General features: G+C 60.8%; 57 protein-coding genes (1 of these 57 running past the window's edge). 7 read left to right on the top strand and 50 right to left on the bottom strand.

Translation table 11 applies throughout. From position 1 onward, the window contains the following. The 3 genes from QLG10_RS23900 to QLG10_RS23890 all read right to left on the bottom strand — a co-directional run. Nucleotides 1–718, bottom strand: the 5' portion of a protein-coding gene (locus QLG10_RS23900; protein WP_282488157.1) for a transporter substrate-binding domain-containing protein. The gene continues 98 nt to the left of window position 1, outside the view; only the first 718 of its 816 coding nucleotides appear in the window; it begins with the start codon at nucleotides 716–718; the stop codon falls past the left edge of the window. 120 nt (nucleotides 719–838) lie between these two features. Continuing rightward, a complete protein-coding gene (locus tag QLG10_RS23895; RefSeq protein WP_020799967.1) occupies nucleotides 839–1,768 on the bottom strand; it encodes an FAD-binding protein in 930 nt (309 codons plus the stop codon). Then, the gene (locus QLG10_RS23890; RefSeq protein WP_110749773.1) at nucleotides 1,769–2,518 is read right to left on the bottom strand and encodes an electron transfer flavoprotein subunit beta/FixA family protein; all 750 of its coding nucleotides are present in this window, start codon (nucleotides 2,516–2,518) and stop codon (nucleotides 1,769–1,771) included. 547 nt (nucleotides 2,519–3,065) lie between these two features. On the opposite strand from QLG10_RS23890, the gene QLG10_RS23885 reads away from it, so the two are divergent. Beyond that, nucleotides 3,066–4,730 (top strand): electron transfer flavoprotein-ubiquinone oxidoreductase, encoded by a 1,665-nt coding sequence (locus QLG10_RS23885; protein WP_248678418.1) that lies wholly within the window; start codon nucleotides 3,066–3,068, stop codon nucleotides 4,728–4,730. Between the two features lie 184 nt (nucleotides 4,731–4,914). On the opposite strand, the gene QLG10_RS23880 is transcribed toward QLG10_RS23885, so the two are convergent. The 6 genes from QLG10_RS23880 to QLG10_RS23855 form a co-directional block, all read right to left on the bottom strand. Continuing rightward, nucleotides 4,915–5,718, bottom strand: coding sequence for an IclR family transcriptional regulator (locus tag QLG10_RS23880; protein ID WP_110749777.1), 804 nt, complete (start codon nucleotides 5,716–5,718; stop codon nucleotides 4,915–4,917). Between the two features lie 60 nt (nucleotides 5,719–5,778). Beyond that, the gene (locus tag QLG10_RS23875) at nucleotides 5,779–7,089 is read right to left on the bottom strand and encodes an MFS transporter (RefSeq protein WP_110749779.1); all 1,311 of its coding nucleotides are present in this window, start codon (nucleotides 7,087–7,089) and stop codon (nucleotides 5,779–5,781) included. 77 nt (nucleotides 7,090–7,166) lie between these two features. Next, complete coding sequence (gene dgoD, locus QLG10_RS23870; protein ID WP_282488156.1) at nucleotides 7,167–8,315, bottom strand: galactonate dehydratase; 1,149 nt, start codon at nucleotides 8,313–8,315, stop codon at nucleotides 7,167–7,169. Nucleotides 8,316–8,363: 48 nt separating this feature from the next. Then, a complete protein-coding gene (locus tag QLG10_RS23865) occupies nucleotides 8,364–8,984 on the bottom strand; it encodes a 2-dehydro-3-deoxy-6-phosphogalactonate aldolase (RefSeq protein WP_110749782.1) in 621 nt (206 codons plus the stop codon). A gap of 19 nt (nucleotides 8,985–9,003) precedes the next feature. Continuing rightward, nucleotides 9,004–9,996, bottom strand: a complete 993-nt coding sequence (locus QLG10_RS23860; RefSeq protein WP_188263760.1) for a 2-dehydro-3-deoxygalactonokinase — start codon at nucleotides 9,994–9,996, stop codon at nucleotides 9,004–9,006. 191 nt (nucleotides 9,997–10,187) lie between these two features. Continuing rightward, on the bottom strand, nucleotides 10,188–10,670 hold the full coding sequence (locus tag QLG10_RS23855; protein WP_008065853.1) for a GNAT family N-acetyltransferase: 483 nt from the start codon (nucleotides 10,668–10,670) through the stop codon (nucleotides 10,188–10,190). Between the two features lie 224 nt (nucleotides 10,671–10,894). On the opposite strand from QLG10_RS23855, the gene QLG10_RS23850 reads away from it, so the two are divergent. From QLG10_RS23850 to QLG10_RS23840, 3 genes are read left to right on the top strand one after another with little or no spacing between them, the layout of a single operon-like run. Then, nucleotides 10,895–11,230 (top strand): hypothetical protein, encoded by a 336-nt coding sequence (locus QLG10_RS23850; protein ID WP_248678416.1) that lies wholly within the window; start codon nucleotides 10,895–10,897, stop codon nucleotides 11,228–11,230. 39 nt (nucleotides 11,231–11,269) lie between these two features. Beyond that, nucleotides 11,270–11,524: a hypothetical protein gene (locus QLG10_RS23845; protein WP_020799956.1), complete on the top strand. Its 255-nt coding sequence runs from the start codon at nucleotides 11,270–11,272 to the stop codon at nucleotides 11,522–11,524. 27 nt (nucleotides 11,525–11,551) lie between these two features. Beyond that, complete coding sequence (locus tag QLG10_RS23840; protein ID WP_020799955.1) at nucleotides 11,552–11,932, top strand: Rho termination factor N-terminal domain-containing protein; 381 nt, start codon at nucleotides 11,552–11,554, stop codon at nucleotides 11,930–11,932. Nucleotides 11,933–12,037: 105 nt separating this feature from the next. Here QLG10_RS23840 and QLG10_RS23835 read toward each other — a convergent pair whose 3' ends face one another. The 26 genes from QLG10_RS23835 to QLG10_RS23710 all read right to left on the bottom strand — a co-directional run bounded on the left by QLG10_RS23835 (nucleotide 12,038) and on the right by QLG10_RS23710 (nucleotide 36,580). After that, nucleotides 12,038–12,967: a PfkB family carbohydrate kinase gene (locus tag QLG10_RS23835; RefSeq protein ID WP_282488155.1), complete on the bottom strand. Its 930-nt coding sequence runs from the start codon at nucleotides 12,965–12,967 to the stop codon at nucleotides 12,038–12,040. Beyond that, the gene (locus tag QLG10_RS23830; RefSeq protein ID WP_282488154.1) at nucleotides 12,960–14,414 is read right to left on the bottom strand and encodes a cytosine permease; all 1,455 of its coding nucleotides are present in this window, start codon (nucleotides 14,412–14,414) and stop codon (nucleotides 12,960–12,962) included. The genes QLG10_RS23835 and QLG10_RS23830 overlap by 8 nt, the downstream gene beginning before the upstream one ends. A gap of 175 nt (nucleotides 14,415–14,589) precedes the next feature. Next, nucleotides 14,590–15,588, bottom strand: a complete 999-nt coding sequence (locus QLG10_RS23825; protein ID WP_188263757.1) for an ADP-ribosylglycohydrolase family protein — start codon at nucleotides 15,586–15,588, stop codon at nucleotides 14,590–14,592. Next, complete coding sequence (locus QLG10_RS23820; RefSeq protein WP_020799951.1) at nucleotides 15,585–16,298, bottom strand: GntR family transcriptional regulator; 714 nt, start codon at nucleotides 16,296–16,298, stop codon at nucleotides 15,585–15,587. The genes QLG10_RS23825 and QLG10_RS23820 overlap by 4 nt, the downstream gene beginning before the upstream one ends. A 159-nt stretch (nucleotides 16,299–16,457) precedes the next feature. Further along, nucleotides 16,458–17,426: an L-arabinose ABC transporter permease AraH gene (gene araH / locus QLG10_RS23815; RefSeq protein ID WP_032832152.1), complete on the bottom strand. Its 969-nt coding sequence runs from the start codon at nucleotides 17,424–17,426 to the stop codon at nucleotides 16,458–16,460. A gap of 12 nt (nucleotides 17,427–17,438) precedes the next feature. Beyond that, nucleotides 17,439–18,995, bottom strand: a complete 1,557-nt coding sequence (gene araG, locus QLG10_RS23810) for an L-arabinose ABC transporter ATP-binding protein AraG (protein ID WP_110754103.1) — start codon at nucleotides 18,993–18,995, stop codon at nucleotides 17,439–17,441. Between the two features lie 64 nt (nucleotides 18,996–19,059). Beyond that, on the bottom strand, nucleotides 19,060–20,064 hold the full coding sequence (locus QLG10_RS23805; protein WP_110754105.1) for a substrate-binding domain-containing protein: 1,005 nt from the start codon (nucleotides 20,062–20,064) through the stop codon (nucleotides 19,060–19,062). Between the two features lie 99 nt (nucleotides 20,065–20,163). Beyond that, nucleotides 20,164–20,982: an SDR family oxidoreductase gene (locus tag QLG10_RS23800; protein ID WP_110754107.1), complete on the bottom strand. Its 819-nt coding sequence runs from the start codon at nucleotides 20,980–20,982 to the stop codon at nucleotides 20,164–20,166. A gap of 268 nt (nucleotides 20,983–21,250) precedes the next feature. Further along, nucleotides 21,251–22,126: an SMP-30/gluconolactonase/LRE family protein gene (locus tag QLG10_RS23795; RefSeq protein ID WP_282488153.1), complete on the bottom strand. Its 876-nt coding sequence runs from the start codon at nucleotides 22,124–22,126 to the stop codon at nucleotides 21,251–21,253. 99 nt (nucleotides 22,127–22,225) lie between these two features. Continuing rightward, complete coding sequence (locus QLG10_RS23790) at nucleotides 22,226–22,942, bottom strand: FadR/GntR family transcriptional regulator (RefSeq protein WP_110754111.1); 717 nt, start codon at nucleotides 22,940–22,942, stop codon at nucleotides 22,226–22,228. 193 nt (nucleotides 22,943–23,135) lie between these two features. Then, complete coding sequence (locus QLG10_RS23785; RefSeq protein ID WP_282488152.1) at nucleotides 23,136–23,696, bottom strand: DUF1285 domain-containing protein; 561 nt, start codon at nucleotides 23,694–23,696, stop codon at nucleotides 23,136–23,138. A 16-nt stretch (nucleotides 23,697–23,712) separates the two neighbouring features. Beyond that, on the bottom strand, nucleotides 23,713–24,321 hold the full coding sequence (locus QLG10_RS23780) for a DUF4823 domain-containing protein (RefSeq protein WP_110754116.1): 609 nt from the start codon (nucleotides 24,319–24,321) through the stop codon (nucleotides 23,713–23,715). A 169-nt stretch (nucleotides 24,322–24,490) separates the two neighbouring features. Next, a complete protein-coding gene (locus QLG10_RS23775) occupies nucleotides 24,491–25,459 on the bottom strand; it encodes a radical SAM protein (RefSeq protein WP_282488151.1) in 969 nt (322 codons plus the stop codon). A gap of 138 nt (nucleotides 25,460–25,597) precedes the next feature. Further along, nucleotides 25,598–26,236, bottom strand: coding sequence for a TetR/AcrR family transcriptional regulator (locus QLG10_RS23770; protein ID WP_007945721.1), 639 nt, complete (start codon nucleotides 26,234–26,236; stop codon nucleotides 25,598–25,600). Between the two features lie 342 nt (nucleotides 26,237–26,578). Next, nucleotides 26,579–27,364, bottom strand: a complete 786-nt coding sequence (locus QLG10_RS23765; RefSeq protein WP_110754120.1) for a TatD family hydrolase — start codon at nucleotides 27,362–27,364, stop codon at nucleotides 26,579–26,581. Nucleotides 27,365–27,495: 131 nt separating this feature from the next. Then, nucleotides 27,496–28,482 carry a DNA polymerase III subunit delta' gene (locus QLG10_RS23760; protein ID WP_282488150.1) on the bottom strand — a complete coding sequence of 329 codons (987 nt, stop codon included), beginning with the start codon at nucleotides 28,480–28,482 and terminating at the stop codon, nucleotides 27,496–27,498. Continuing rightward, the gene (gene tmk / locus QLG10_RS23755; protein WP_020799940.1) at nucleotides 28,475–29,107 is read right to left on the bottom strand and encodes a dTMP kinase; all 633 of its coding nucleotides are present in this window, start codon (nucleotides 29,105–29,107) and stop codon (nucleotides 28,475–28,477) included. Before tmk ends, QLG10_RS23760 begins: the two co-directional genes overlap by 8 nt. 19 nt (nucleotides 29,108–29,126) lie before the next feature. After that, the gene (gene mltG, locus QLG10_RS23750; protein ID WP_110754124.1) at nucleotides 29,127–30,416 is read right to left on the bottom strand and encodes an endolytic transglycosylase MltG; all 1,290 of its coding nucleotides are present in this window, start codon (nucleotides 30,414–30,416) and stop codon (nucleotides 29,127–29,129) included. Between the two features lie 3 nt (nucleotides 30,417–30,419). Continuing rightward, entirely contained in the window at nucleotides 30,420–31,235 is an 816-nt protein-coding gene (pabC, locus tag QLG10_RS23745) for an aminodeoxychorismate lyase (protein WP_282488149.1), read from the bottom strand. Further along, nucleotides 31,235–32,479: a beta-ketoacyl-ACP synthase II gene (fabF, locus tag QLG10_RS23740; protein WP_110754128.1), complete on the bottom strand. Its 1,245-nt coding sequence runs from the start codon at nucleotides 32,477–32,479 to the stop codon at nucleotides 31,235–31,237. Before fabF ends, pabC begins: the two co-directional genes overlap by 1 nt. 109 nt (nucleotides 32,480–32,588) lie before the next feature. Then, the gene (acpP, locus tag QLG10_RS23735) at nucleotides 32,589–32,825 is read right to left on the bottom strand and encodes an acyl carrier protein (RefSeq protein WP_003175607.1); all 237 of its coding nucleotides are present in this window, start codon (nucleotides 32,823–32,825) and stop codon (nucleotides 32,589–32,591) included. Between the two features lie 191 nt (nucleotides 32,826–33,016). Next, the gene (gene fabG / locus QLG10_RS23730) at nucleotides 33,017–33,760 is read right to left on the bottom strand and encodes a 3-oxoacyl-ACP reductase FabG (RefSeq protein ID WP_020799936.1); all 744 of its coding nucleotides are present in this window, start codon (nucleotides 33,758–33,760) and stop codon (nucleotides 33,017–33,019) included. A gap of 16 nt (nucleotides 33,761–33,776) precedes the next feature. After that, nucleotides 33,777–34,715 (bottom strand): ACP S-malonyltransferase, encoded by a 939-nt coding sequence (gene fabD, locus QLG10_RS23725; protein ID WP_033043587.1) that lies wholly within the window; start codon nucleotides 34,713–34,715, stop codon nucleotides 33,777–33,779. A 126-nt stretch (nucleotides 34,716–34,841) separates the two neighbouring features. Next, nucleotides 34,842–35,852 (bottom strand): phosphate acyltransferase PlsX, encoded by a 1,011-nt coding sequence (gene plsX, locus QLG10_RS23720; RefSeq protein ID WP_110754130.1) that lies wholly within the window; start codon nucleotides 35,850–35,852, stop codon nucleotides 34,842–34,844. Nucleotides 35,853–35,856: 4 nt separating this feature from the next. Then, nucleotides 35,857–36,039, bottom strand: a complete 183-nt coding sequence (gene rpmF / locus QLG10_RS23715; RefSeq protein ID WP_003179396.1) for a 50S ribosomal protein L32 — start codon at nucleotides 36,037–36,039, stop codon at nucleotides 35,857–35,859. Between the two features lie 13 nt (nucleotides 36,040–36,052). Then, nucleotides 36,053–36,580: a YceD family protein gene (locus QLG10_RS23710; RefSeq protein ID WP_007942001.1), complete on the bottom strand. Its 528-nt coding sequence runs from the start codon at nucleotides 36,578–36,580 to the stop codon at nucleotides 36,053–36,055. A 105-nt stretch (nucleotides 36,581–36,685) separates the two neighbouring features. On the opposite strand from QLG10_RS23710, the gene QLG10_RS23705 reads away from it, so the two are divergent. Further along, nucleotides 36,686–37,264: a nucleoside triphosphate pyrophosphatase gene (locus tag QLG10_RS23705; protein ID WP_020799933.1), complete on the top strand. Its 579-nt coding sequence runs from the start codon at nucleotides 36,686–36,688 to the stop codon at nucleotides 37,262–37,264. A gap of 86 nt (nucleotides 37,265–37,350) precedes the next feature. On the opposite strand, the gene QLG10_RS23700 is transcribed toward QLG10_RS23705, so the two are convergent. The 3 genes from QLG10_RS23700 to rluC are packed head-to-tail and all read right to left on the bottom strand — an operon-like array spanning nucleotide 37,351 to nucleotide 39,976. Next, nucleotides 37,351–38,340 carry a S49 family peptidase gene (locus tag QLG10_RS23700; RefSeq protein ID WP_188263749.1) on the bottom strand — a complete coding sequence of 330 codons (990 nt, stop codon included), beginning with the start codon at nucleotides 38,338–38,340 and terminating at the stop codon, nucleotides 37,351–37,353. A gap of 24 nt (nucleotides 38,341–38,364) precedes the next feature. Continuing rightward, complete coding sequence (locus tag QLG10_RS23695; RefSeq protein WP_110754134.1) at nucleotides 38,365–39,027, bottom strand: HAD-IA family hydrolase; 663 nt, start codon at nucleotides 39,025–39,027, stop codon at nucleotides 38,365–38,367. Beyond that, entirely contained in the window at nucleotides 39,014–39,976 is a 963-nt protein-coding gene (gene rluC, locus QLG10_RS23690) for a 23S rRNA pseudouridine(955/2504/2580) synthase RluC (RefSeq protein ID WP_248678407.1), read from the bottom strand. The genes QLG10_RS23695 and rluC overlap by 14 nt, the downstream gene beginning before the upstream one ends. 702 nt (nucleotides 39,977–40,678) lie before the next feature. Here rluC and rne point away from each other — a divergent pair. Further along, a complete protein-coding gene (rne, locus tag QLG10_RS23685) occupies nucleotides 40,679–43,921 on the top strand; it encodes a ribonuclease E (protein WP_282488148.1) in 3,243 nt (1,080 codons plus the stop codon). Nucleotides 43,922–44,144: 223 nt separating this feature from the next. On the opposite strand, the gene QLG10_RS23680 is transcribed toward rne, so the two are convergent. From QLG10_RS23680 to QLG10_RS23625, 12 genes are all read right to left on the bottom strand, one after another. Next, nucleotides 44,145–44,735, bottom strand: a complete 591-nt coding sequence (locus QLG10_RS23680) for a nucleotidyltransferase family protein (RefSeq protein WP_110754138.1) — start codon at nucleotides 44,733–44,735, stop codon at nucleotides 44,145–44,147. Continuing rightward, entirely contained in the window at nucleotides 44,732–45,715 is a 984-nt protein-coding gene (locus QLG10_RS23675; RefSeq protein ID WP_110754140.1) for an XdhC family protein, read from the bottom strand. Before QLG10_RS23675 ends, QLG10_RS23680 begins: the two co-directional genes overlap by 4 nt. Continuing rightward, a complete protein-coding gene (locus QLG10_RS23670) occupies nucleotides 45,715–48,036 on the bottom strand; it encodes a xanthine dehydrogenase family protein molybdopterin-binding subunit (RefSeq protein WP_188263746.1) in 2,322 nt (773 codons plus the stop codon). Before QLG10_RS23670 ends, QLG10_RS23675 begins: the two co-directional genes overlap by 1 nt. After that, nucleotides 48,033–48,503 carry a (2Fe-2S)-binding protein gene (locus QLG10_RS23665; protein WP_008066557.1) on the bottom strand — a complete coding sequence of 157 codons (471 nt, stop codon included), beginning with the start codon at nucleotides 48,501–48,503 and terminating at the stop codon, nucleotides 48,033–48,035. The genes QLG10_RS23670 and QLG10_RS23665 overlap by 4 nt, the downstream gene beginning before the upstream one ends. A gap of 248 nt (nucleotides 48,504–48,751) precedes the next feature. Next, a complete protein-coding gene (gene murB / locus QLG10_RS23660) occupies nucleotides 48,752–49,771 on the bottom strand; it encodes a UDP-N-acetylmuramate dehydrogenase (protein ID WP_033044088.1) in 1,020 nt (339 codons plus the stop codon). After that, nucleotides 49,768–50,232 (bottom strand): low molecular weight protein-tyrosine-phosphatase, encoded by a 465-nt coding sequence (locus QLG10_RS23655; RefSeq protein ID WP_179055884.1) that lies wholly within the window; start codon nucleotides 50,230–50,232, stop codon nucleotides 49,768–49,770. The genes murB and QLG10_RS23655 overlap by 4 nt, the downstream gene beginning before the upstream one ends. Next, nucleotides 50,232–50,996 carry a 3-deoxy-manno-octulosonate cytidylyltransferase gene (gene kdsB, locus QLG10_RS23650; RefSeq protein ID WP_110754148.1) on the bottom strand — a complete coding sequence of 255 codons (765 nt, stop codon included), beginning with the start codon at nucleotides 50,994–50,996 and terminating at the stop codon, nucleotides 50,232–50,234. The genes QLG10_RS23655 and kdsB overlap by 1 nt, the downstream gene beginning before the upstream one ends. Further along, on the bottom strand, nucleotides 50,993–51,178 hold the full coding sequence (locus QLG10_RS23645; protein WP_003179363.1) for a Trm112 family protein: 186 nt from the start codon (nucleotides 51,176–51,178) through the stop codon (nucleotides 50,993–50,995). Before QLG10_RS23645 ends, kdsB begins: the two co-directional genes overlap by 4 nt. A 25-nt stretch (nucleotides 51,179–51,203) precedes the next feature. After that, on the bottom strand, nucleotides 51,204–52,208 hold the full coding sequence (gene lpxK / locus QLG10_RS23640) for a tetraacyldisaccharide 4'-kinase (RefSeq protein WP_110754150.1): 1,005 nt from the start codon (nucleotides 52,206–52,208) through the stop codon (nucleotides 51,204–51,206). Nucleotides 52,209–52,213: 5 nt separating this feature from the next. Continuing rightward, entirely contained in the window at nucleotides 52,214–52,642 is a 429-nt protein-coding gene (locus tag QLG10_RS23635; protein ID WP_110754152.1) for a biopolymer transporter ExbD, read from the bottom strand. Continuing rightward, the gene (locus QLG10_RS23630) at nucleotides 52,639–53,274 is read right to left on the bottom strand and encodes a MotA/TolQ/ExbB proton channel family protein (protein WP_020799918.1); all 636 of its coding nucleotides are present in this window, start codon (nucleotides 53,272–53,274) and stop codon (nucleotides 52,639–52,641) included. Before QLG10_RS23630 ends, QLG10_RS23635 begins: the two co-directional genes overlap by 4 nt. Before the next feature lie 98 nt (nucleotides 53,275–53,372). Continuing rightward, the gene (locus QLG10_RS23625) at nucleotides 53,373–55,607 is read right to left on the bottom strand and encodes a DNA internalization-related competence protein ComEC/Rec2 (RefSeq protein WP_282488147.1); all 2,235 of its coding nucleotides are present in this window, start codon (nucleotides 55,605–55,607) and stop codon (nucleotides 53,373–53,375) included. A 136-nt stretch (nucleotides 55,608–55,743) separates the two neighbouring features. Here QLG10_RS23625 and QLG10_RS23620 point away from each other — a divergent pair, with 136 nt between their 5' ends. Next, nucleotides 55,744–56,259 carry a DUF2062 domain-containing protein gene (locus QLG10_RS23620; RefSeq protein WP_033044086.1) on the top strand — a complete coding sequence of 172 codons (516 nt, stop codon included), beginning with the start codon at nucleotides 55,744–55,746 and terminating at the stop codon, nucleotides 56,257–56,259. The last annotated feature ends 209 nt before the right edge of the window (nucleotides 56,260–56,468 follow it).

Genomic DNA, 56,468 nt, shown 5'->3' with positions numbered 1-56,468 from the left:
CTGTCATCTTTTTGGCCAACTGTCCGCGCAACCACGGATCGTTGCAGGCGGAGTTGTGGGAAAGCGCCAGAAACAGTCCGGGTTTGTCGACCGGTTGCGCGCGGGCGACCAGGTCATTGGCCATGCCCAGTGTCTGCGCCATGGCCATGCCGGAGTAGCGCCCTGCCAAGACATACTCCACCTCCCCCAGGAGCAGTTTCTGAAAGGCCTGGGTCAGGTTTGGCGTACGGGTGAGGGTCAATTGCTGCTCGGCGAAAGTGGCGAATTGCGAGGTCAATCGAGACTTTTCCGACAACGCCCCGGGGTGACCGTGCAAGTCCTGGACGTCGTTGTAGACCAGCGACGAGTCCTTGCGGGTCCACACCAGATAATCGTTTTCCAGCAACGGCGGATGGATGTAGTCCAGGGATTCCAGCTCGCCAACTGTCAACGGCGCGTCCGCCAGCATGTCCATGCGCCCGCTGCGCACTTCGTCCAGGGCCTGGGAGCGTTTGCCGGCGTAGAGCAACTGGACCTTGATGCCCAACTGCCCCGCTACCTGTTGCAACATATCGGCACTGGCGCCAATCAAGTGCTTTGGATCCTGCGGGTCTTGCCACAGGTACGGTGGCGCATCCGGGCTACCGGTGACCACCAGACGTTCGCATTTGCCGGCGGCAATGGACAGTGCTGGCAATAGCGCCAGACCCAGAAAACTCCACGCGAGACGCAGATCCATAGCAGCACACTCCCGTTGAGACCGTTTATATCCCTGTAGGAGCGAGCCTGCTCCTACAGGTACAGAGGCAAAAAAAAGCCCGACCAAAGGGTCGGGCTCTTTATAAGTGAAGCAGCCGGATTAGACCAGCTTCTCCAACTCGGGGATGGCTTCGAACAGGTCCGCCACCAGGCCGTAATCGGCCACCTGGAAGATCGGCGCTTCTTCGTCCTTGTTGATCGCAACGATCACCTTGGAGTCTTTCATGCCGGCCAGGTGCTGGATCGCGCCGGAAATACCGACGGCGATGTACAGCTGTGGCGCAACGATCTTGCCGGTCTGACCGACCTGCATGTCGTTGGGTACGAAACCTGCGTCGACCGCAGCACGCGAAGCACCCACGGCTGCGCCCAGCTTGTCGGCCAGGGCGTACAGGTGCTTGAAGTTGTCGCCGTTCTGCATGCCGCGACCGCCGGAAACGACGATCTTGGCAGCGGTCAGTTCCGGACGATCGGACTTGGCCAGCTCTTCGCCAACGAAGCTGGAGATGCCCGCGTCGTGGGCAGCGCCAACGGCCTCAACAGCTGCAGAACCGCCTTCAGCGGCAACCGGGTCGAAACCGGTGGCACGCACGGTGATCACTTTCACTGCAGCGTTCGATTGAACGGTAGCGATAGCGTTACCGGCGTAGATCGGACGCTTGAAGGTGTCAGCGCTTTCGACCGAGATGATCTCGGAGATCTGGTCAACGTCCAGGGCTGCGGCAACGCGCGGCAGGATGTTTTTGCCGTTGGAAGTAGCGGCAGCCAGGATGTGGCTGTAGCCCTTGCCCAACTCTGCAACCAGAGGCGCAACGTTTTCCGGCAGCTGATGCGCGTAAGCGGCGTTGTCGGCCAGCAGCACTTTAGCCACGCCAGCGATTTTCGCAGCGGCTTCAGCCACGGCGCCAGCGCCCTGGCCGGCAACCAGCACGTGGATGTCGCCGCCAATCTTGGCAGCGGCAGCAACGGTGTTCAGTGTGGCCGGGGCCACTACTTTGTTGTCGTGTTCAGCAATAACCAAGATAGTCATTTAGATTACCTTCGCTTCGTTTTTCAGTTTCTCGACCAGTTCAGCCACCGACTTGACCTTGATACCCGCGCTGCGTGCAGCAGGCGCTTCGACTTTCAAGGTTGTGTTGGTGGAGGCGGTGGAAACGCCCAAAGCGTCCGGAGTCAGCGTCTCGAGAGGCTTCTTCTTGGCTTTCATGATGTTTGGCAGGGACGCGTAGCGCGGCTCGTTCAAACGCAGGTCGGTGGTGACGATGGCCGGCAGCTTCAGGGAAACTGTCTGCGCGCCGCCGTCGATTTCACGGGTGACGGCTACGCTGTCGCCGCTGATTTCGACTTTGGAGGCGAAGGTGCCCTGACCGTAGCCGCTCAATGCAGCCAGCATCTGGCCAGTCTGGTTGTTGTCGCTGTCGATGGCTTGTTTGCCAAGGATCACCAGCTGAGGCTGTTCCTTGTCGACAACGGCTTTCAACAGTTTGGCAACCGCCAGGGAAGTCAGGTCTTCGGCGGACTCGACGAGGATGGCGCGGTCGGCACCCAGGGCCAGCGCGGTGCGCAGTTGCTCCTGAGCGGTGGACGGGCCGACGGAGACGACGACGATTTCAGTCGCAACACCTTTCTCTTTCAGGCGTACGGCTTCTTCCACGGCGATCTCGCAGAACGGGTTCATCGACATCTTGACGTTGGCAAGGTCGACGCCGGAATTGTCCGCCTTGACGCGAACTTTCACGTTGTAATCCACAACGCGTTTGACAGCTACAAGAACCTTCATGGATTCCTCGTTACTCTCCGGTGAAAAGAAAGTCGCCTAGGCGAACCTGGCGGATAATGCTCATCGGGCGCAAGGGCACCTCCAAAAACGCCGGCAAAAGTGTCAAGTGACCATCGTTCATGATGCTGATGACCGTTTGTCAGCAGTGACTGACGAGTCATTCAATATCGCGACGTGTAAACTGCGCGTCAAACCCGCGCGGCGCATCACCTTCTACTGCCATCGCCCTGTCTTTAGAGGTGCTCTTGAAACCAATAGTCAGCCTACGGCGAGCGCAAAACCGCCCGTATCTTGACCGGAACACCTATTCCGGTCAATACGCCAAAATGGCCGTTGGTAAGCCGCGTGACTTTGATTTCTCTGGCTTGGAGCCATTTCAAACAAACGTTTGTATTGGACGCTGAGAGTGGTGTAGATATAATGCGCCACCAAAGAGAAAGGTGGTTAATCGATTGTCCTCTCCCGGCGCTGCGCAGGGATTCATGGATGCGACACCCAACCTCCATATTAGAAAAAAAACTGTTGAGCCTTGAGTAGGAGATAACCTGTGGAACGCGAATACATGGAATTCGACGTGGTCATCGTCGGTGCCGGCCCCGCTGGTCTTTCCGCTGCCTGCCGATTGAAGCAGAAGGCCGCCGAAGCCGGTAAGGAAATCAGCGTCTGCGTGGTCGAAAAAGGCTCCGAAGTCGGTGCTCACATCTTGTCCGGTGCGGTATTCGAACCCCGCGCCCTGAACGAACTGTTCCCGAACTGGAAAGAACTTGGCGCGCCGCTGAACACGCCGGTAACGCGCGATGACATCTTCGTGCTGAAAAACGCCGAAAGCGCGCAAAAAATCCCAGACTTCTTTGTGCCCAAGACCATGCACAACGAAGGCAACTACATCATTTCCCTGGGCAACCTGTGCCGCTGGCTGGCCCAGCAGGCCGAGAACCTGGGCGTGGAGATCTACCCGGGCTTCGCCGCCCAGGAAGCACTGTTCGACGAGAATGGCGTGGTCCGCGGGATCATCACCGGCGATCTGGGCGTTGACCGCGAAGGCAACCCAAAAGAAGGCCTGTACACCCCGGGCATGGAACTGCGCGGCAAGTACACGCTGTTCGCCGAAGGTTGCCGCGGCCACATCGGCAAGCAACTGATCAAGCGCTTCAACCTCGCCAGCGATGCCGACGCCCAGCACTACGGCATCGGCCTGAAAGAGATCTGGGAAATCGATCCGGCCAAGCACCAACCAGGCCTGGTGGTGCACACCGCCGGTTGGCCGATGGACATCATGGGCACCGAGAATACCGGTGGCTCGTTCCTCTACCACCTGGAAAACAACCAGGTGGTCGTGGGCCTGATCGTCGACCTGTCCTACAGCAACACCTACCTGTCGCCGTTCGACGAGTTTCAGCGCCTCAAGCATCACCCGGTGCTCAAGCAGTACCTGGAAGGCGGCAAGCGCGTCAGCTACGGCGCCCGCGCCATCTGCAAGGGCGGCCTGAACTCGCTGCCGAAGATGGTCTTCAAGGGCGGCGCGCTGATCGGCTGCGACCTCGGCACCCTGAACTTCGCCAAGATCAAGGGCAGCCACACCGCGATGAAGTCCGGCATGCTGGCGGCTGACGCCGTGGCCGATCGCCTGTTCGCCGAGTCCGAAGGTGGCGATGAACTCACCCAATACGTCGAAAGCTTCAAGAAGAGCTGGCTGTACGAAGAACTGTTCGCGAGCCGCAACTTCGGCCCGGCGATCCACAAGTTCGGCGCCATCGTCGGCGGTGGTTTCAACTGGCTGGACCAGAACATCTTCGGCGGCAAACTGCCGTTCACCCTGCACGACACCAAGCCGGATTACGCGTGCCTGAAACTGGCAGCCGACTGCAAGAAGATCGACTACCCGAAACCGGACGGCAAGATCAGCTTCGACAAATTGAGCTCGGTGTTCATTTCCGGGACCAACCATGAAGAAGAGCAGCCGTGCCACCTGAAACTGGCCGACGCGAGCATCCCGATCAGCAAGAACCTGCCGCTGTACGACGAACCGGCCCAGCGCTACTGCCCGGCCGGCGTGTATGAAGTGGTGACCAGGGAAGACGGTGAGAAGCGCTTCCAGATCAACGCCCAGAACTGCGTTCACTGCAAGACCTGCGACATCAAGGACCCTGCACAGAACATCACCTGGGTGACACCGGAAGGTGCCGGCGGCCCGACTTACCCGAACATGTAAGCCGAACCACTGAACATCAAGGCTCCCGAATGGGGGCCTTTTTGTTGCCTGCAATTTAGGCAACACCATTAAACCAATGTGGGAGCGAGCCTGCTCGCGAAAGCAGTGTGTCAGTCGATACCCATATCGAATGATAAATCGCTTTCGCGAGCAGGCTCGCTCCCACAAGGATGACCGCATATCGTCAGATTTTGGCGCCCAGCTCCGCCGAGAGTCGGGCCGTAACCCCTTTGATCAAAGGAATCAGCTCGGCCATTTTTTCCAGCGGCATGTACGGCACGGTACTGGCGATGCTGATGCCGGCGACGATGCGTTTGCTGGCATCGCGGATCGGTGCCGCCACGCAGCGGATCGACGGTTCGTTGTCTTCCAGGTCGAAGGCATAACCGCCGGCCACGTACTCGATCATGCGCTGCTGGAACTGTTCCCACGACTGCTCGGGGTGCAGCGGCCAGAACTGGTTTTTCCCACCCACTGGCAGGCTGATTTCGTACAAGCGCTGCCACTCTTGCGGCGAGTCATCGAGCATCAACGCCTTGCCGATTCCAGTACGCGCCAAGGGCATGCGATGGCCGACCCGCGAGCGCATCTCCGGACCGTTGCGCCCCGGGTTCTTGTGCAGGTACAGCACCTCGTCGCCTTCGCGGATGGCCAGGTGAATGGTATCGCCGGTCAACGCTGACAGCTCATCCAGATATGGCCCGGCCAGGGTCACCAGCGGCAATTCCTCACGCGCCTGAAACCCCAGTTCGATCAACTTGGGCCCCAACAGGTAACCGACCTGCGGCACCACCCGCAGATATCGCTCGTCCACCAGGCAACTGGCCAGGCGATGGGTGGTGCTGCGCGTGGTGCCGATCAACCGGGCGATTTCCTTGAGATCGCGGGCGCCACTGGCCACGGCCTGAACCACACCCAGCCCGCGAAGCAGGGTCTGGGTGCCGGTCGGTGCGGCGTCCTTGGCGATTTTTGGGGCGTCTTCCTGCATATCCAGCCTTTACCGTTGAGCGAGTGAACGGGCGGCATTATGGTCGCCCGCGGGTCACGACTACAACTTGATACGCTCGACCTTGCCCACCAGCAAGATGTAGGAAAGTGCACCGATCAACGCCAGGACCGAGATATAGGTAATGGCCGGGGCAAAGGAGTCACCGCTGGCAAGGAAGCCGATGACGATCGGCGTGGCGATGGCCGACAGGTTGCCGATGAAGTTGAATACCCCACCGGTCAGCCCAAGCAGTCGCGCCGGAGCCAGGGTCGACACCAGCGACCAGGTGATCGAAGCCAGGCCGTTGCCGAAAAACGCCAGCGCGAGGAAGGCAATTACCAGCGGCGTCGACTCAACGAAGTTGGCGCCAATGATCGAAGTGGAAATCAGCAGGCCACTGATGATCGGCAACTTGCGGGCGAAGCCCACGGAGTAGCCGCGACGAATCAGAAAGTCCGAGAAGAAACCGGAGCACAGCACGCCGACGAACGCCGCGAGAAACGGCAGCGATGCCAGCAATCCGGACTTGATGAAGTCCATGCCGCGGTATTTCACCAGGTAGGTCGGGAACCACGTCAGGAAAAACCACAGCGTCGAGTTGAGGCAGAACTGGCCGAGGTAGATGCCCCAGAGTTTGCGCTTGGTGAGGACGATCCCCAGGTCGGTCCAGCTGAATTTGGCTTTGACCCTGGCTTGTTCGGCCTGGATATCCACCAGCCCGCCGCCTTCGCGGATCAAGTCGATTTCGGCGTCGTTGGCGCCTTTGAAATCCCGGGGCTCGCGATACACCGCGTACCAGATCACCGCCCAGAGAATGCCCACTGCGCCGGTGACCACGAACACCATGTGCCAGCCGAATTCATGCTGCAGCCAGGCCAATACCGGTGTCAGGAATGCCAGGCCGACGAACTGCCCGGACGTGTAGAAGCCGATGGCCGTGGCGCGCTCACGCTCCGGGAACCAGGTGGTAACCACGCGACTGTTGATCGGATAGGCCGGCGCTTCCAGGGCACCGACCGCCATGCGCAATACGAACAGGGCGATGAAGCTGCCCGCGAAGCCGAGCATGACCGTGGCAATCGACCATAACAGGAGTGCAGCGGTATACAGAATGCGCGGCGGCACCCGGTCCACCAGCCAGCCACCGGGAATCTGCATGGCGGCGTAGGTCCAGCCGAAGGCCGAGAAGATCAGGCCGACGTGTATTGGATCGATGCCCAGGTCGCTGGTCAGCGCTGGCGCAGCGATCGACAGGTTGCTGCGGTCCAGGTAGTTGATCACCACGGTGATGAACAACAGGACCATGATGAAAAAACGCTTGCGGCTGGGTGCCGCCAACGACGCCTGCCCGGTGAGGGTTTGCGGTTGCATGGGGAGTGCCTCTTTTTATGTTTATTGAGGTCGTGATCGTTCCCACGCTCTGCGTGGGAACAATCACCGCGCAGGCATTACCACTCGGCAAAACTGCCGTCGGCATGGCGCCAGATCGGGTTGCGCCAACGGTGGCCAACAGCGGCGCGTTCGATCACATATTCCTCGTTGATCTCGATGCCCAGGCCCGGCCCGTTCGGGATTTTCACGAAGCCTTTGTCGTAATCGAATACCTGTGGATCCTTCACATAGTCGAGCAGGTCGTTGCTCTCGTTGTAATGGATGCCCAGGCTCTGTTCCTGGATGAACGCGTTGTAGCAGACAGCATCCAGTTGCAGGCATGCCGCCAGGGCAATCGGACCCAGCGGGCAATGCAGCGCCAACGCCACGTCATAGGCTTCGGCCATGTTGGCGATCTTGCGGGTTTCGGTGATGCCGCCCGCATGTGAAGCATCCGGCTGGATGATGTCGACGTAGCCCTCGCTGAGCACGCGCTTGAAATCCCAGCGCGAGAACAACCGCTCACCCAGGGCAATTGGCGTGCTGGTCAGCGGGACCAGCTCCTTGAGCGCTTCGTAGTTTTCGCTGAGCACCGGTTCTTCGATGAACATCAGCTTGTACGGGTCCAGTTCCTTCATCAGCACCTTGGCCATGGGCTTGTGCACCCGGCCATGGAAGTCGACGCCGATGCCGACGTTCTGCCCGACCGCATCACGCACGGCAGCCACGTTGGCCAGCGCCAGGTCGACTTTGTCGAAGGTATCGAGAAACTGCAGCTCTTCGGTGCCATTCATTTTCACTGCGGTAAAACCCCGACTGACCGCTTCTTTCGCCGCGCGCGCAGTGTCTGCCGGGCGGTCGCCGCCGATCCACGAATACACGCGGATCTTGTCCCGCACCTGTCCACCCAGCAGATCACTGACCGACACGCCCAGCGCCTTGCCCTTGATGTCCCACAATGCCTGGTCGATGCCGGCCAGGGCGCTCATGTGAATGGCGCCACCACGGTAAAAACCACCGCGGTACAGCACGGTCCAGATGTCTTCGATATTGCGTGGGTCTTTGCCGATCAGGTAGTCGGACAATTCCTCAACGGCAGCCGCGACAGTGTGAGCGCGGCCTTCGACTACGGGCTCGCCCCAGCCGGTCACGCCTTCATCGGTCTCGACCTTGAGGAAGCACCAGCGCGGCGGAACGATGAAGGTGGTCAGTTTGGTGATTTTCATCTGTCGGTCTCTCTTGTTAGATCCAGCGCTCGCAGCGCCAAAAAAGTCTTAGCGAAGGGCTTTCCAGGCAGTCACGTAGGCCTTGGCATTGGCCGCTACTTGCTCAGGCGTCATGCCCGGCTTGAACAACCCGGACCCGAGGCCGAAGCCCTTAACGCCCGCGTCGATAAACACCTGCATGTTGTCCGGGGTAATGCCACCGACGGGCGCCAGGATCGTTCCCGCCGGCAGCACCGCGAGCCAGGCCTTGACGACCGCCGGGCCCATCTGCTCGGCCGGGAACAACTTCAGCACATCAGCGCCCTCGGCCAGTGCCGCGAAGGCCTCGGTGGGGGTGGCAACACCGGGCGACAGATAAAGGCCAGCCGCTTTCGCCGCGCGCAACACCTTCGGATCGCTGTGGGGCATGACGATCACCTGGCCACCCGCTGCCTTTACCTGTTCAACCTGCTGCGGCGTCAGCACCGTACCCGCGCCAATCAGGCAATCGGCGGGCAACGTACTGCGCAGGATGCGGATGCTTTCGTACGGCTCCGGGGAATTGAGCGGCACTTCGATGACGCGAAATCCGGCTTCATACAGGACTTCGCCGATAGCAGCGGCCTCTTGCGGGCGCAGGCCACGCAGGATCGCGATCAGCCCGTTTTGCGCCAGTGCGTGTTTGAGCATGTCAGGACTCCAGTCAGGGTTAACGATGTGGCGTGGGCGAGATCAGGCCGGCAGCCAGTGCCAGCTGCCACAACCCGCGTTCGGTGGCCTGCTCGGCCAACGTCACCCGCGCATAACCGCAGGCATCGAGCGCGCGGCTGTAGCGGCTGCACAGTTGGGAATTGCCAATTAGGATGATCGAAGGCAGCTGCACGCTGTTGCGTCGACGACGTTGCACGCAAGCCAGGGCCGACAGTTCATGGCCGATCAACAGGCCGGACAAGTAATCGGCTTGCGCCGTGGCGCTGAGCTCGCCGGTCAGACCGAGGCTGCGGGCGCTGAACAAGGTCGACAAGGGGCCGATTTCGCCGTCCGACGACAACGCCACCTGCACGCCGCGATCGAACGCATCGCCATCGAATGACGCGCCGCGTTGCTGGGTACGCCCCAGAATGCTGTGTTCGCTGAGCACGGCGAAGACTTCACCGGTCATGAAGGTATCGAAATGCACGATGCAGCCGTCGGCCACTTCCACCCATTTCGAATGGCTGCCCGGCAGGCCGATCAGCAGATCGGTGCCCGCCTCCCCTGCGATGTTCTGCAGTACGCCGAGCACTTGGGTTTCTTCGCCGCGCATCACGTTCGGCAGGCGCGAACGCTGGATCACCCCCGGCACGATGTGTACATCGACACCGCGAAGACTGCGCACGGTTTGCAGGGCGGTACCGAGATTGGCGACGTTCGCCGGCGTGTCGCGATAAGCCGCCTCGCGCCAGCCCTGGGCGCTGCCCACCATGCCGCAGGCTATCACCGGCAAGTCAGGCTGTTCGTCGAGCCAATCGCCACAGGCCTGGTCAAAAGCCAGTTCAAAACCATCGACGCACTCGCGGCCGTTGATCATTCGCGCAGCCTTGGGCAACTGCATGATCCCCGACGACAGCGAGCGCTGTTCGAGCACCTGGCCGCCCGCGGCAAGTTTGTAGGCACGTAATGAGGTTGTCCCCCAATCGAGCGCGATTAATTGCGCCTGCATCGCTTCACCTGTTCTGTTTTTGGCAGTGAGTGAGGCGGACTATAAACCTTGGTGCCGCCAAATCTCAATATATAAATATCAATCCCATATATTGAGACAAGACAAAAAAAGATCGCAGCCTTCGGCAGCTCCAGGATCGGGTTTACACGCGATTCATGGCGCTGCCGAAGGCTGCGATCTCTTAAACGGTATCAATTACCCTCGGCAAAATCCCGCAAGACGGCCCCGTCCATGCGGTAGCGCACCCACTCTTCCTGCGGCTGCGCGCCCAGGGATTTGTAGAAGTCGATAGCCGGGGTGTTCCACTCCAGCACGCTCCATTCGAAGCGCCCACAGTCGTTGGCACAGGCGATTTTCGCCAGGTGCCGCAACAAGGTTTTACCCGCACCGCCACCGCGCTGTTCCGGTGTGATGTACAAGTCTTCGAGGTACAGGCAGTTGCTGCCCAGCCAGGTGGAGTAGCTGAAAAAGAACACCGCAAAACCGATGGGCACCCCCTCGCGCAGGCAGATCAGGCCATGGGCCGTCGCGCCTTCACTGAACAGGCTGCGCTCGATGTCGGCGACACTGGCGATGACTTCATGGCGAGCACGTTCGTAGTCGGCCAGTTCAGTGATGAACGCGAGGATTTGCGGCGCGTCACTGGGGGTTGCCGGGCGGATTTCGATCGTCATGGACGTGCCTTGTCAGAAGTTGAAAACGCCATACTAAGGCGCCGCTCGGCCTGTGGCGAGGGGACTTGTGGCATGTGGCAGGTGATTCATCTGTGGCAGGTGATTCATCGGCGGGGCTCGATCCTGCTGTGGGTCTAGACCGTTCGTCGCTGATCAGGCACCAATTCAAAACGGGGGCGGACCAACATCAGGTAAGGACTCTTAATCAATGGAGACACCGCGCCATGCTCTCGACCAGGTTGACCGCCCTCGCCCTCGCTGTCCTGATGTCCCCGCTTGCCATCGCTGCCACGACCGCGTCCGGCACCGGCCCGACCAACCCGGTCGAAACGCCCAGAGCCCCCGCCCTCCAGAGCGTCCCCCTGATCAACATCAACGGCACGGGCGTCGACAGTAACTTGCCGCCGTCGACTGGCACCGATCCGCGGATCCAGGGTAACGATGCGGGCCGCCAGGGCGGCTTGAACCTGCCCGATACCAAGACACCTGATAACGCCAGCCCCGGCATAGGCTCTACCACCACCGAAAGCCCGGGCTCAATAGGCGGCGCGAGCCAGTAGCTCGCCACTTTACCGACTCATCACAACGAAGAGGTAACCATGAACGCCGATAAAAACCTGGAAAAAGAAGTCCTGACCCGCCTCCTGCACGCCCACCCCAGCGGTCTGGGCAAGGAGGTGCTGGACAATTACCGGGGGGAGAAAGTCGTGGCCAGTACCCTCGCCGCACTGCAGGAGCGTGGACTGATCCAGCACGGCAACGTGCAATGCAACGAAGCCGGCGAACACTCGCTGAACCTGCCGATCAAACTCAGCGCTGCCGGCGTCGAAGCGGCACGCAAGCTGGATGTTTGAACCCACCAAGAAGCCAGGAGAAATCCCATGCCTCGTGGAAGCAAAGACAAATACACCGCCGAGCAGAAACGCAAGGCTGAACATATCGAAGACAGTTACGAGCGCAAAGGCGTGTCCAAGGACGAAGCCGAAGCGCGTGCCTGGGCGACCGTGAACAAACAGTCCGGCGGTGGTGAGCGTGCCGGTGGTTCAGGGCGCAAGAAGCCGGCCCGCGCCAAGGCGCAGGATCGAGAGGAATCGTCGCGACGCGCAGTGCTCAGCCGTGAAGGTCATTCGCGCAACAGCAAGGCTTCGCGCGAGGTGCAGACCGTCGACAGCCTGATGAAAGAAGCCCGGGCGAAGAATATTCCGGGCCGGTCCAGCATGCGCAAGCAGGAGTTGATCGAGGCGTTGCGCAAGGCTGGCTGATATATGTTGAATGCCAGGGCCTCTTCGCGAGCAAGCCCGCTCCCACAAGAATTACGTGACGACAAGATCCCTTGTAGGAGCTGGCTTGCCAGCGATGACGGTCGATCAGGCGCCGAGAGTCCTGCAGATAAAAGCATCTACCTCGGCAATCCCAGGCGATGTCGCCGGCCCCCACCGGGTCACCGCCAACGCCGCTGCCGCATTGGCCCTTCGCGCTGCATCAAGCGCAGACAATCCCTGCGCCAATCCCGCCACGAACACCCCGGCATGGGCATCGCCGGCGCCATTGCTGTCCACCGCCTGCACCTTGAAACCTGGTACATGCCGACGTTCGCCTTGCTGATGAACCCAGCATCCTTGCGGCCCGTCGCGAACGACCATGAGCACATCGCGCGGCAAATGTTCAACCAGACGATCCAGCGCCTGATCGATTTGCGTTGCACCTGTAATCTTCAACGCTTCGGCGCTGTTACTGGTCCACACGTCGATGCGCGCCAACAACGTTTGCATCAGCGGCGCATCCGGGGAATCCACCAACGGCCCCGGATCGAACACCACATTGATCCCGTTCGGCAACGCCAGCACCCAATCCACCAGCGCCCGCGCCTTCCCCGCCTGCAGGAGGCTGTAGCCGCTGACGTAGACATAATCGCCCGCCTCGACTGGCACGCTGCCCAGGTCTTGCGCAGTCATTTCGCCTTCGGCACCGATGTAGGAAACGAAACTGCGTTCGGCCGAGGCGTCGGTGATGGCGACGCATAACCCGGTATCGCGCTCGGCGCGCTCAGCAATGCCGATCCGGATGCCTTCGGCGTTCATTGCTTCACGCGCCAGGTCACCGAATCGCCCGGTGCCGTGGCGACCGAGGTAGACCACCGAAAGACCATTGCGCTGGGCGGCTGCCATTACATTAAAACCGCCGCCAGCCTGGAAACTCGCGGACTGCGCCAACACATCGCCCCCCGCTTGCGGCAATTTATCCACGGCCATGACCAGGTCGATGATGACCTGGCCGGTGTGCAGCATCTTAGGCATGAGCATTCTCGATCAACGCGGCCCGACGGTCTTTCGCCCCGCCGAGCACCCGATAAATGCCACCGGCGACCACGAAGGTCACGATCCAGCCGAGACCGTTATGCCCCAGCCACGAGTCGGACAGGAAGCCTTTGAACCAGACGTTTTCTGCCGTGGTGCCGATGGTGGTGAAACTGAAACCGAGCACGATCGCCACCGCCCAGGCACCGAACGCGCGCCACTCGACGCCGCCGTGATACCAGTAGGCGCTACGCGGGCTGACGTCCAGCAGGTCCTTGGGACTGTAGTAATGACGATGAATCAGATCGACCACGAAGATCCCTACCCATGCCGTGATCGGCACCGCCAACAGGGAAATGAAGATGATGAACGGGCCATAGAAACTGTCGGCGATCAACATGAAGTAAATCGAACCGGCGAAGATCGCCACGATGTCCACCACCACGGCGTAGACGCGCTTGACTTTCAGGCCGAGGGTCAGCGTGGTCAGGCCGGCGGAATACACCGACAGGTTGTTCGACAGCAGCAGGCCACCGAACGCGGTGATCAGGTAGGGCACGGCCATCCAGGTCGGCAGCATGTCGCGGATGGCGATGATTGGGTCAGTGGCCTGGGCCAGGTCGCTGTTGCCCACCGACAACAGGCCTCCGAGGGTGATCAACAGCACCAGTGGAATGCCCGCGCCGAACGCCGCTGACGCCACCAGGCGCACGGCCTTCACACTGCGGTGCTGGTAACGCGACATGTCCGCGCCAGCGTTGGCCCAACCGATCCCGGTGCCGGCCGCCATGGTGCCGATACCGATGATCATCGCGCTCATAGGTGCCGGTGCGGCGTTGAACACCGCGCTCCAGTCGATGGTGGCGCAAAGGAAACCGCCGACAAGGATATTCAGTGCCCCGAACACATAGGTCGCCCACTTCTGGATCACCAGCAATGTGGCGTGACCGAGGCCGGACACCGACAAGGTCAGCAGCACGAATATCGCGATGAACAGCAGGGTCAGCAGTGGCGCGCTTTTGGCCTCTACCGGCGAACCAAAGAGGATCGAGCACAGCGACAGCAGAACGAACGCGGCGGTGGTGGTGTTGACGGTTTCCCAGCCCAGACGCGACATCAGCGACACCAGGGTCGGGCCAATATTGCCGCGCACGCCGAAGATGGCGCGTGACAGGGTCAGGCTTGGCGCGCGGCCACGACGACCGGCGATGGATATGATCCCGACCACCGCGAAGGAACCGGCGGCGCCGAGGATCGCGACAATGATTGCCTGCCAGATCGCCAACCCGCGAAACGCCACGAGGGTCGCGCCCAGCGGCAGGCCGAGAATGGAAATGTTGGCAGCGAACCAGACCCAGAACAGCTGCAGCGGATGGCCATTGCACTCGGCCTCCGGCACCGGCTCGATGCCGCGGGTTTCCAGTTGCCCGGCGTTCGATGAACTCATGAAAAATGCTCCTGTTGCCATTTTTGTGGTTGTGGGCAATTCAGATATTGGGTGGCCCGCGACAATCCCCTGTAGGAGCTGCCGCAGGCTGCGATCTTTTGACCTTGATTTTCAGCGACCTCAAGGCCGCCAAGATCAAAAGATCGCAGCCTGCGGCAGCTCCTACAGGGGCTCCTCAGCGCAGGGTGAGGAGTCCTCTGACGAGGGGTTCAAGTTCCAGATCATTGACCGCCTTGACCTTTTCGATCATCGCCACCGGCCAACTCTCCAACCCAAGGCAAGCCCCGAGCATCGCCCCCAGAATCGCCGCGATGGTGTCGGTGTCGCCGCCCAGGCTTGCCGCCATGCACAGCGCGTCGAAGGCATTCATTTCGCCGATGGCCACTTGCTGGGCCAGGGCAAACGACACCACCACCGACTCCTGGGACGCCACCGAGGTGCCGATCACGTCGTACAGCACATCGGCGAGCAACGCCTTGTCACTGTCGACGCTGATGCTGCGCGCCCAACTGATGCGCGAAGCGATTCGTCCGCCGGCAACCCAGTGGCCATGGCCTTCGGCTTGCTGGGCGATTTGCTGGCCGAGGTTCAGCGCCTCGCCCAGGTCCATGCCATTGATGCCGGCGGAAACCACCGCCGCCACCGCTGCCGCGCTGGAAATGCCCAGCGTGGTGTTGTGGGTGACCTGGCAGGCCTGCACCACGGCATCGATGAAGCGCTCGGGACTGGCCACGTCCGCGGCAATCCCGACCGGCGTGATCCGCATCGCCGCGCCATTGGTAGTGCCGTAGCGACCAGCTTCTTCGGGCGAATGGCCGGCGAGGATCATTTCGATCGCGCGTTTGGTCGAAGGGCCGAGCAAGTCCTGCGAGCCCTTGGCCTGCATCACGGCTTCCCATTCGATCAAGCGCTGTGCCAGCACCGTGGGTTGGATATTGCCTTGACCTTCGAGCAACAGTTGGCCGACCAGAATGGCTTGTTCGGTGTCGTCGGTGATCGAGCCCTTGGGCATATTGGCGGCGATCGGCTGATCGGGACCGGCATCTTCAAGGCCGGTGATCTCGCCAAAGCGCGCCCGAATCTGGCTGCGACTAAGGGATTGGGTCGGCATGCCAAGCGCATCGCCCAGCGCCAGGCCATAAAACGCGCCTAGCGCACGATTGAGCGCCGTCATTTCGATGGTCCGAATTGCAGGTGCAGGCGAAAATGCACAGGATCGAGCAGGCTTTCCACCTGTTCCATGAAGCGGTTTTTCCGGTCATAGGTGGTGCGCAAGGCCTTGAGGAAAACCGTGCCGACCGGCCGCCCCAACAGTTCGGCATCGGTGGCGTTCAACGGCTCGGCGCCGATCCATTGATCACCGCGCTCGCCGATATAGCCATAGGCGGCCAACGTGATGGTCAGCGAGTTATCGATCAAGCCAACCCGCGGCAGGCTTTCCAGGCCGCCGGTAGCAGGCATCAATGAGCGTTCAAGGGAGACCAGCGTGCCATCGTTGGAGCGGCGGCGACGGTCCAGGGTGATGAACTGGTCAGTGCCGAAACGCGGTAGCAGGTCGGGACGGCTCACGGCTTCCAGCCGCAACACTTCGGTATTGACCAGTGCGCCGCTGTCGGCAAGGGCCTGGGCCCAGCCGCTGCGCTGATCCAGTACCACACCGTCGAAAGTGACGATGGACCCGACCCCGCTTTGCGTCGCAATGTAGTTGCGCCGTTTCAGCTCGGCCAGCGCTTCACGCAAGGTTCCTCGGCTGACTTTGAATTCTTGAGCCAACTGATGCTCGCCCGGCAGATGAAAACCGTCCTCCATGAGACCGCTTTCGATGCGCCGAATGAGTTCGTCGACCACCCGTTGTTTCTTGTCAAAGCGTACCTGTCTAATCATGTACAAATTGATACCCGAAACGGGTTGCGACGGGCAAGAAATATTTACGGGAGATGACAGAAGGGATCGTTCCCACGCCTGCGTGGGAATGCAGCCCGGGACGCTCTGCGTCCCTTTCGAGAGCTGGAACGCGGAGCGTGGGAACGATCAATTGTAGGGTTAACGCTGCTTGAGGCGGTCGATGACGACGGCCAGCAACAGGATCGATCCGCGGATCACGTACTGGTAGAACGTATCGATGTTTTTCAGGTTCATCGCGTTCTCGATGATTGCCAGGATCAACACCCCGGCAATCACATGCCGGATCATGCCGATCCCGCCACTGAGCGACACGCCGCCGAGCACGCAGGCCGAGATTACCGTCAGCTCGAAGCCCTGGCCGATCATCGGCTGGCCCGAGGTCATGCGCGATGCCAGGATCACCCCGGCCAGTGCACCGATCAGGCCGTGCACGGCGAAGATGATGATCTTGGTCCGGTCAACGTTGACCCCCGCCAGCAGCGCCGCTTCCTGGTTGCCGCCGATGGCCATGGTGTTGCGCCCGTAGGTGGTGTAGTTGAGCAACCAGCCAAAGAACAGGAAGCAGACGATGGTGATCAGGATCGGCACCGGAACGCCGAACAACTGGCCGTTGCCGAATACGAAGAACGACTCCTGGGACACCCCCACCGCCTTGCCATTGGCGAAGATGTAGGCCAGACCGCGCACGATCTGCATGGTCGCCAGCGTGGTGATCAGTGCGTTGACCCGCAGCTTGGCAATCACGATGCCGTTGATCAGGCCGACGATCAGCCCCATCGCCAGCGCCGCGCTGACACCGAGAAATACGCTGTCGGTGTCACGCATGACCACGGCGGCAACCACCCCGGCGCAGGCGATCACCGATCCCACCGACAAGTCGAAATGCCCGGACGCCAGGCAGTACAGCATGGTGCATGCCGCGATCCCGGTGGTGGAAATCGCCAGGCCCAGGCCGCGCATGTTCAATGGCGAGAGGAAGTTGTCGATCAGCAAGGTGCAGAGCACGAAGATACCGACGGCCGCCAGCAGCATCACCCAGTCATCGAGAAAGCGCCGCAGGTCCAGGGGTTTGCGTGCAGTCGGCAGGGTTTCGTTTTGGGTTGTCATCATAGTCACCTCTCAGTTCGCCACGCCGTCAGCGCGTTGGCGCGGCAAAGCCAGTTGCAGCAGGTTGGATTCATTTGCCTGTTCGCGGCTCAGTTCGCCGCGCAGCGCGCCTTCGCACAACACCAGGATGCGGTCGGAAATGCCCATCACTTCCATCAGGTCGCTGGACACCACGATCACCGCAATGCCGCTGGCGGCCAGGTTATGGATGATCTGGTAGATTTCGGCCTTGGCGCCGATGTCGATGCCACGGGTGGGCTCGTCGAGCAGCAGGACTTTCATCGGCATCGACAGCCAGCGACCGAGAATGGCCTTCTGCTGGTTGCCGCCGGACAGGAACTTGATCTGTTGCCCGGCGTGTGGCGTTTTTACCTTGAGCGCCTTGATCTGCTTGTCGGCGTTGCCCTTCTCCCACAGGCCACGCAACAGGCAACCAAAGGTTGAATGCGCACCACGGGCGCTGATGTTGATGTTCTCGGCGACGCTTGCCAGCGGCAGGATGCCCTCCTTCTTGCGGTCTTCTGGGCAGAGCAGGATCCCGGCCGCAATCGCATCCCGGGGCGAGCGCAGTTTCAGTTCATGGCCGCGCAGTTCAAGACGCCCGGCGCTGTTGCGCTCCAGCCCGCTAAGCAGGCGAAACAATTCCGTGCGCCCCGCGCCGACCAGGCCGAACAAGCCAAGGATCTCACCCTTGTGCGCATCGAAACTCACCGGTTCGCGCAGGCCTGGCCCGAGCAGCGCATCGACCTTCAACGCCACCGCGCCGCGCTGGCGCGGGCGGTAATCGTAGATGTCCTGAATGTCGCGACCGACCATGCAGGTGACCAACTGATCATGGGTCAACTCGCTCATGTCTTCGAAGGTGCGCACGTAACGGCCGTCCTTGAACACCGTCACCGCATTGCAGATGCGGAACACCTCCTCCATGCGATGGGAGACGTAGAGCACCACTTTGCCTTCATCGCGCAGCCGACCGATGATCGCCATCAAGCGGTCGATCTCCCGCGCCGAAAGACTGCTGGTGGGCTCGTCGAAAGCGATGACATGCGCACCACGGGACAACGCCTTGGCGATCTCGACCAGCTGCCGCTGACCGAGGGACAAGCGCCCGACTTTCTCCTGCGGGTCGATTTCGTCGGCCAGGCCCCTGAGACAGGCCAGGGCTTGCTGACGCAAAGTTGCGCGATTGATCAAGCCGAAACTGGCCGGCAGGTGACCGAGAAACAGATTTTCCGCCACGGTCATTTCCGGCACCAGGTGCAGTTCCTGATGAATCACCGCGACCCCGCTGCCAATGCTGTCGGCCGTGGACTTGAACGCCATCGTCCGGCCGCCGATCTGCAGGTCGCCGCTGCTCGGGGTGTAGGCGCCGCCGAGGATTTTCAGCAGGGTCGACTTGCCGGCACCGTTCTCGCCCATCAAGGCATGAACCTGCCCCGGATGGGCGACGAAGTTAATGTTGTCCAGCGCCTTCACACCAGGAAAGGTCTTGCCGATCCCGTTGAAGCGCAAGCTGCCACTGCCACTCAAAGAGCTGCCGGTGTGTTGTTGTACTTGTCTTTGGGCCATAACCACCTCATCGCACAGATCAGGCAACCCCGCTTCCAGGGTCACCGATGAAATCAACCGGCCCTCAGTTCCACAGGCCAATCTTTTCCAGTTCCTGCTTGAAGTTGTCGCGCGTGATCAGTGTCACGTCGTCCATGGCGGTGTATTTCGCCGGTTCTTTGCCGCTGGTGACCCACTCGTACATCATGCTGGCGGTGTTGTAGCCCTCGATGTGCGGGCTTGGCAGCATCGACCCGTAGAAGCCGCTGTCGGGTTTCTTAAGCTCGCCAATGGCGTCGGTGCCGTTGATGCCGATGCCGACCACGTTCGACGCGGCAAAACCGGCGGCTTCAGTGGCACGCACGCCACCCAGCACCGTGTTGTCGTTCATGCCGCCGATGATCAGGTTCTTCGCCGCGCTCGGTAGCTTCACCAGTGCCGAGTTGGTGGCGTCCATGCTGCCCGGTACGTCGAGGGTTTTCAGGGCCGCGAACAGGATGTGGTCTTTGGGCATGCCGGCATCTTCCAGCGCCTTGACCGAGCCGTCGGTGCGTTTCTTGCCGGTGTCGAGTTCGTTGAAGGTATTGATCACCGCATAGGTGTCTTTCCACTCCCAACCGCGCTTCTTCGCCTCGGTGGCCATGGCGCTGCCTTGCTTCTGGCCGACTTCAAAGGCGGCCATGCCCAGGTATGGGACGTCCTCCATGAACTTGCCACTGGCATCGACGAAGCGGTCATCCACGGCGATCACTTTCAAGCCATTGAGCTTGGCCTTGGCCATGATCGCAGGGCCCAGGGACACGTCCGGCGGGCAGATCACGAAGCCCTTGGCGCCGTTGGCGGCCAGGCTGTCGATGGCCGACAGGGTTTTCTCGCCATCGGGCACGGCGATCTTGATCAGGGTAAAGCCCTTCTCCTTGCCGGCCTTTTCAGCGAAGGCCCATTCGGTCTGGAACCAGGGTTCCTCCGCTTGCTTGACCAGAAAACCGATTTTCACTTCCTCAGCCGCCAGCAGCGTGCTGCTCAGGCTGAACGCGCTGACCGCCACGGCGGCGCAGCATAGGGAACGGATGGCATGACGACGATTCATAAGCTGACTCCTTGTTGTTTTTGTTGAGCGTAGTGCCAATAGTCATATCGTATGATGATTGAATTTCAGGCGCAGTTTTGCACCTGAGGCCCGGATGACCTAGTCGTGGTACATCACTGAGCGCCCGCCATCGATGGTGATGCACGAAGCGTTGATGAACGGTGCTTCATCACTGGCCAGGAACACTGCGGTCATGGCCACCTCGATTGGCTGGCCGATGCGCCGCGGCGGGTGCAGGTCAAAGGCGCGCTGACGTTCGGCCTGGGGGTCGGCAAAGCCGTTCCAGTAGTCGACGTTCAATTGGGTTTCGATGTAGCCCGGCGCGATGGCGTTGACCCGAATGCCCTTGGGTGCGTATTCGATACCCAGGGCGCGGGTCAGGCCGAGCAGGCCGTGCTTGGCCACCGGATAAGGGAAGCAGCCTGGAATGATGTGGGTGGAATGGGTGGAGGCGATGTTGATGATGCTGCCGATACCCTGCTCGATCATCTGCGGCAATACAGCCTTGCAGCCGTACCAGGCACCGTCCAGGTCAATGGCGAAGCAGCGACGCCAGTCTTCCTCGGTCATTTCCAACGGATCTCGGAACACGTTGACCCCGGCACAGTTGACCAACACGTCGATCCGCCCGTGAAGCTCAACCGCCAGCCTGGCCATCGCCTGCAAGTCCTGCTGCTGGGAAACGTCGGCCTTGATCGCCACCACGTCAGCCCCTTTGCTCCGCCACTGTGACGCGACGTTTTCGACTTTTTCGGCCTGGATATCGCTGATGACCAGCTTGGCCTGCTGGGAAGCGAAGGTCGCAACGATCGCCTCGCCGATGCCCTGGGCGGCGCCGGTCAGCAGTACGACTTTGTTTTTCAGGCGCTCGCCCTTGGGTGGCTCGGGCACCGGCGGTAACGAAAGAGGTTCAGCCATGGATCAGGACTCCTGTTCGAAAGCACGACGAAAACCGGACGTCAGGTCCGGTCAAAAGGGCGTTGAGGAAGAAACAGGCAGGCGCGAAACGTTTCAGCATCGGGGTGCTTTGAAACGCGGACTCCACGAGGGAGTGCGGGGGAATATCGCTGCATCACTTCACCTGTTTTGTTTTTGTAAGTGTGAGTGCGTGTAACTGATGGCGCCGACTATAAACCCGACGCGCAGGAAATCTCAATATATATATTTGTATCCCATATTTAGGGATTTAACCTGAGAATCGGCTACATAACTTTCCTGCAACGTCGACGCGAATCGCCAGCACCGCCCCATCCAGCGGATGCCCCAGGGGGCTCGCGGCGCTGGTGATGTACAGGGTTTTCAGGTCCGCATCGCCGAATACGCAACTGGTTGGACGGCTGACGGGCAGTTCGACCACTCGATCGACCTGCCCGTCCGGTGTCAGCCTGAGCAGGCAACTGCCATCCCATCGGGCATTCCAGACAAAACCCTCGGCGTCCATTGCCGAGCCGTCCGGGCCGCCGAGAGGATGAGGACCGAACCAGGCTTGTGCCGGGTCAAGATGGCCGTCAGCACGAATGAAGTATCTGCACAACGTGCCGTCGAGACTGTCACCGAAATAGACGGTAGTGGCGTCGTCGCTCCACAACAACGTATTGGGGATACCCAGCCCACGCAGCAGTGGCGTGACCCGCGCATCGCTATCGATTCGGAACAGGCCACCGCAACGCCGTTCGACGGGCAGGTCTTCGCCCTGCTCGCCGATGTTGTTCTGCATGGTGCCAAGCCACAGCCTGCCCTGGGCATCGCAGCGGGCTTCGTTGGCGCGGTTACCAGGCTGCGGATCCGCGACGCAAAACAAGCTCAGTCGCGGTTCCAATCCCGGAGAATCAAGGTCAAGCCGATACACGCCGCTGCTCAAGGTCACCAGCGCATCACCGCTCGTACAGTGGATGAATGCCGACACATGCTCCGGCATCTGCCAGATCTGCACGTTGGCGCCGATCAACCGCAGCGCCTGTTTGCCGGCAATGTCCACCCAGTACAGCGCCTGGGTCGGCGCATCCCAGAACGGACCTTCGCCGAGTTGCGCCCGGTGCTCGGTAACCGCAGTCAACGTCATGAAACCTCCTGCTTTTTTATTGTTTTTCGGTACGAGCCGGCTGGCTGGCGATGGCGTCCTTCAGAGCCGCATCGCCAGCAAGCCGGCTCCTACAGGTTGTCAGCCGGCTTTTTTGTCGGCCATGACCTGCGGGTAATAGCGCTTGATCGCCAGGTCGGCGTTATCGATCAGGGTCATGCAGGCCCACACACCCCGCGCGGTGTCCCGGGCGGCGATGGCGTCGGCCATGTCTTTATGAATGGGCAAGGTGCGGCGCAGCTCGTCGGGGTCGGCGGCGGACACTTCGAAACACACTGCCAACAGTGCGCCCAGGGCCGGGACCATTTGCTCGATGAATTGATTGTGGCTGGCAGCGAGAATGCACTCGTGGAAGAGCTGGTCGGCGCGGTTGTAATCAACGCCACTGTCCACCGCCCGCGCCAACGCGTTGTAGGCCAATGAAATGGCGTCGAGCTGTTCGGCGGTTGCGCGTTCGCAGGCCCAGCGCACGGCCATCGGTTCGATGGTGCGGCGCAAGTCGAGCAAGTCATCGACGAAGTTTTCCGGCAAGCCGCTGCGTGACAGCCAACCTACGACCTGCGGATCGAAGAGGTTCCAGCGCCGCACCGGCAACACCCGCGTACCGACTTTCGGCCCGACTTCGAGCATGCCCTTGGCAACCAGGGTCTTGATGGCTTCGCGGATAACGGTGCGACTGACACCCAGTTGTTCGCCGAGGTCAGCTTCGACCTTGAGCGTCTCCCCCGGCTTGACGTGCCGGGCAGCGATCCAGCAGCCCAGCCAATCAACCGTCGAGGCGTGAAAACTGCTGGACATGGACACCTCAAAGCCGTTTGTGATGGGTGTCCACGCTAATCATCATATGATTGGCTGTCAATTCGAATTTTCAAGATCAATGTGGGAGCGGGCTTGCTCGCGAAGGCGGCATGACAGACGACAATGATATTGAATGTTATGTCCTCTTCGTCGGAACGCCGCCCGGAGCAAGCCCGCTCCCACAGTGTTGTGGTCAGGGTTCGAGGCCGATGGAGAAGAACTCTCCACCGCTCCACACGCCCAGCCAACGCTGCCCGTCGATCTCTCGCGTCACCGCCAGCTCTACCAGTTGGTAGAACACATTGCGATGGATCAGTGCTTCGAGATTGGTGCGCACATGCACGTAAGGCGCCGGCTCTTGAGTGGCTGGATCGATCACCACGCGAATCGGGTGCTCGGGACCGGCCTCGGTGGTTTCGTCGACATTGGTGGTGAAGCGCAACACCTGCGCCTCGCCCTCGCCTTCCACGTCCACCGCAATCGCCACGAAGGGCGCATCGTCGACCTTGATCCCGACCTTCTCGACCGGAGTGATGAGGAAGTAATCATCACCGTCACGGCGAATGATGGTGGAGAACAGCTTGACCATCGGCTTGCGTCCGATCGGCGTGCCCAGGTAATACCAGGTGCCGTCGCGGGCGATGCGCATGTCGATGTCGCCGCAAAAATCGGGGTTCCACAGGTGGACCGGTGGCAAGCCTTGGGTCTTGGGGATTTGCCCCAGCAGGTCATTGGCTTTTTGCGGGCCACTCATGGTGCTCTCCTTGAAATTACTGGTCGCTGAGCCCCAATAGGCTACGCGCGTACTGCTGCAGCGGCGGGCCCATCAGGTCTTCTGGTTTTTCGTCGTGGAATGTCAGTAGACCGCCACGACTGTTGATACGTGCAGTATCAATCAAATACTGGGTGCTGGTCTCGATCAACATGATCTGAATCACGCCGGTATCGATACCAAGGCGATCCAGGGCCTCCTGATCCAGCCATTCATCCGAGTTGCCAATGCGGTCATCGGACTTGGCGAAACGGGTATAGAGCAGGTAGTGGGCACCGACGGCACGGGCTTCGCCCATGGCCTGGTCAAGGCCTTGCGGTGTGCGGGCGCGGCGAACCATCGGGAAATACTCGACGAAACCATCGAAGGCGACTTCGGCGATCACATTGGGGCGCGGGTAGACGGCACTGCCCGGCGGCATAAAGGCGCCCTGGGCAATGTAGACGAACGAGTCCGGCTGGATACGCAGGTTATTCACCCGGCGGCTGTCACTGTGGTCCAGCAGGCCGGCGTCACTCATGTGGTAGCGAGTCCCTTCGGCCATGTCGCTGACATTCATGCAGCCACCGAGCGCCATAATGGCCAGCAGCAAAACCAGGCTACGCATCCTATCCTCCAGGGGCCGGTGACGGAAAACCGGCGAATGGCCTTAGGATGCAGCTTTTACGCCAGCTCAAGTGCGTCGCCGCTTGATAAATCGCATTCGCGAGCAGGCTCGCTCCCACAAGGGTTGGCGCCATACCTGTGGGAGCGAGCCTGCTCGCGAAGAGGCCGACTCAGCCGCCGATAATCTTCATGACGGTGGCACCACCGGAAAACGCCACTTCCTGCTTGTCACCCAAGGCTTTCACCAGCAGTCGTTGCAACGCCGGCAACGCTTGATGACGCGGCTTGTCCAGCAGATCGCCCACATAGTGGCGATTGCTTGACGACAAACAGCCATGCAGCCAGCCCGTGGACGACAGGCGCAACCGGGAGCAGGTGCGGCAGAACGGCACGCTTTCATTGGCGATCACGCCGAAATGCCCCAGCCCCGGAATTTCATAACGCACAGCGGTGGCATCGACAGGCGCATCGGCCTGGAGATATTCATAACGCTCGCCGATCAGGCCCAGCAGCTGTTGCAGGCTGACAAACTGCTGCAGGAAGGCATTGGAGTCGCTGGCCAGGTGGCCCATGCGCATCAACTCGATGAAGCGCAGTTCATAACCGCGTTCCAGGCAATAATCGAGCAGCGGCATTACCTGATCGAGGTTCTGGCCGCGCAGCGGCACCATGTTGACCTTGACCTTCATGCCCGCTGCACGGGCCTGGTCCATGCCGTCAAGCACCGTCGCCAGATCACCGCCACGGGCAATGCCGCGAAACGCAGGGGCGTCGAGGGTATCGAGGGAAACGTTGATGCGTCGAATGCCGGCATCCACCAGGATCGGCAGCTTCTTCGCCAGTAGCTGGCCGTTGGTGGTCAGGCTGATGTCCTGCAGCCCCATCTGGCCGACGGCCGCCATGAAGGCTTCGAGTTTCGGACTGACCAGCGGTTCGCCACCGGTGATGCGCAAGCGCTCGATACCCGCCGCTTCAATCAGGTAGGCGACGCCACGCGCCATGGCTTCGGCCGACAATTCATCCTGCGCAGCCACCAGCCGCTTGCCGTTGGGCACGCAGTAGGTACAAGCATAATTGCAGGCTGAGGTCAGGCTGACTCGCAAATTGCGGAAACGCCTGCCTTGTCGGTCAACGATCATGATCACTCCGGCGCAAGAATATTCGGGCTTGCTAAAACTTGACTCACAAATCAAGTTTTAGCAAGCCCTCTGCCTGAGTATATTCCTGCACTGCTGCGCCATGTAGCGAAATCACGCGCAATAAGGCGGCCGAATGGCTCAACTGCTCGGGGTATCGCTGTCCCGCTTGCGCTTGTTGCCCATGCGCACGCCGATGTCCATCAGGAACTGGAAGAAGCCTTCCTGGTCTTCCAGCACATTGCTCCAGAACGGCGAGTGGTAGAGCGCTACGGCTCCGTGCACCAGCGCCCAGGACGCGCAATAATGGAAATAAGGTGGCACGTCTTCAAGCTTGCCTTCGCTGATCCGGCCCTTGATAAGCAAGGTCAAGCGTTCGAAGTTCGAGGCGCGGATCTTGTGCAGCTCCTCGACCATCTCCGGCACCTGGTTGCCCTTGACGACCTTTTCTTCCAGGCGGTCAAACAACCGGTACCGCTGCGGGTCGCGCATGCGGAATTCGAAATAGGCGCGGGACAGGGCCTCCTTGTCCTTGTCGACATCGGCCGAATGCAACAGCTCGTTCAAATCGCGCTCATAGTCGAGCATCAGGCGCAGATAGATTTCGGCCTTGGACTTGAAGTGCTTGTAGATCGTGCCTTTGCCGATACCGACAGCATCAGCAATCATCTCGACGGTGACACTGTCTTCACCCTGGTCGAGGAACAGCTTGAGCGCGGTATCGAGAATTTCTTGCTCGCGGCGACGAAACTCACGGACCTTACGAGGTTCTTTATGCATAAGAAAAGGTCTGTAGGGGTCAAAATTCGAAGCCGCGTATTATGCCTAAATTGCGCAAAAATGCACGGATCATCCGACCATATCTGTGTTTCTTGATGATTTCTCGCAACATCGTCCGTTGATGAGAACTCTTCTGAAGCGCCCGTATTCCAAATTTGTTTAAAAACCACGGCCTACAAACTGGACGGTGCGAAATACTGATCAATACTTGAACTGTCGGCGGGGCATCTCCCCCAAGTGTCACGCCGATATTGGTACCAACGGACCGCGTGCCATTGTTTTACTCCTAATGGTCTTAACCCGGATTCACCCCCCAGAACCCGGGTTTTTTTTGCCTGCGATTTAACCTTTTACATGCGCCAACGGAAACAACCGCTTGAAGTTCTCAGTGGTCTGCTCGGCAAATCGCTCATAGGGCTCACCCCGCAACATTGCCAGAAATTCCGCTACTTCGCGCACGTACTGCGGCAGGTTCGGCTTGCCACGGTAAGGGATCGGCGCCAGGTACGGTGAGTCGGTTTCCACCAGCAAACGGTCGGCCGGCACCTTGCTTGCCACATCGCGCAACGCGTCGGCGTTGCGGAATGTGACAATCCCGGACAGGGAAATGTAGTAACCCATGTCCAGGGCGGCTTTCGCCATGTCCCAGTCCTCGGTGAAGCAGTGCAGCACGCCTGCCTGGGGCAGCGCCGCCTCACGCAGCAGGTTCAAGGTATCGGCGCGTGCGCCTCGAGTATGGATGATCACCGGCTTGCCGGTCTGTTGCGCCGCCTGCAGGTGCAATCGGAAAGATTGCTGCTGCAACGCGGCCGCTTCCGGCTCGTAGTGATAATCCAGACCGGTTTCACCGATCGCCACCACGCGCGGATGGTTGAGCTCGTGCAACAGCCAGTCCAAGGCAGGCGCCGCCCCCGGCTGCACATCCAGCGGATGCACGCCGACTGAGCAATCGACATCGTCATAGCGCTCGGCCAGGGCTTTGACATCGGCCGCGTTGTCAGCGCTGACGCCGATACACAGGAAGTGCCCTACCCCACGCTGGCGGGCCGCATCCAGGGCGGCATCCAACGAGCCGTCATGGGCGGCAAGGTCGAGGCGATCAAGGTGACAATGGGAATCTACGAGCATAAAGGGCTGCAACTTACATCGTATGAGTGGGACGGTCGGGTTTCAGGGGTCCGGCCAGGTAGGTTTCGGTTCGACTGCAGGTAATATTATCGCCTTCAATGATGGCTGATGCAGAGTCCAGGCGCAGACGGTCACCGCTGGGTAGGCAGCGTCGCCCATTGCACCAGCAGCGCCTCCAGCAACAACACTCGGTTGAGGTTGGCTTTGCTCAACACCTTCTGCCGCTGGGCGAGAATCCAGTCCTGGATATTCAGGACTTTGTCCTGAGCGGTTTTTTGCGCCAGGTACTGGATCACCTTGCGCATGTCCGTCAGCCCCAACCCTTCTTCATCCTGGGTCAGCTGATAGCGCAGGATCAGGCTCGACCAATCACAGAACCAGTCGAACAGCAGCAACAACGGAATTGCATTCCAGCCTTCGGCCAACTGTGTCGGCGATTGTTGCTGCTTGAGCAACTTCTTCACCCCATCGACCACTTGCGCGCGCTGCTCGCGCACGCCCTGGGCGTTCAGGTTCACGGCGGCCAACGGCGAACCGGCCGCCAGCGTCAGCAACTCGATGCGCTCTTGCGGCGAACAGTCCGGCAAGGCCGTGGCCAGCCAGTCCAGACTCATGGCCTCGCCCGGCAGCGGACAGGCTTGCTGCACACAGCGACTCTTGATGGTCGGCAACAGACGACTGGGCTGGTGGCTGACCAATAGCAATACCGTGTCGCCAGACGGTTCTTCCAGGCTTTTGAGCAAGGCGTTGGCAGCATTGATGTTCATCGACTCGACCGGCTCGATCAACACTACTTTACGCCCACCCAGTTGCGCGGTCTGCACCACGAAACTGACCAGGTCGCGCACCTGGTCGACCTTGATTGCCTTGTCGGCTTCTTCCGGCTCCAGGATGTAGTTGTCGGGATGACTGCCGGCCTTGAGCAACAGGCACGACTTGCATTCGCCACAAGCGCCCTGCGGGGTCGGACGCTGGCACAGCAAACTGGCCATCAAGCGTTCGGCCAGGGCCCGCTTGCCGATTCCAGCCGGGCCATGCAGCAAATAGGCATGGGCGTGTTGCGCACGACCCGCCAGTTGCTGCCAGAGGCTGTCTTGCCATGGATAGGCTTCAGCCACGGCTCAGCTCCAACAGGCGTGGCAGCAAGGCATCCAGGGATTGCTGGACTTGCGCCAAGGGTTGCGCGGCGTCGATCAGCACGTACCGCGCAGGCTCCGCCGCTGCGCGCTTGAGGAATGCGCTGCGCACGGCATCGAAAAAGGCCCGGCCCTCGAGCTCAAAGCGATCCAGGCGTCCACGGGCACTGGCGCGCGCCAGCCCCACTTCCACCGGCAGGTCGAAAATCAACGTCAGGTCAGGGCGCAGGTCGCCTTGGACAAAGGTTTCCAGCGTCGCAATACGCTCCAGCGACAAGCCGCGGCCACCGCCCTGGTAGGCGTAGGTCGAATCGGTGAAACGATCACATAACACCACGGCACCGCGGGCCAGTGCCGGGCGAATGACTTCGGCCAAGTGCTGGGCGCGCGCCGCGAACACCAGCAACAGCTCAGTGTCCGGGTTCATCACCTCATCGACCGGGGCCAATAGCACTTCGCGAATGCGTTCGGCCAGCGGCGTGCCGCCCGGTTCGCGGGTCAGCAGCACCTCGATACCGGCAGCGCGCAGGCGTTCGGCCAGGTATTCGCGATTGGTGCTCTTGCCGGCGCCTTCCGGGCCTTCCAGCGTAATAAACAAGCCAGTCACAGGCAGTCCTTAGTCAGATTCATTGCGGGCTTTGCGGTGGTGTTGTATTCGGCTCGGATTGCGGTTCCGGCGTTGCAGCAGATTCAGGCACGGGATCTTGCGCGGGAACCGCAGGTGCAGCCTCGGGCGCTGATTCTGGCGCTGAGTCGGGCGAAGCCGCCGGGACAGGGGGCTGGGCTTCGGAAGCCTCGGGCTGCGCAGTTTCCGTTTGCGGCACCTCCATTGGCGGTGCATCGGTTGGCGACGCCTGGGTATCCGGCGTTTCGGGCGAGCCCACCGGCGCCGGACTGGAGCGGTAATCGGTGCGACGCTTGAGCTGGAACTCTCGCACGGCATTGTTGTGCGCGTCCAGATCATCGGAGAACACATGGCTGCCGTCGCCGCGAGCGACAAAGTAGAGGCTGGTGCCCTCCACCGGATTGAGTGCAGCGTGGATGGCTTCGCGGCCGACCATGGCAATCGGTGTCGGCGGCAGGCCGGAAATCATATAGGTGTTGTAGGGGGTCGCCTCCTTGAGATGGGCGCGAGTCAGCTTGCCGTTGTAACGGTCACCCAGGCCATAGATCACCGTTGGGTCTGTCTGCAACAGCATGCCGATCTCCATCCGACGCACGAACACGCCGGCGATTTGCCCGCGCTCCTGCGGCACGCCGGTTTCCTTCTCCACCAGCGAGGCCATGATCAGGGCTTGATAGGGACCGGTGTAAGGCAGGTCGGCGGCACGCTGACTCCACTCCTTGGCCAGCACGTCGTCGAGGCGCTGGTAAGCGGTTTTGAGCAATTCGGCGTCGGTCATGCCACGCACGAAGCGATAAGTGTCGGGAAAGAATCGTCCCTCGGGAAAAATCCCGCTATGGCCGAGCTTGTCCATGACCTGGCTGTCGCTCAGGCCTTTCAAGGTTTGCTCGAGCTTTTCTTCCTTGGCCAGGGCCGCACGGACCTGGTGGAAATTCCAGCCTTCGACCAGGGTCAGGCTGTATTGCACCATTTCCCCGCGCTTCCACAGATCGATCAGACCTTCGACGGTCATGCCGGGCGTCATGCGGTACTCGCCGCTGTGCAACGGCTGCTTGGGCAAATTGAAGCGCCAGTAGACGCGCAGCCAGAACGCGTCCTTGATGACGCCGTCGGCTTCCATCCGCAGGAAAGTGCGGTTCGGGGTAGTGCCCTTGGGCACCTCCAGCAATTCTTCCTGTTTGATATTCAGCGGCTGTACCAGCGCCGAATGAATTTTCCAGGCAGAAGCACCTAACATCAGCCCCGCCAGAACCAGTCCGGTTTCCAGCAGCAGCAAGAATTTACGTCTCACGTATCAAGCATCCAGTAGCGCGCGGGCAATGGTTTGGAGTTTACGGGTGAGCGGCCCAACCGGCCAGCTCAGTGCGGCATAGGCGCGCACCGGCCAAACGCCATACACGCTGTTGCAGACAAAAACTTCGTCAGCGCCTTGCAGCTGCTCAAGCGTGATATCGGTGATTTGCAGGGGGATACCCAAAGATTCGGCCTGAGACAATAATTCGGCACGCATCACACCTTCTACGCCGCAGTTGCTCAAATCTGCGGTGATCAACACGCCGTCATGCACCAGGAACAGGTTGCTGAAAACGCCCTCGATGACGCGACCGGCCTGATCGAGCATCAAGCCTTCGGCATGTTCGGTGTCCTGCCATTCGGCACGCGCCATCACCTGCTCAAGACGGTTCAAGTGCTTGAGACCCGCAAGAAGGGGTTGAAAGGAAAGTCGCGTGGTGCACGGGAACAGGCGAATGCCCTGCTCCGCATGGGCATCCGGGTAAACCGCGGGAGGATTACCCGACAGGATACGACGAGCCTGGGCCGAAGTATCGAAAGCGTAACCGCGCAGGCTGTCGCCGCGGGTAATGATCAGTTTGAGCACGCCGTCGTTCAGTTGCTCGGCATAGGTCAACACCTCCGAAACCACGGCAGCATGATCCAGATTGATTGCCAACCGACGGCACCCCTTGGCCAGCCGCACCAGATGACGATCCAGCAGGACCGGAAAGCCATCATGCACAGCGATGGTCTCGAACAGACCGTCGCCGTAGGCCAGGCCGCGATCCTTCAGCGACAATGCGTCAGCCGGCTGACCGTCGACCCAGCTGTCCATCAGCCTGCAAACCGGCGAAACACCAGCGAGCCGTTGGTGCCGCCAAAGCCGAAGGAGTTGGACACGACAACATCGATCTCCATGTTGCGCGCGGTGTGCGGCACGAAGTCGAGGTCGCAGCCTTCGTCCGGCTCATCGAGGTTGATGGTCGGTGGCGCTACCTGGCTGTTGATCGCCAGCACGCTGAAGATGGCCTCGACCGCGCCCGCCGCCCCCAGCAAGTGACCGGTCATCGACTTGGTCGAGCTGACTGCCAACTTGTAGGCGTGCTCGCCAAACACCGACTTGATCGCGTTGACTTCAGCAAGGTCGCCAGCCGGCGTCGAGGTACCGTGGGCGTTGATGTACTGCACCTGATCGCCATTGATCCTGGCATCACGCAGCGCATTGGTGATGCAACGTGCAGCCCCCGCGCCATCGGCTGGCGGCGAAGTCATGTGGTAGGCATCGCCACTGGTACCGAAACCGATCAGTTCGGCATAGATGGTAGCGCCACGGGCCTTGGCGTGTTCCAGCTCTTCCAGCACCAGCGCACCGGCGCCATTGGACAATACGAAGCCATCTCGGCCCTTGTCCCACGGGCGGCTGGCGCGGGTCGGCTCGTCGTTGCGGGTCGACAGCGCGCGGGAAGCGCCGAAACCACCCATGCCCAGGCCGCAGGCGGCCATTTCGGCACCGCCGGCGATCATCACATCGGCTTCGTCGTACATGATGTTGCGAGCAGCCATGCCGATGCAGTGCGTACCGGTGGTACACGCCGTGGCGATGGCATAGTTAGGCCCCTGTGCGCCCAAGTGGATGGACAGGAAGCCGGAAATCATATTGATGATCGAGCCAGGCACGAAGAACGGGGAAATCCGTCGCGGACCGGTCTCATGCAAGGTGCGACTGGTTTCTTCAATGTTGGTCAGTCCACCGATGCCCGAACCCATGGCCACGCCGATGCGCTCGCGATTGGCGTCGGTCACTTCCAGACCGGCATTGCGCACTGCCTGAAAACCTGCCGCCAGACCGTACTGAATGAACAGGTCGAGCTTGCGAGCTTCCTTGACCGACAGGTAATCCTCGACTTTGAAGTCCTTTACCGAGCCGCCAAAACGGGTGGAATAGGCAGAAAGGTCGGTGTGTTCGATCAGACCAATGCCACTGCGGCCAGCCAGAATGCCCTGCCAGCTGCTCGGCACATCCGTGCCCAGTGGCGACAACATACCCATACCGGTGACTACGACGCGTCTACGCGACACAGCACTCTCCTTTTTTCAAATGACGACTTTGCATCAGGCCTAAAGAAAAAACCGCACGCCATGATGGCAGTGCGGTTTTTCCATGACAGCGAGCAACGATTACAAACTATTACGCCTGGTGGCTAGTTACGTAGTCGATTGCAGCTTGTACGGTAGTGATCTTCTCAGCTTCTTCGTCAGGGATTTCGGTCTCGAATTCCTCTTCCAGAGCCATCACCAGCTCAACGGTGTCAAGGGAGTCGGCACCCAGGTCTTCAACGAAGGAAGCAGTGTTGACCACTTCTTCTTCTTTAACGCCCAGTTGCTCGGCAACGATTTTCTTGACGCGCTCTTCGATGGTGCTCATACCTTGTTTTCACTCCTAATGGACAAATTCAGGCAGCTGGCCAGTGGGTAAGTGTATAGAAAGACTTTTCAGCTTTTCAACTGAAAGCTTCACTCCTCAAACCCGGTGACCCACTGCCTATAAATAGATTGCAGCTTTATAACGGATTTTAGACAGCTCGTATGACATTTTTTTGAAACGATCCGTCACATTTAACTCATGTACATCCCGCCGTTCACCGGGATTGTAGCCCCAGTAACGTAAGCCGCACCGTCCGACGCAAGAAAAGCGACCACAGACGCGATCTCTTGAGCTTGCCCCAGACGACCCAGCGGAATCTGCGTCTGCAAGGCTTCACGCTGTGCCTCGGGCAGTTCGCGGGTCATATCGGTATCGATGAACCCAGGGGTTACCGAGTTTACCGTAATCGAACGCGAACCGACTTCACGCGCCAGAGAGCGGCTGAAACCTTCCAGGCCGGCCTTGGCGGCAGCGTAGTTTACTTGGCCTGCGTTGCCCATGGCACCCACAACCGAGCCAATACTGATAATTCGTCCCCAACGGGCCTTGGTCATACCGCGCAAAACGCCCTTGGACAGGCGGAACAGACTGTTCAGGTTGGTATCGACCACGTCATGCCACTCGTCGTCTTTCATGCGCATCATCAGGTTATCACGGGTGATGCCGGCATTATTGACCAGGATCGCCGGGGCACCGAACTGCGCCTGAATGGTCGCCAGGACAGCCGCCACGGACTCGTCGCTGGTGACATTGAGCTCAAGGCCAGTGCCCTGAATGCCGTTTTCCTTCAAAGTGGCGGCAATGCGCTCGGCACCAGAAGCGGAGGTCGCGGTGCCTACAACGATGGCGCCCTGACGACCCAATTCCAGGGCGATAGCCTGGCCGATGCCGCGGCTCGCGCCGGTGACCAGTGCAACTTTACCTTGCAGACTCATGCAAGCTTCTCCTGATTCAGGCCAGCGCTGCACGGGCGGCAGCGAAAGCGTCTGGGGTATTGAGATTGGAAGTCGATACGCCTTCGGCGCAGCGCTTGTTCAGACCGGCCAGTACCTTGCCCGGGCCGCATTCGACCAGATTGGTCGCGCCTTTGGCGGCCAGGGTCTGTACGGATTCTACCCAGCGTACTGGCTTGTACAGTTGCTCGAGCAGATCACGCTTGAGGGTTTCCAGATCCGCCGGCACCTGGGCGCTGACGTTCTGTACTACCGGGATCTGCGGAGCCTGCCAATCGATCGCGGCGATCGATTCGGCGAAACGCTCGGCTGCCGGACGCATCAGTTCGCAGTGCGACGGCACGCTGACTGGCAACGGCATGGCGCGTTTGGCGCCACGTGCCTTGCAGCCTTCAATGGCACGCTCGACCGCTGCCTTGGCACCGGCAATGACCACTTGTCCCGGGGAGTTGAAGTTGACCGCGCTGACCACTTCGCCTTGTGCCGCTTCGGCACAGGCAGCCAGTACGTCAGCGTCTTCCAGGCCGAGGATGGCAGCCATGCCGCCCTGCCCTGCAGGAACGGCTTCCTGCATCAGTTGGCCACGACGTTCGACGAGTTTGACCGCATCAGCCAGGCTCAGGCTGCCAGCAGCGACCAAGGCACTGTATTCGCCCAGGCTGTGACCGGCCACATACGCCGGGCGCGCGCCGCCTTCAGCCAACCACAGACGCCACAGGGCGATCGAAGCGGTCAAAATGGCCGGCTGGGTCTTATCGGTCTGGTTGAGTTGTTCTTCCGGCCCTTGCTGGGTCAGTGCCCACAGGTCGTAACCCAGGGCATCGGAAGCTTCTTTGAACGTATCGAGGACGACCGGGTGTTGCGCGCCCAACTCGGCCAGCATGCCGAGGGACTGCGAACCCTGTCCCGGAAAGACGAATGCGAGGGAAGCAGACATGTAACAAGCCCCTAATGATCTTGTCGTCGGAGAATTGACGTCCCGCTCAGGGGGACGCAAGAAACTGAGAGTTGGATGGCCATTTGAACCAAGCGGTCACATTTAAGCATTGTCCGACGAAAACGCCTAAAGCAACAAATCCTCCAGACGACCGTGGATACGTTCCGGCAGGTTTTCCTGGATCTCGATCAGAGCACGGGAAATGGCGCTTTGAAAGCCCTGAACCCCTGCAGATCCGTGACTTTTTACGACAATTCCCTGCAAGCCGAGAAAGCTCGCTCCGTTATGCCGAGCCGGGGCGAGGTCGGCTTGCAAGCGCTTCATCAGGGGCAAGGCTAACGCTCCCACCATGCGTGATGGCAGGTTCTTCTTGAACAACGCCTCGATGCGCCCGGCAATCATGGTGGCCAGGCCTTCGCTGGACTTGAGCAGGATGTTGCCGACAAAACCGTCGCACACCACCACATCCGCTTCGCCACGGTACAACCCGTCGCCCTCGACAAAACCGATGTAATTGATGCCACGGGCACTTTGCAGCAAGGTCGCGGCCAGCTTGACCTGCTGATTGCCCTTGATGTCCTCGGTGCCGATGTTCAGCAATGCGACGCGCGGACGCACGATGCCCAGAGTCTCGGCGGCAACCGACCCCATCACTGCAAACTGCAACAGATGCTCGGCGCTGCAATCGACATTGGCGCCCAGGTCGAGCAACTGGCAGTAACCTTTCTGCGTCGGGATCGCCGCTACCATGGCCGGCCGATCAATGCCCGGCAAGGTCTTGAGCACAAAGCGCGACAGCGCCATCAGGGCCCCGGTATTACCGGCACTGACACACGCCTGGACCTTGCCATCGCGCAGCAACTCAAGCGCCACGCGCATCGACGAGTCGGGCTTGCCACGCAGGGCCTGGGCAGGTTTTTCGTCCATGGTAATGACTTCGGACGCCGGAGTAATCGACAGGCGCGCGCGATCCACAGCCGATTGGCCAGCGATCAATTCTTCAAGAAGGGAGGGTTGACCGACGAGGGTCAGGGACAGCGAGGGCGTGGCAGACAGGCAAGCAAGACTGGCCTGGACAATGCTGCGGGGACCGAAGTCCCCGCCCATTGCGTCAATCGCGATGACTTGAGCGGACAAGTGATTACTCGTCAGCGCCCTTGTCGATCACTTTACGGCCACGGTATACGCCTTCTGGCGATACGTGGTGACGCAGGTGAACTTCACCGGTGGTTTTTTCTACAGACAGGGTGCTAGCCTCGAGAGCGTCGTGCGAACGGCGCATGTCACGGGCAGAGCGGGATTTTTTGTTCTGCTGAACAGCCATAATTGATTAACTCCTAAACGTTTGGGTCACGCTTTAACTGCGCCAATACACTGAACGGGTTGGACCGCGTTACCTCGTCCTCGCTCGGTTCGGGCTCATCTGCTCCCGCCGGCTGCTGGCATTCTTCCGGATGATGAGCAGGCACAATGGGCAAGGCGAGCAGAAGCTCCTCCTCGATCAGTGACTGCAGATCCAATGGATCTTCGCCCAGTTCCAGCACGTCATAACCTTTCGGCAACGACTGGGTATTCGCACCCTCCTTCACCACAGCGTAACTGCATTCGCTATGGATCGGCAGGGTGACCAGCTCAAGACAACGCTGGCAAACCATTTTGACTTCAGTGTCGATAAAGCTGTGGATGACCACAGATTTACGTTCATCTCGTTCAAAAACGAATTTAGCCTGCACCGTACCGACATTGTCGGAAAGCGGGTCGCAGAGTCTCTCCAAATCGGCCAGCAGCATTTCACCTTGGAGGGTGGTGCCACGATCAGCCAATTTGCGCGGGTCAACGTGAGGTGGAATCGGGTCATTCAACATAGGCGCAGCATTATAGGGATGCACCCGCCCATGTCAAAGGAAATTCAGCCCTGTCCGTCACTTGGAAGCCCCGATAGAATTCATGCCTACCATTTGGAGTTGCGCATGCTGCCTTTATTACTCGCTTCAAGCTCGGTTTATCGCCGGGATTTGCTGGCCCGCTTGCAGCTGCCATTCAGCTGCAGCTCGCCGGACATCGATGAAAGCCATCGCCTCGGTGAATCCGCCGTCGAGCTGGTCAAACGCCTCGCCGAAGAGAAAGCACGCGCACTGGCCGCCAGCCATACCGCTCATCTGATTATCGGCTCAGACCAGGTCGCGGTGCTTGGCGAGCGAATCGTCGGCAAGCCCCACACCTTCGAAAAGGCCCGCGAGCAACTGCTGGCGGCAAGCGGCGCCAGCGTGACGTTCCTCACCGGGCTCGCCCTGCTGAATAGCCAGACCGGCCACTGCCAGGTCGACTGCGTGCCCTTCACGGTGCACATGCGCACACTCGACAGTGAACGCATCGAACGCTACCTGCGCGCCGAACAACCCTACGACTGTGCTGGCAGTTTCAAGGCCGAAGGGTTGGGGGTAAGCCTGTTTCAGAGCACCGAGGGCCCCGACGCTACCAGCCTTGTCGGCCTGCCGTTGATTCGCCTTGTCGATATGCTTCTAACCGAAGGCGTGCAAATCCCCTAAAAGCAAAAGATCGCAGCCTGCGGCAGCTCCTACAGGTGATCGGTGTAGGAGCTGCCGCAGGCTGCGATCTTTTGACTTTAAAAAACTTAACGCAACGACGGACCGTTAAACCCCATCCACATCGCCAGATGCTCGGCCACGCTGGCGCCGAGCTTTTTCGAGAAGCGATCGAACGGCGATTCCTGAACGGTGAAGTCCACCAGCTCTTTTTCGCCGATCACATCCCGCGCGACATAACTGGCATTACCCAGGCCGTCGATCAAGCCCAGCGGCAGCGCCTGCTCACCCGACCAGACCAGCCCGGAGAACAGCTCCGGATGCTCCTTGTCCTTCAAACGATCGCCACGACCCTGCTTGACGCTGTTGATGAACTGCTTGTGGGTGGTATCGAGCACGCCCTGCCAGAACGCCGTTTCTTCAGGCTTCTGCGGCTGGAACGGATCGAGGAAGGATTTGTGCTCGCCCGAGGTGTAGGTGCGACGCTCCACTCCCAGCTTCTCCATGGTGCCGACAAACCCGTAGCCGGCTGCCGTTACCCCGATGGAGCCCACCAGGCTCGCCTTGTCGGCATAGATCTGGTCCGCTGCACTGGCAATGTAATACGCACCGGAAGCGCCCAGGTCGGAAATCACCGCGTAAAGCTTGGTATCCGGATGCAGACCACGCAGCCGGCGGATCTCGTCATAGACATAGCCTGACTGCACCGGACTGCCGCCCGGGCTATTGATGCGCAGGATGACACCCTTGACCTTGTCGTCTTCGAAGGCGGCCCGCAGGCTACCGACGATGTTGTCGGCACTGGCCGGCTCCTTGTCGGCGATCATGCCATCGATGTCGATCAACGCGGTGTAGTTGCCACTGCGGGTTGCAGCCTTCTCGATATCCATCAGAGGCGTAAACAGCGCCAACGCGACAAACAGGTACACGAAGGTCAACAACTTGAAGAAAATCCCCCAACGCCGGGAGCGACGCTGCTCCTGCACACCGGCCAGCAGGGTCTTCTCCAACAGCTTCCAGCTTTTTTCGTCACCGCTCTCTGCGCTCGCCTTGGCGGGCGCTTTCCATTCGTCGGCCATGCCATTTACCCCAGCAAAAACGTATTAGGCCCGCTGACCCAGCCAGGCGTGCAATTGTGAAAAACGATCGATAGCCAGTCGTGGCTCGAACAGCTTCAGCGCTTCAATCGATTGCGCGCCGTAGCTGACCGCCACCGAATCCATGCCGGCGTTGCGTGCCATCTGCAGATCGAAGGACGAGTCGCCAACCATCAGGGCCTGATCCGCACGCACATCACAATGCGCCAGTATCTGCTCAAGCATCAGCGGATGGGGCTTGCTGGCCGTCTCGTCGGCGGCCCGGGTGATATCGAAATAATTTTCCCAACCGTGAGACTTCAGCACCCGATCCAGCCCGCGACGGGCCTTGCCCGTGGCCACGGCCAGGTGATAGCCCTCGGCACGAAACGCTTCGAGCGACTCGACCACACCCTCGAACAAGGGCGATGGTACCGCCTCCGAGGCGATGTAGTGATCGGCGTAGTGCTGACGAAACGCTACAAGTTCGGCATCGCCGATTTGCGGATACAGGGTACGAATCGCCTCCGGCAGGCCCAGGCCGATGATGCCCTTGACGGCAAGATCATCGCACTGCTCAAACCCGGACCGCTGCGACGCCACGTGCATCGCCTCGACAATCCGACCAATGGAATCGGCCAGCGTGCCGTCCCAATCGAATATCAGCAGCTTGTAATCAGATGGGTGCACTCAGGCGCTCCACGGTTTTAGCCCACATTTCGTCGACAGGCGCCTGCAATTTCAATTCGCCACCATCCGGCAACGGCACGGTCAGCATGTAGGCATGCAGGAACAGGCGCTTACCGCCCAGATCGCGAATTTCCTTGCTGAAACCTTCGTCACCATACTTGCTGTCACCAGCGATGCAATGCCCGGCGTGCAGGGTATGCACACGGATCTGGTGAGTCCGGCCAGTGACCGGCTTGGCTTCGATCAGGGTGGCAAAGTCACCGAAGCGGCGCAGGACCTTGAACACGGTCACGGACTCCTTGCCCTCCTCTTCGTCGACCTCGACCATGCGCTCGCCGGAGCGCAGGTTGCTCTTGCCCAGCGCCGCACGAACCTGCTTGATCGAGCTCGCCCAGTTACCGCGCACCAGCGCCATGTAGCGCTTGTCGACGCCATCACCGCGCAAAGCGGTGTGCAGGTGGCGCAACATGCTGCGCTTCTTGGCGATCATCAACAGGCCCGACGTATCACGGTCGAGGCGGTGAACCAGCTCAAGCTCCTTGCAATCGGGGCGCAACTGACGGAAGGCTTCGATCACCCCGAAGGTCAGCCCGCTACCACCGTGAACCGCAATGCCCGCGGGCTTGTTGATCACGATCAGGGCCTTGTCTTCAAAGACAATCGAGGCTTCCAGGCGCTGCAACAGCCCCTGGGCCAGCGGCACCGGCTCGTCGCGCTCAGGCACGCGCACCGGCGGCACGCGCACGATATCGCCCGCCTGCAGCTTGTATTCGGGCTTGATCCGACCCTTGTTCACTCGCACTTCGCCTTTACGCAAAATGCGGTAAATCAAGGTCTTGGGCACGCCTTTGAGCCGAGCGAGAAGGAAGTTATCAATACGTTGGCCGGCATATTCCGGCGAGACCTCAAGCAGTTGTACGCCTGGAGTCGGGGGGGTAGTCGTCGTCATGGCGCGGATGATAACAATTTTTTATGGAATTGAAGCACTTAATCATTGCTGCTATAGTCGCGAACGCCGCCAAAAGCGGCCTGGCCAGCGGACCAACGGTCAAAAACCGGCCCTGACCAACGCAATTCACCAGGACGCGAGGCCGTCCTACGGGGTTTTCGCTACGTAACGGTGGAGTTTGCAACTGTAACAAGCGCAGGTGACATGAGGCCTGAATCAAACCGCAAAGCAGAGTTTCCACTCGCTTTTCGAGCCAATATTCATGGCCAGTTCACAAAGTGCAGTCAGCTGCGGATGACCCCGAGCGAAACGCTTCGGAAACAACGCCTAAATTAGCCATGATGCGTGACCTCCCCTTTCGGAGCTCACGGTAAATGCCAACCCGCTGCGGATTCTGCGCGCGGCAGCACCCGAATTATCAGGGATACGTGTAGGGTGGAGATGCACAACCGCTGGCCTGTGTAGCAATAGGCTTTATCAAGACGCTTCATCTCGTCCACAGCCGCCGGTTGATTCCTCCTCCTGACTGAGTGCTTAAGTAGCCACAGCAAGCAGGACGCGTACGTCGCGACAAAGGCCCACATTGGCCGGACATCGCTGGACACGGGAATGGCCAACCACTCCCGACGCACCTGACACCGACCATGAGAAGTCGTGTGTGCCGAACGCCGTTTCCGGCAGCCCGGAAACCGACGGTACTACATGAAAAGAATGCTGATTAACGCAACTCAACCCGAAGAGTTGCGTGTTGCACTGGTAGATGGCCAGCGCCTCTACGACCTGGACATCGAATCCGGTGCACGCGAGCAGAAGAAGGCCAACATCTATAAAGGCCGGATTACTCGCATCGAACCAAGCCTGGAGGCTGCCTTTGTCGATTTCGGCTCTGAGCGCCACGGCTTCCTGCCCCTCAAAGAAATCTCCCGCGAATACTTCAAGAAAACCCCTGAAGGCCGCGTCAACATCAAGGACGTCCTGAGCGAAGGCCAGGAAGTCATCGTTCAGGTCGAAAAAGAAGAGCGTGGCAACAAGGGCGCCGCCCTGACCACGTTCATCAGCCTGGCCGGTCGTTACCTCGTGCTGATGCCGAACAACCCGCGTGCCGGCGGTATCTCCCGTCGCATCGAAGGCGAAGAGCGCAATGAATTGCGTGAAGCGCTGAACGGCCTGGTTGCCCCGGCCGACATGGGCCTGATCGTGCGCACGGCCGGCCTGGGTCGCAGCAGCGAAGAAATGCAGTGGGACCTCGACTACCTGCTGCAACTGTGGACTGCCATCAAAGAAGCTTCGCTGGATCGTTCCGCGCCGTTCCTGATCTATCAGGAAAGCAACGTGATCATCCGCGCGATCCGCGATTACCTGCGCCAGGACATCGGCGAAGTGCTGATCGACAGCGTTGAAGCCCAGGACGAAGCCCTGACCTTCATTCGCCAGGTGATGCCGCAGTACGCCAGCAAGATCAAGCTGTACGAAGACAGCGTGCCACTGTTCAACCGCTTCCAGATCGAAAGCCAGATCGAGACCGCGTTCCAGCGCGTCGTTGAACTGCCTTCCGGCGGCTCCATCGTGATCGATCCGACCGAAGCCCTGGTGTCCATCGACATCAACTCGGCGCGCGCCACCAAAGGTAGCGACATCGAAGAAACCGCGCTGCAGACCAACCTTGAAGCCGCCGAAGAAATCGCCCGTCAGTTGCGCCTGCGCGACATCGGCGGCCTGATCGTCATCGACTTCATCGACATGACCCCGGCCAAGAACCAGCGCGCCGTAGAAGAAAAAGTCCGCGAATGCCTGGAAGCCGACCGCGCCCGCGTGCAAGTCGGCCGCATTTCGCGCTTCGGCCTGCTGGAAATGTCCCGTCAGCGCCTGCGCCCATCCCTGGGTGAAAGCAGCGGCATCGTTTGCCCGCGTTGCAACGGCACCGGCATCATCCGTGACGTCGAATCGCTGTCCTTGGCGATCCTGCGCCTGATCGAAGAAGAAGCCCTGAAAGACCGTACCGCCGAAGTTCGTGCACAAGTGCCGATCCCGGTGGCCGCGTTCCTGCTCAACGAAAAACGTAACTCGATCACCAAGATCGAACTGCGTACCCGTGCCCGCATCGTCATCCTGCCGAACGATCACCTCGAAACGCCGCACTTCGAAGTGCAGCGCCTGCGCGATGACAGCCCGGAAGCGGCGATCAACCAGTCCAGCTACGAAATCGCAGCGGCCGCCGCCGAAGTCGAAGAAGTGCAGCCAGCTGCCGCGACCCGCACCCTGGTTCGCCAGGAAGCCGCGGTCAAGACGGCGCCAGCCCGCGCCAATGCTCCGGTACCGACCGAAGTTGTCGCCGCTCCCGTTGCCGCTCCTGTCGCCGCGCCAGAGCCAAGCCTGTTCAAGGGCCTGGTGAAGTCGCTGGTCAGCCTGTTCGCGTCCAAGGAAGAGCCTGTCGCTCCGACCGTGGTTGAGAAACCGGCTACCACCGAGCGTCCGGCCCGCAGCAACGAGGAACAACGCCGCACCGGCCGCCAGCAGAGCCGCACCCGTAACGGTCGCCGCGATGAAGAGCGCAAGCCTCGTGAAGAGCGCGCGCCCCGCGAAGAACGCGCTCCACGTGAACCCCGCGAAGAGCGCCAGCCACGCGAAGTACGCGAGCCTCGTGAGACCCGCGAAGAAACGCCAGTCGTAGCCCGCGAAGAACGCGCTCCACGTGAAGAACGCGCTCCGCGCGCGCCACGTGAAGAGCGTACTCCGCGTGCCCCGCGCGAAGATCGCAAGCCACGTGGCGAGCGTGAGGAGCGTGTGCGTGAACTGCGCGAGCCGCTGGACGCTGTCGCTCCTGCTGCCGCTGCTGTTGCTGCCGCGACCACTGAAGAACGCCCGGCCCGCCCGCCACGCGAAGAACGCGCTCCACGCCCTCCGCGTGAAGAACGTCAACCGCGTGCCGAGCAAGCGGCTGCTGTAGCCGAAGAAGAGCTGACCGGCAACGAAGAGCAACTGCAGGAAGAAGGCCAGGAAGGCGCCGAAGGCGATCGTCCACGCCGCCGCTCCCGCGGCCAGCGTCGTCGCAGCAACCGCCGCGAGCGTCAGCGTGATGCCAACGGCAACGTAATCGAAGGTTCGGAAGAGTCCGAAGCCGGCGATAACACTGAAGCGCCAAGCACTGCTGACCTGGCCGCCGGCCTGGCTGTTACCGCAGCCGTTGCCAGCAGCGTGATCAGCGCTCCGGCCGAAGCACAGGCCAACCAGCAAGCCGAACGCGCCACCGCCGCCACCCTGGAAACGGCTCCCGCCGAAGCGCCAGTGGTGGAAGCGACGACTCCGGTCGAAGCCACAGCTTCGCCGGAAATCGAAGTGGCAGCAGCGCCAGAAGCACAGCCAGTGGTTGAAGCTGCCGCTGAACCAGCCGTGGTTGCAGAACCGGTTGCCGACACCGTGACTGAAACCGTGACCGAGGCCGTTCGTGAAGTTCGCGAAGAGCAAACCGCTTTCAACTGGGTTGCCGAGCCAGCCGTAGCCGAACCCCCTGCTCCAGCGCCGGTTGCTGAAGCCGAGGTGGCGCCAGCGCTGGTCTCCGAGCCAGTTGCCGCTGCCGAGCCAGCTCCAGTGGTTGAAGCGCCGGTTGTTGCCCAAGCGCCTGCTCCGGTGGTTGAAGCCGCGCCAATCAGCGCCCTGACGCCAAGTGGCCGCGCACCGAACGACCCACGTGAAGTGCGTCGCCGCAAGCGTGAAGAAGAGCGTCTGCAGAAGGAAGCCGAACTGGCGGCCGCTGCTGCCCAGGCTGTTGCTGCCGAGCCAGCACCGGTTGCCGCCGAAGTGGTCGAGGCATCTGCCCCGGCTGCCGAAGTCGCTGCCGAGCCGGTTGAGTCGGTGATTGCCGAAGCACCTCGCTCCGTTCAGGAAGCGGTCGAGCAACACGAGAAAGCCCAGGAAAAAGAGCACGAGCCTAAACCTCTCGTCTGATTCCCTCGGCCATTGAAAAGCCCCGCCCGGTGAACCCGGGCGGGGCTTTTTTTTGGTTCTTCACGCAATCCTGGGAAACATGATCGTTTATACCTCTGTAGGAGCGAGCATGCTCGCGATGATCTCAAATGCACCGCGTGTATCCAGGTTCCCCGCGTCATCGTTGACGTCCATCGCGACGGTGCGACGATTCGACATGCTCGCTCCTACAGAAAATCTGCGATTATTTGAAAGTCAGCTTCTCAGGCACATCCACATCCCACAACACACCGGGGTCATCCACCCTCACTTGTACCACCCGCCCCTGGGCAAACAACCCCTTGGCGCCGCGATCGCCTGATAACGCCATCAATCCCGGAGCAAAACTGCGTCCAAAGCCCACCGGATGCCCGTACTCACCCTCCTGTACCGGCACGCTGACGCAGTCATCGGCTATCTGATCCACAACGCGTTCAATACTCGATGGCAGGATGAACGGCATATCTCCCAGTACCATCAGCCAACCATCAAGTTGAGCGCATGCCGCCACCCCTGCCGCAATGCTGTCGCCCATTCCGGTCGTTTCGATCAGGACGATCTCGCAGCCATAGGCCTTGGCCATGCGACTGACTTGCGGACGAGCGGCCGTGGTCACCAGAAAGCGCTTATCCAGCGTGGAAGGCAGATTCACCAGGACTTGTTCGATGACCGATCGAACCGCGCCATCACGCCCCTTGCAGTCAGCCAGCAGCTTGTCCTTGTCGTCGCCCGCGACCTGTCGGAAACGACTGCCCTGCCCCGCCGCCAACACGATCACTCCGATGGATTGACTCATACACCCTCCCGCAGCGGTTTCTTCTGCTTAAGCTCGATACCATTCTTGATCGCCACAATCTCGGCCATCAGCGACAAGGCGATTTCCGCCGGGCTGTGGCTGCCGATGTGCAAGCCGACCGGGCCGTGCAACCGCTCGATGGCCTGCTGTGACAGACCGAGCAGAGCCAGGTTGTCCCGGCGCTTTTGGCTGTTGACCCGGGAGCCGAGTGCACCAACATAAAAGGCCCGGGAGTCAAGGGCCGTCAGCAAGGCCATATCATCCAGGCGCGGATCATGAGTCAGCGCAACGATAGCCGTGCGCTCGTCGGTCTGGATGTTCAGCACCGCCTCATCGGGCATGCCCGAGACGAATCGACCGTGCTGTTCCTCCCAGCCGTAGACGAATTCGCTGCGCGGATCGCAAATCAGCACTTCAAAATCCAGCAGCCGTGCCATCTCGGCGACAAAGCGAGACAACTGCCCGGCACCAATCAACAACAAGCGCCAACGCGGGCCATAAATGGCCCGCAGGGTCTGCCCATCGAAAGCCAGCACATCGGTCTTGGCGGCGGGCTGCAAAATGACTTCCCCGGTCGCGATATCCAGCGAACGCGCGACGATTTCATGGCCCTCGCAGCGCGCCAGCAACTCGGCGACCCACGCAGGATCGCCAACGCGCTCCTCGGTCAAACGCAAAGTGCCGCCGCAGGGCAAACCGAAGCGTGCCGCCTCCTCACGGGTGACGCCGTAGGTGATCAGTTGCACCGGCGGTCCGTCGGCCGCAATGCGACCGTCATGCAAACGGGCAATCAGGTCGTCTTCGACACAACCACCGGACACCGAGCCAATCACCACGCCGTCCTCGCGCAATGCCAGCATTGCACCAGGCGCCCGGGGCGCAGTACCCCAGGTCTGCACGACGCTGTACAACATCACCCGCTGGCCGGCGCGACGCCATTCCAGCACGCTGCGCAGGACATTCAGATCGGCACTGTCCATCACGCCTCGACCTTCTGCCAACCCTGTAATTGATAACGGACCGGCAGGCTGCGGATACGCTTGCCGGTGGCGGCAAAGATCGCGTTGCACAGCGCCGGTGCAATCGGTGGCACACCCGGTTCGCCGACACCGCCCAACGGCACATTGCCCGGCGGCGTTACCAGGTGCACCGCGACCTCCTTGGGCGCCAGGGACATGCGCGCCACCTCGTACATGTGGAAGTTGTCCTGCTGGACCTTGCCATCCTTGAAGCTGATTTCGCCCAGCACCGCATTGCCCAGGCCCATGACGCAGGCACCTTCGAACTGCGAACGAATCCGCTCGGGGTTGATCTGCGGCCCGCAATCCACGGCAATGTCAGCTTTGTGCACGATCAAGGTGCCATCGTCCTTGACTTCAACTTCGATCACTGCCGCCACGTACGTCACGAAGCTGTAGTGCACCGCCAGGCCCAGGCCTCGGCCCTTGGGCAACTCACGTCCCCAACCGGCGGCCTTCGCGGCAGTTTCCAGTACCGTGCGCAGGCGAGCGGTATCGATCGGATAACGCTCGGGCGATTCACCGTAGTTCCATTCTTCACTCAAGGTGCGTGGATCGATCTGGCGGTCCGGGCCGAGCAATCTGACCTGGTACTTGAGCGGGTCTTCTCCGGCCTTGTGCGCCAGTTCATCGATGAAGCTCTGGATCGCAAAACCGTGGGGGATGTTCGATACCGATCGATACCAGCCAACCCGCGTATGGACAGTGGCCTCGGGGTTTTCCAGGCGAATGTTGGGAATTGCGTAGGCCATGTTGGTGAAGCCCATGCCCAGCTCGAAGGCGGCCTCATGGTTCATGCCCGGCGCAAACAACGCAGTGATGCTCGGCGCCACCGTGCGGTGCAGCCAGCCGGAGGGCAAGCCGTCCTTGTTCAGGCTGGCCTTGAGGTATTCGGCCGACACCGTGTGAAAATAGGAACAGTGAATATCGTCTTCACGGGTCCATTGCACCCGCACTGCCTTGCCGGGGAACTCCTTGGCCAGGATGGCCGCTTCGATAATGAAGTCGGGCTTGGACTTGCGCCCGAAGCCTCCGCCCAGCAACGTCACGTTGAAGGTGACTTTATCGAATGGCACGCCCAGGCGTTCGGCGATCCGCTCGCGGGTGACCTGTGGCGCCTGGCTTGGCCCCCAGGCTTGGCAAACACCGTCCTTGTAGCGAGCGATGGCAACCATCGGCTCCATTGGCGATTGTGACAGGTGCGGCAAATAGTAGGAGGCTTCCAGTGTGCTGGCGGCATTGGCCATGGCGTCGTCGATATTGCCGGTATTGCGCACCACTTTGCCCGGCTTGAGCGAAGCGGCCTCGAGCTCCTTGCGGTAGGCGATCGAGTCGTAGCTGGCGTTGGGGCCGTCGTCCCATTCGATTTTCAACGCCTCGCGACCCTTGATCGCCGCCCAGGTGTTATTGGCCACCACCGCGATGCCGCCCAGGGGTTGAAACTCCGAGGGCAGTGGACGGCTTTCAATCTGGATGACCTTGACCACTCCCGGCACTTTCATCGCAGCGCTGCCATCGAAGCTCTTGACCTTGCCGCCATATACCGCCGGCCGGGCAATGACGGCAAACAGCATGCCATCGAAATGCACGTCTGCGCCGTATACCGCGCGGCCGTTGACGATATCTTCGCCATCGATGGCCCTGGTGCCTTCCTTGCCGATGTAGCGAAACTCCGAGGGCTGCTTGAGTCGCAAGCTGTCCCTGGCCGGCACGGCCAAGGCGCCGGCTGCGGCGGCCAGAGCGCCATACTCCAGTTCGCGACCGGAAGGCTTATGGATGACTTTATGCAGCTGCGCATGGCATTCGCCAACCGGCACTTTCCATTGGTCGGCGGCGGCCTGTTCCAGCATGGTCCGGGCGGCGGCGCCGCAGCGGCGCATCGGTTCGTACCAGTGACGCATGCTGCGCGAACCATCGGTGTCCTGGTTGCCGAACCGCACTTCATCGCCCGGCGCCTGTTGCACCTTGACCCGCGCCCAATCGGCTTCCAGCTCGTCGGCCACCACCATGGTCAGGCTGGTCCGTACGCCCTGGCCCATTTCCGAACGGTTGCAGACCACCGTCACCGTGCCATCAGTGGCGATGCTCACATACACCTTGGGATCGTCGATCCAACCATTGGGCATGCCATCGGCGCCGAACTTTTTCTGCGCCTCTTCGGCAAACGCGTCTTGCCAGCCCCAACTCGCGGCAACCACCAGCGCACTGGTGGCCCCCACGCCCTTGAGGAAACCCCGCCGACTGAGGTTGCTCAGGGCGAAATCATTCGGTAACCGGCTCATGCCTTGGCCTCCTTCAGGTGAGTGGATGCCTGGCGAATGGCGGTCTTGATGCGGTTGTAGGTGCCGCAGCGGCAGATGTTGCCGACCATCGCCTCTTCGATCTGCTCATCGCTGGGGTCGGGATTGGTCTTGAGCAGCGCAGTGGCGGACATGATCTGCCCACCCTGGCAGTAACCGCATTGGGCCACGGCCGTGTCGAGCCAGGCTTGCTGCACGACTTTGCCGACCGGGTCGGCGTGCAGGTTGTCGATGGTGGTGACATTCTGGCCGACGACCGAGCCAATCGGCGTGATGCAACTGCGCGCGGGAGCACCTTCGATATGAATCGTGCAGGCGCCGCAAAGGCCCATGCCACAGCCAAACTTGGTGCCGTTGTAACCGGCCACGTCGCGAATCGCCCAGAGCAAGGGCATATCCTCGGTGACATCGAGTGGATGGTCTTGACCGTTGAGTTTCAGGGTAATCATGGGCACGCCCGCATAGTTATAAAGGTCATGGGGTCGAGCAATCTGCCGCCGGGAGGTCGGCGGTTGGCATAACGCAGATCTACTCAGGCTAATAGGGCTCTCTTATGCCGGACGGAGACGTCTGCACCGGGCCTTTGATGGAACAAATGCAATGCATCGTTAGCTCGCTAAGTTAACCCAGCATTAACAAAAAAGCCCTGCACTTTTCATCAGTGCAGGGCTTTGAAGTCCACCTTGAAAGCGTAGCCTCAATAGCGGTTCGGCTCCATTTCCAGGTCGACATGGAAACGCTCTGAAATGTCTTTCTGGATGCGCTGCGCCAGGTGCAGCAGTTGCAGCCCTGTCGCACTGCCGTAATTGACCAGCACCAGTGCCTGCATTTTGTGTACGCCTGCATCGGCATCGCGGAAGCCTTTCCACCCTGCCCGCTCGATCAACCAGCCGGCAGCCAGCTTCATCTGTCCGTCGGGTTGCGCGTAGGCCACCAGGTCCGGGTATTCACCCTTGAGCTGTGCGACCAGTGCCGCTGGGACCAAGGGGTTCTTGAAAAAGCTGCCGGCATTGCCGAGCACCGCCGGGTCCGGAAGCTTCTCGTTGCGAATGCTGCAAATGGCCTGACTGACGTCCGTGGCCGTCGGATGATCGATGCCCTGCTCGGTCAGGCGCTGACGCACAGGACCGTACTCCAGGTGCAGGTGGGCGGTGCGATCGAGGGTGAAACGCACGCGCAGGATCAACCAGCGCCCAGGCTCCTGTTTGAACACGCTGTCGCGGTAGGCGAAGTTGCATTCTTGCAGACTGAAGTCGCGCAGTTCGCCAGTCTGGCGATCCAGGGCGGTCAGGCCGGCGAACACGTCCTTGATTTCCACGCCATAGGCGCCGATGTTCTGCATGGGGGCCGCACCAACGGTGCCGGGAATCAGGCTAAGGTTTTCCAGGCCTGACAAGCCCTGCACCAGGGTGTGTTGCACGAATGGATGCCAGGGCTCGCCCGCCTCGGCCTCGATCACGACCTTGCTGCCATCGTCGCTGATCACGCGTATTCCGCGGGTCGCCATGCGCAGTACCATCGACTCAATGTCAGCGGTCAGCAGCAAGTTGCTGCCACCGCCGATCACCAGCAAGGGCACCTGGTGTTCCCGCGCATAGGCCAGGGCCTCACGCACATCGGCGTCGCTATGGGCCTCGGCAAACAGGCGGGCCTGGACATCCACGCCAAAGCTGTTGAACGGCTTGAGCGAAACCTGGGATCGCAGTTGCAAACTCATAACCGTTCCTTCAGTTCGATCACCAGCAGGTCACTGGCGCGCTCGATCAAGTCCAGCACGTGCTCGAAGCCATGTTCACTGTCGTTGTACGGGTCCGGGACTTCCTCGACCTGCGCCGGGTAGCGACGCAGGAACAGGTCCAGCTCCGCCTTGCACTTGGGCGGTTGCAGATCCATGAGGTTGCGCAGGTTACTGTTGTCCATCGCCAGGATCAGGTCGTACGTGGCGAAATCGGCACGGGTGACCTGCTGGGCGCGCTGGGCGGACAAATCGTAACCACGGCGTTTTGCCGCCGCCTGGCTGCGCTTGTCCGGCGCGCTGCCCACGTGCCAGTCGCCGGTGCCGGCAGAGGCCACTTCGACTTGATCGGCCAGCCCCGCTTCACGCAATTTATGCCGCAGAACGCCTTCGGCCGTGGGTGAACGACAGATATTGCCCAGACAGACAAACAGAACCCGCATCAGGCCTCCAGCAGGCGACGAACGCGCTCGAGGTCTTCAACGGTATCGACGCCGGCAGGCGGCGCGATCAGTGCATCGGCGACGTGGATCCGTACCCCGTGCCACAAGGCACGCAGTTGTTCCAGGCACTCGGTGTTTTCCAGCCAGCACGGGCCCCAGCTGACGAAGTCATGCAGGAAACCGGCGCGGTAGGCATAGATGCCGATGTGGCGGCGATACGGCACGCCTTCGGGCATTTGCTCGAGGCTCTTGGCGAACGTGTCCCGTGCCCATGGCAACGTGGCGCGACTGAAGGTCAGCGCCAGGCCATTGAGGTCACTGACGACCTTGACCACGTTGGTGTTGAACAGGCTCTCCACGTCTTCGATCGGCTCGGCCAGCGTGGCCATGCGCGCTTCGGTATGGGCAGCCAGGTTTACGGCCACCTGGTCAATGACACTCGGCGGTATCAACGGCTCGTCACCCTGGACGTTGACCACGATCGCGTCGGGCGCCAGGCCCAGCTTTGCCGCGACTTCAGCCAGGCGATCGGTTCCGGAGTTGTGGTCTTCGCGAGTCATCACCACTTCGGCACCAAAACCTTCACAGGCCTGGGCGATGCGCGCATCGTCCGTGGCAACCACCACGCGCTCTGCGCTACTTTTGCACGCCTGCTCCCAAACGTGCTGGATCATCGGCTTGCCAGCGATCAACAGCAGCGGCTTGCCCGGCAGGCGGGTGGAGGCGTAGCGCGCAGGAATAACAACGGTAAAGGCTGAAGTCATTTATCCAGACGCTCGTCGGTGGTCAGGGTACGGGCTTCGGATTCGAGCATCACCGGGATGCCGTCGCGAATCGGGTACGCAAGGCCAGCGCCCTTGCTGATCAGCTCGGTCTTGTCAGCGCTGAGCTTGAGCGGACCTTTGCAGACCGGGCAAGCGAGGATATCGAGCAATTTGGTGTCCATGAACATTCCCTGGATAGAAACGGATTTAAGGCAAAAGACGAGCCGGCAACAGGCGCATCAACTGTGTATCGAACCAGGCCGTGAAGGCTGGCGACGGCACAGCGTCGACCGCCAGGTACCACCAGTCGGCGGCGGCGAAGGCACGGCACTTCACCGCATCCTTTTCGGTCATCACCAATGGCAATGACGGGTTGAAATTCAAGGCCTGCGCACTGTATTCGGCGTGGTCGGCGAATGCATGCGGGACTGGCTGCCAGTGTAGCGTTTCGAGGGTCCTGAAGAAACGCTGCGGGTTGCCGATCCCGGCCACCGCATGCAACGCCTGGCCCGCGGGAAAGTGATCGAGCGGGCGCCGTTCGCCGCTTTGCAGGTTGACCAGCGCCGTCGGTTGCAACTGGAAGGCAAAGCCGTCGCCACTGTCAGCCGTTGCACCGTTGTAGAGCACCGCATCGACACTTTGCAGACGCTCGACCGGTTCACGCAGCGGCCCGGCCGGCAAGCAGCGGCGGTTGCCCAATCCGCGGGCAGCGTCGATCAGGACCAGCTCCAGATCCCGCGCCAGGCGGTAATGCTGCATGCCATCATCGGACAGGATCAGGTCCAGCGATTCACTGTCCAGCAGGGCTTTGACCGCGCGGCTGCGATCCGGATCGATCATCAACGGCACGCCGGTGCGCTGCACGATCAACAGCGGCTCATCGCCAGCGATGTCGGCGCTTTGATCCGCTTCGACCCGCCACGGCAATTGCGCTGGCTTGGCACCGTAACCCCGGCTGACCACGCCAACCCGCAGGCCACTACGTTGACAGTGCTGGATCATCCACAGGATCAGCGGTGTCTTGCCGGTGCCGCCCACGGTGATGTTGCCCACCACGATCAGCGGCACCGGTGGCTGATAGATATCGCCCTCGCCCGCCAGAAAGCGCTTGCGCTTGTTGTTGACCACGCGGCGGTACAACCACTCCAGCGGCTGTAACAGCTTCAGGGCCGGATGCCCCCGGTACCAGGCAGCGAGCAAGCGTTCGGACATGCTTTTCAAGGCGCGGGCGGCGCCGCCTCGACTGTGGTCATGCGCAAATGGCTGAAGCCGAGCTTGCCGGCAGCGTCCATGGCGGTGATGACCGACTGATGCTGGGATTTTCCGTCGGCGCTGATGGACAGCGGTCGACTGGTATCGCCATTGGATTGTTTCTGCAGGGCATCCATCAGCGTTGCCAGGTCACTTTTGGGCAATACCTGGTTGTTCACCGAAAATATGCCGTCGGCACTGATCGCGATGTCCAGTTGCCGGTTCTGGTCCTCGGAAGGCGCTCCGCTGACCGCTTCGGGCAGATCGACGCGCAACTGGGTTTCACGGGTGAACGTCGTGGTCACGACGAAAAACAGCAGCAGGATAAACACCACGTCGATCAGCGACGCGAGGTTGATGTCCACATTCTCCCGTTGCTTGCGGCGGAATTTCACGCTTTGCCCCCCGCCAGGTCCACGTCACGATCACCCTGCACGACTTCGACCAGCTTGATCGCTTCCTGCTCCATGCCGACCACCAGCTCATCGATCCGGCGTTGCAGGAAACGGTGGAAGAATACCGACGGGATACCGACCATCAAGCCCGCGGCCGTGGTGATCAGCGCCTTGGAGATACCCCCGGCCAATACCGCCGCATTGGTGGTCATGCCCGTGCCCATGAACGCACTGAAAATATCGATCATGCCCAGCACCGTACCCAGCAGGCCCAGCAACGGCGCCATGGCAGCGATGGTACCGAGGGCATTGATGTAGCGTTCCAGCTCATGGATGACCCGCGCAGCGGCCTCTTCGATGCACTCCTTCATGATCTCGCGACCATGCCGGGAGTTCGCCAGGCCAGCGGCCAGGATCTCGCCCAACGGCGAATTGGCGCGCAGTTCCTTGAGCTTCTCCTTGTTGAGTTGCTTGTCCTTGATCCAGACCCAGACCTGCCCGAGCAAATGCTCCGGGGTCACGCGACTGGCCCGCAGGGTCCACAGACGTTCGGCAACGATAGCCATTGCCGCGATGGAACTCAGGATGATCGGCAGCATCATCCAGCCGCCGGATTTGACCAATTCCCACACAGTGACAGTCCCCTCGAAAAAGTGCGCCACTCTAACATAGGGGGTGGACTCACCGAAGACTGTGATGTCGCATCCGGTCGGCCTTTGATCACCCAAGGTCATTTCCCCGAAGGTGGCGGATCGCGCCAGAAGCGCCGTTCTTGACGCATCGCGCGCGGGGGTTCGAAACGCCCCAGTTGCAGATGAACGGCGCCTTGCTGCGCACTGTCGTAGATGTCCATCGCGCGATGTCGATAGCGTTCGATCACCACCGGATGAGGATGACCGAAGGAGTTGCCCTGTCCACGGGAAATCAGTGCCGCCTTGGGCTGCAAAACGTTGAGCAGCGCCGTCGACGACGAACTGCGACTACCGTGGTGCGGTGACTGCAACCAGTCGGTAGGCACGGCCAATGGGCTGGCGAGCAACGCGCGCTCGGCGTGGGTGTCGATGTCACCGCTGAGCAGCAATCGCTCGCCATTGGCTTCGATCTGCAACACACAGGAGTTCTGGTTGCTGTCCCTGGCCTGTGGCCAGTGCCACAGTTGAAAGTTGACCCCGTCCCACGTCCATTGCCGACCGCTCTCACAGCCCTCGGCCTGCAACTCGCCAGGCAGGTCGGCTGGTTCGCCACTGAGCACCCGTTTCACCGGCAATCCATTGGCCACTGCCTGGGCGCCACCGGCATGATCGGCATGGGCATGGCTGATCAACATCAGGTCGATCGCCTTCACACCCAACTTGCGCAGCGCGGGCAGGACCACCCGTTCCCCCTGGTCAAGACCGCGCAAACGCGGACCAGCGTCATACAACAGCGTGTGATGGCGCGTGCGCACCATGATCGCCAGTCCTTGGCCCACATCCAGTTGCCAGACCTCGGCGATGCCTTCGGGCAGGATCGGCCGTGGCGGAAAAACCAGCAGTAGCAGCATGGGCCAGCCTAACGGTCGCATCGGCACGCCGCGCGGCAGCAGCAACAAAAAGGCGCCCAGCGTGCCGATGGCCCAGACCCATAGCGGGATGGCCGCGGGCACCCAGGCGGGAAGCTTGCCGGCGACCAATGCCAACCCGGTGAACAGCCAATCTATCAAGCCGCCCGCCAGCCACAGCAGCCACTCGCCGACGTAGGGCACCGGCAGCAAAAGTGTACCGAGCAACGCAGGGGGCAGCACCACCAGGCTGATCCAGGGTACCGCCAGCAGATTGACCAGCGGCCCGCTAAGGCTGATCGGCAGTCCCAGGACCAGCAAAAACGGTCCAAGGCCAATAGCGATCAGCCACTGGGCACGGGTCCAGGTTTGCCACCATGGCCAAGGCCCCAGGCGCCCACCAAACGTGAAGATCAGCACCGCCACCGCCGCGAAGGACAGCCAGAACCCCGGTTGCAGACTCGCCAACGGGTCCATCAGCAAGACGCCATTGAGCGCCAGCAACAGTGGCCACCAGGCACCCAGGTGACGAAAGCGCAGGCGCCATAGCAGCACCAGGCCGATCATCAGGCAGGCTCGGCGGACCGGCACTTCAAAGCCAGCCAGCAGCCCATAGCCAAGGGCGGCCACGAAAGCCAGGCTGCAGGCCCAGGGCAACCATGGTAGACGGGCTGGCCACAAGCCATAACGGGCAAGCCCGGCGATCAACAGATAAACCAGTCCCGCCAACAAGCCGACGTGCTGCCCGGAAATCACCAACAGGTGCACGGTGCCAGTGTCTTGCAACACCTGCCAGTCTTCGCGGCTGAGCCCCGCGCCGTCTCCCAGCACCAGCGCCACCAGCACGCCAGTTCGACCTTGCGCGTCCACGGCCTGCAGCCTCTGGCGGATACCGTCGCGCCAGGCCCACCGGGCGGGCGCAAGCCGCTCCCCGGCCTTGACCGTCCCGGTCGCACCGATGCGTTGCGCCAACAACCAAGCCTCATAGTCGAAGGCATGCGGATTGAGCAACCCCACGGGTCGCTTCAGCTTGACCGCGAGCCGCCAGCGTTCGCCGCTGTTTACCGGCGGGCCGTCATACCAGGCCAGACGCAACTGTCGCGGCAGGACGGTACGGCGTGACCGACTGTCAGTCAGTTCGAAACGCACCACCCCCTCACCATTCTGTGGCAGCCCGGTGACCCGCCCTTCGACCCAACGGGTTTCCCCGTCGAGGGCCGGCGACAGCCGATCATCCAGGGCCCATTGGGCATGGGCACAGGCCCAACTCAAGCCGAACAGGAAAAACGCAGCCGGATACGCCCTGAACGGCAGCAACATCAAGCCTGCCACCGGCATCAACAACCACAACCAGACCGGCGGTAACACCGGTAAAAAACGCAAGGCCAGCAAGCCCAACGCCAGCGCCATCATCCCTGTGCGCATAAGCCCGTCCTTGAGAGTCCAGTCCCTAGGCATAGTCGGCCCGACGCACGTCCGTCGTTAACAATTGTCACAAAGTCTGAATGGGTGCCTCATGGAATCCAGACATACTTGCCACCTTGATCGACCGAGAAGCCTTATGCCCCGGCGCTTATTCAAACGCTACATGCCAGACCCGACCAGCATCAGGGAACACAAGTCCTTACGCTTTCTTGGCACCCTGCTGCATGACCCGAACCTCTGGCACCTCAATCGCCATTCCGTCGCCCGGGCCATGGCAGTCGGCTTGTTCGCGGCATTCCTGCCGATTCCGATGCAGATGCTGGTCGCTGCGGTTCTCGCGATCATCGTGCGCGGCAACATGCCGATTGCGGTCAGCCTGGTCTGGTTGACCAACCCGATCACCATGCCGGCGGTCTTCTTCTGTACTTATCAGACCGGTGCCTGGTTGATGGATGTTCCAGCACGGCATCTGCCGGACGAGCTGACCTGGGAATGGATCAGCGGTGAACTATCGACCCTGTGGCAGCCATTTTTGCTGGGGTCGGTGGTGGTAGGCGTTGTGCTTGGGGCGTTGGCTTATTGCCTGGTGATGATGTATTGGCGCTGGTGGGTGGCGCGGCAGTGGCGGCGGCGTAAGCGAAGTCGGATGTGAGAGGCCGGTTGATCGTGTGCATATCCGTTGCTGCGGTAACGACTGCTTATGGTTTCGCCCTTACGGCGAGTCACTTTCGAAAAGCGCGAAAGTAACCAAAGCGCTCTTGCCCCACCACTCGGTGCCTCGCTTGGGCTCGGCATGCCCTCACTCCGGCATTGCTCCGTGGGTCGCCGCGATGGGCCGTCCCTGGCCCAGCGCGGCTAAAC

Origin of the sequence: Pseudomonas sp. V98_8 (assembly GCF_029967975.1) — a bacterium.
In the GTDB taxonomy this organism is placed as follows: Bacteria; Pseudomonadota; Gammaproteobacteria; order Pseudomonadales; family Pseudomonadaceae; genus Aquipseudomonas; species Aquipseudomonas umsongensis.
This window is presented reverse-complemented; position numbering and strand designations above follow the sequence as displayed.

Coding starts and splice junctions, on each gene's coding strand:
- QLG10_RS23800 (WP_110754107.1), bottom strand. CDS start 20,982: ATGGCTGAACCTCTTTCGTTACCGCCGGTGCCCGAGCCACCCAAGGGC.
- fabG (WP_020799936.1), bottom strand. CDS start 33,760: ATGAGTCTGCAAGGTAAAGTTGCACTGGTCACCGGCGCGAGCCGCGGC.
- QLG10_RS23625 (WP_282488147.1), bottom strand. CDS start 55,607: ATGCGCACAGGGATGATGGCGCTGGCGTTGGGCTTGCTGGCCTTGCGT.
- QLG10_RS23860 (WP_188263760.1), bottom strand. CDS start 9,996: ATGCAGGCGCAATTAATCGCGCTCGATTGGGGGACAACCTCATTACGT.
- QLG10_RS23780 (WP_110754116.1), bottom strand. CDS start 24,321: ATGCGTAGCCTGGTTTTGCTGCTGGCCATTATGGCGCTCGGTGGCTGC.
- QLG10_RS23865 (WP_110749782.1), bottom strand. CDS start 8,984: ATGCTCAAACACGCACTGGCGCAAAACGGGCTGATCGCGATCCTGCGT.
- QLG10_RS23795 (WP_282488153.1), bottom strand. CDS start 22,126: ATGACGTTGACTGCGGTTACCGAGCACCGGGCGCAACTCGGCGAAGGT.
- QLG10_RS23820 (WP_020799951.1), bottom strand. CDS start 16,298: ATGATTAGACAGGTACGCTTTGACAAGAAACAACGGGTGGTCGACGAA.
- QLG10_RS23665 (WP_008066557.1), bottom strand. CDS start 48,503: ATGATTACCCTGAAACTCAACGGTCAAGACCATCCACTCGATGTCACC.
- QLG10_RS23840 (WP_020799955.1), top strand. CDS start 11,552: ATGCCTCGTGGAAGCAAAGACAAATACACCGCCGAGCAGAAACGCAAG.
- QLG10_RS23710 (WP_007942001.1), bottom strand. CDS start 36,580: ATGTTGAATGACCCGATTCCACCTCACGTTGACCCGCGCAAATTGGCT.
- QLG10_RS23890 (WP_110749773.1), bottom strand. CDS start 2,518: ATGAAGGTTCTTGTAGCTGTCAAACGCGTTGTGGATTACAACGTGAAA.
- QLG10_RS23855 (WP_008065853.1), bottom strand. CDS start 10,670: ATGACGATCGAAATCCGCCCGGCAACCCCCAGTGACGCGCCGCAAATC.
- QLG10_RS23680 (WP_110754138.1), bottom strand. CDS start 44,735: ATGAGTCAATCCATCGGAGTGATCGTGTTGGCGGCGGGGCAGGGCAGT.
- QLG10_RS23830 (WP_282488154.1), bottom strand. CDS start 14,414: ATGAGTTCATCGAACGCCGGGCAACTGGAAACCCGCGGCATCGAGCCG.
- dgoD (WP_282488156.1), bottom strand. CDS start 8,315: ATGAAAATCACCAAACTGACCACCTTCATCGTTCCGCCGCGCTGGTGC.
- QLG10_RS23835 (WP_282488155.1), bottom strand. CDS start 12,967: ATGCCTAAGATGCTGCACACCGGCCAGGTCATCATCGACCTGGTCATG.
- QLG10_RS23880 (WP_110749777.1), bottom strand. CDS start 5,718: ATGCAGGAAGACGCCCCAAAAATCGCCAAGGACGCCGCACCGACCGGC.
- QLG10_RS23775 (WP_282488151.1), bottom strand. CDS start 25,459: ATGATCGTTGACCGACAAGGCAGGCGTTTCCGCAATTTGCGAGTCAGC.
- QLG10_RS23620 (WP_033044086.1), top strand. CDS start 55,744: ATGCCCCGGCGCTTATTCAAACGCTACATGCCAGACCCGACCAGCATC.
- QLG10_RS23805 (WP_110754105.1), bottom strand. CDS start 20,064: ATGAATCGTCGTCATGCCATCCGTTCCCTATGCTGCGCCGCCGTGGCG.
- QLG10_RS23785 (WP_282488152.1), bottom strand. CDS start 23,696: ATGAGTGGCCCGCAAAAAGCCAATGACCTGCTGGGGCAAATCCCCAAG.
- fabD (WP_033043587.1), bottom strand. CDS start 34,715: ATGTCTGCTTCCCTCGCATTCGTCTTTCCGGGACAGGGTTCGCAGTCC.
- QLG10_RS23845 (WP_020799956.1), top strand. CDS start 11,270: ATGAACGCCGATAAAAACCTGGAAAAAGAAGTCCTGACCCGCCTCCTG.
- QLG10_RS23770 (WP_007945721.1), bottom strand. CDS start 26,236: ATGCATAAAGAACCTCGTAAGGTCCGTGAGTTTCGTCGCCGCGAGCAA.
- QLG10_RS23895 (WP_020799967.1), bottom strand. CDS start 1,768: ATGACTATCTTGGTTATTGCTGAACACGACAACAAAGTAGTGGCCCCG.
- kdsB (WP_110754148.1), bottom strand. CDS start 50,996: ATGACTTCAGCCTTTACCGTTGTTATTCCTGCGCGCTACGCCTCCACC.
- araG (WP_110754103.1), bottom strand. CDS start 18,995: ATGGCCCAAAGACAAGTACAACAACACACCGGCAGCTCTTTGAGTGGC.
- rne (WP_282488148.1), top strand. CDS start 40,679: ATGAAAAGAATGCTGATTAACGCAACTCAACCCGAAGAGTTGCGTGTT.
- QLG10_RS23790 (WP_110754111.1), bottom strand. CDS start 22,942: ATGTCCAGCAGTTTTCACGCCTCGACGGTTGATTGGCTGGGCTGCTGG.
- pabC (WP_282488149.1), bottom strand. CDS start 31,235: ATGGACAGCTGGGTCGACGGTCAGCCGGCTGACGCATTGTCGCTGAAG.
- QLG10_RS23825 (WP_188263757.1), bottom strand. CDS start 15,588: ATGACGGCGCTCAATCGTGCGCTAGGCGCGTTTTATGGCCTGGCGCTG.
- QLG10_RS23765 (WP_110754120.1), bottom strand. CDS start 27,364: ATGCTCGTAGATTCCCATTGTCACCTTGATCGCCTCGACCTTGCCGCC.
- QLG10_RS23675 (WP_110754140.1), bottom strand. CDS start 45,715: ATGGACAGTGCCGATCTGAATGTCCTGCGCAGCGTGCTGGAATGGCGT.
- QLG10_RS23705 (WP_020799933.1), top strand. CDS start 36,686: ATGCTGCCTTTATTACTCGCTTCAAGCTCGGTTTATCGCCGGGATTTG.
- QLG10_RS23670 (WP_188263746.1), bottom strand. CDS start 48,036: ATGAGCCGGTTACCGAATGATTTCGCCCTGAGCAACCTCAGTCGGCGG.
- QLG10_RS23700 (WP_188263749.1), bottom strand. CDS start 38,340: ATGGCCGACGAATGGAAAGCGCCCGCCAAGGCGAGCGCAGAGAGCGGT.
- QLG10_RS23655 (WP_179055884.1), bottom strand. CDS start 50,232: ATGCGGGTTCTGTTTGTCTGTCTGGGCAATATCTGTCGTTCACCCACG.
- araH (WP_032832152.1), bottom strand. CDS start 17,426: ATGACAACCCAAAACGAAACCCTGCCGACTGCACGCAAACCCCTGGAC.
- QLG10_RS23645 (WP_003179363.1), bottom strand. CDS start 51,178: ATGGACACCAAATTGCTCGATATCCTCGCTTGCCCGGTCTGCAAAGGT.
- QLG10_RS23850 (WP_248678416.1), top strand. CDS start 10,895: ATGCTCTCGACCAGGTTGACCGCCCTCGCCCTCGCTGTCCTGATGTCC.
- murB (WP_033044088.1), bottom strand. CDS start 49,771: ATGAGTTTGCAACTGCGATCCCAGGTTTCGCTCAAGCCGTTCAACAGC.
- QLG10_RS23875 (WP_110749779.1), bottom strand. CDS start 7,089: ATGCAACCGCAAACCCTCACCGGGCAGGCGTCGTTGGCGGCACCCAGC.
- rpmF (WP_003179396.1), bottom strand. CDS start 36,039: ATGGCTGTTCAGCAGAACAAAAAATCCCGCTCTGCCCGTGACATGCGC.
- acpP (WP_003175607.1), bottom strand. CDS start 32,825: ATGAGCACCATCGAAGAGCGCGTCAAGAAAATCGTTGCCGAGCAACTG.
- rluC (WP_248678407.1), bottom strand. CDS start 39,976: ATGACGACGACTACCCCCCCGACTCCAGGCGTACAACTGCTTGAGGTC.
- lpxK (WP_110754150.1), bottom strand. CDS start 52,208: ATGTCCGAACGCTTGCTCGCTGCCTGGTACCGGGGGCATCCGGCCCTG.